Source organism: Pseudonocardia nantongensis (assembly GCF_046546495.1).
Taxonomy (GTDB): domain Bacteria; phylum Actinomycetota; class Actinomycetes; order Mycobacteriales; family Pseudonocardiaceae; genus Pseudonocardia; species Pseudonocardia nantongensis.
Window position 1 is genome coordinate 57,672 of the sequence record NZ_JBKGXT010000006.1, and the last position, 57,671, is coordinate 115,342.

The 57,671-nt window shown below is 75.0% G+C and carries 47 protein-coding genes (2 of these 47 cut by a window edge); 13 read left to right on the forward strand and 34 right to left on the reverse strand.

Going from position 1 to position 57,671, the window contains the following annotated elements; genetic code table 11:
• A protein-coding gene (locus ACLFMI_RS08265) for an ESX secretion-associated protein EspG (RefSeq protein WP_410947161.1) crosses the window boundary here: on the forward strand, positions 1 to 56 show its 3' end. It extends 751 nt beyond the left edge of the window; only the last 56 of its 807 coding nucleotides appear in the window; its start codon lies beyond the left edge, outside the window; its stop codon occupies positions 54 to 56.
• Here ACLFMI_RS08265 and ACLFMI_RS08270 read toward each other — a convergent pair.
• Positions 31 to 1,434, reverse strand: a complete 1,404-nt coding sequence (locus tag ACLFMI_RS08270; RefSeq protein ID WP_410947162.1) for an NAD(P)H-quinone dehydrogenase — start codon at positions 1,432 to 1,434, stop codon at positions 31 to 33. The two genes, ACLFMI_RS08265 and ACLFMI_RS08270, sit on opposite strands and share 26 nt — an antisense overlap.
• Positions 1,435 to 1,574: 140 nt before the next feature.
• Between ACLFMI_RS08270 and ACLFMI_RS08275 the strand changes: the two genes are divergently transcribed.
• Positions 1,575 to 2,033, forward strand: coding sequence for a gamma-glutamylcyclotransferase (locus ACLFMI_RS08275; protein WP_410947163.1), 459 nt, complete (start codon positions 1,575 to 1,577; stop codon positions 2,031 to 2,033).
• Between the two features lie 56 nt (positions 2,034 to 2,089).
• Here the strand turns inward: ACLFMI_RS08275 and ACLFMI_RS08280 are convergent, their stop codons facing one another.
• Entirely contained in the window at positions 2,090 to 3,334 is a 1,245-nt protein-coding gene (locus ACLFMI_RS08280; protein ID WP_410947164.1) for an amidohydrolase, read from the reverse strand.
• A gap of 439 nt (positions 3,335 to 3,773) precedes the next feature.
• On the opposite strand from ACLFMI_RS08280, the gene ACLFMI_RS08285 reads away from it, so the two are divergent.
• The 4 genes from ACLFMI_RS08285 to ACLFMI_RS08300 are packed head-to-tail and all read left to right on the forward strand — an operon-like array spanning position 3,774 to position 8,826.
• Positions 3,774 to 5,645, forward strand: coding sequence for a serine/threonine-protein kinase (locus ACLFMI_RS08285; RefSeq protein WP_410947165.1), 1,872 nt, complete (start codon positions 3,774 to 3,776; stop codon positions 5,643 to 5,645).
• 36 nt (positions 5,646 to 5,681) lie between these two features.
• On the forward strand, positions 5,682 to 6,506 hold the full coding sequence (locus ACLFMI_RS08290) for a purine-nucleoside phosphorylase (RefSeq protein WP_410947166.1): 825 nt from the start codon (positions 5,682 to 5,684) through the stop codon (positions 6,504 to 6,506).
• Positions 6,507 to 6,517: 11 nt separating this feature from the next.
• Positions 6,518 to 8,341, forward strand: coding sequence for a phospho-sugar mutase (locus ACLFMI_RS08295; protein WP_410947167.1), 1,824 nt, complete (start codon positions 6,518 to 6,520; stop codon positions 8,339 to 8,341).
• Positions 8,338 to 8,826: a flavodoxin family protein gene (locus ACLFMI_RS08300; RefSeq protein WP_410947168.1), complete on the forward strand. Its 489-nt coding sequence runs from the start codon at positions 8,338 to 8,340 to the stop codon at positions 8,824 to 8,826. The genes ACLFMI_RS08295 and ACLFMI_RS08300 overlap by 4 nt, the downstream gene beginning before the upstream one ends.
• Before the next feature lie 40 nt (positions 8,827 to 8,866).
• Here the strand turns inward: ACLFMI_RS08300 and ACLFMI_RS08305 are convergent, their stop codons facing one another.
• Together ACLFMI_RS08305 and upp are read right to left on the reverse strand one after the other, a co-directional pair.
• Positions 8,867 to 9,628, reverse strand: a complete 762-nt coding sequence (locus ACLFMI_RS08305) for an SGNH/GDSL hydrolase family protein (RefSeq protein ID WP_410947169.1) — start codon at positions 9,626 to 9,628, stop codon at positions 8,867 to 8,869.
• A gap of 13 nt (positions 9,629 to 9,641) precedes the next feature.
• Positions 9,642 to 10,265 (reverse strand): uracil phosphoribosyltransferase, encoded by a 624-nt coding sequence (upp, locus tag ACLFMI_RS08310; protein ID WP_410947170.1) that lies wholly within the window; start codon positions 10,263 to 10,265, stop codon positions 9,642 to 9,644.
• 420 nt (positions 10,266 to 10,685) lie between these two features.
• On the opposite strand from upp, the gene ACLFMI_RS08315 reads away from it, so the two are divergent.
• Positions 10,686 to 10,922, forward strand: coding sequence for a hypothetical protein (locus ACLFMI_RS08315; RefSeq protein ID WP_410947171.1), 237 nt, complete (start codon positions 10,686 to 10,688; stop codon positions 10,920 to 10,922).
• A gap of 123 nt (positions 10,923 to 11,045) precedes the next feature.
• A complete protein-coding gene (locus ACLFMI_RS08320) occupies positions 11,046 to 12,329 on the forward strand; it encodes a primosomal protein (RefSeq protein WP_410947172.1) in 1,284 nt (427 codons plus the stop codon).
• 12 nt (positions 12,330 to 12,341) lie between these two features.
• Here ACLFMI_RS08320 and ACLFMI_RS08325 read toward each other — a convergent pair whose 3' ends face one another.
• A complete protein-coding gene (locus ACLFMI_RS08325) occupies positions 12,342 to 13,457 on the reverse strand; it encodes an adenosine deaminase (RefSeq protein WP_410947173.1) in 1,116 nt (371 codons plus the stop codon).
• Between the two features lie 205 nt (positions 13,458 to 13,662).
• Here ACLFMI_RS08325 and ACLFMI_RS08330 point away from each other — a divergent pair, with 205 nt between their 5' ends.
• Entirely contained in the window at positions 13,663 to 14,922 is a 1,260-nt protein-coding gene (locus ACLFMI_RS08330; RefSeq protein ID WP_410947174.1) for a coiled-coil domain-containing protein, read from the forward strand.
• 129 nt (positions 14,923 to 15,051) lie between these two features.
• Here ACLFMI_RS08330 and ACLFMI_RS08335 read toward each other — a convergent pair whose 3' ends face one another.
• From ACLFMI_RS08335 to ACLFMI_RS08370, 8 genes are all read right to left on the reverse strand, one after another.
• Positions 15,052 to 16,185, reverse strand: a complete 1,134-nt coding sequence (locus tag ACLFMI_RS08335; protein ID WP_410947175.1) for a MalY/PatB family protein — start codon at positions 16,183 to 16,185, stop codon at positions 15,052 to 15,054.
• 40 nt (positions 16,186 to 16,225) lie between these two features.
• The gene (murJ, locus tag ACLFMI_RS08340) at positions 16,226 to 18,079 is read right to left on the reverse strand and encodes a murein biosynthesis integral membrane protein MurJ (protein WP_410947176.1); all 1,854 of its coding nucleotides are present in this window, start codon (positions 18,077 to 18,079) and stop codon (positions 16,226 to 16,228) included.
• 411 nt (positions 18,080 to 18,490) lie between these two features.
• On the reverse strand, positions 18,491 to 19,819 hold the full coding sequence (locus tag ACLFMI_RS08345) for a thymidine phosphorylase (RefSeq protein WP_410947177.1): 1,329 nt from the start codon (positions 19,817 to 19,819) through the stop codon (positions 18,491 to 18,493).
• Positions 19,816 to 20,229, reverse strand: coding sequence for a cytidine deaminase (locus tag ACLFMI_RS08350; RefSeq protein ID WP_410947326.1), 414 nt, complete (start codon positions 20,227 to 20,229; stop codon positions 19,816 to 19,818). The genes ACLFMI_RS08345 and ACLFMI_RS08350 overlap by 4 nt, the downstream gene beginning before the upstream one ends.
• A gap of 39 nt (positions 20,230 to 20,268) precedes the next feature.
• Positions 20,269 to 21,495, reverse strand: coding sequence for an ABC transporter permease (locus ACLFMI_RS08355; RefSeq protein WP_410947178.1), 1,227 nt, complete (start codon positions 21,493 to 21,495; stop codon positions 20,269 to 20,271).
• A gap of 5 nt (positions 21,496 to 21,500) precedes the next feature.
• Positions 21,501 to 22,586 carry an ABC transporter permease gene (locus ACLFMI_RS08360; protein ID WP_410947179.1) on the reverse strand — a complete coding sequence of 362 codons (1,086 nt, stop codon included), beginning with the start codon at positions 22,584 to 22,586 and terminating at the stop codon, positions 21,501 to 21,503.
• A complete protein-coding gene (locus ACLFMI_RS08365) occupies positions 22,583 to 24,115 on the reverse strand; it encodes an ABC transporter ATP-binding protein (protein WP_410947180.1) in 1,533 nt (510 codons plus the stop codon). The genes ACLFMI_RS08360 and ACLFMI_RS08365 overlap by 4 nt, the downstream gene beginning before the upstream one ends.
• Positions 24,112 to 25,197, reverse strand: a complete 1,086-nt coding sequence (locus ACLFMI_RS08370; protein ID WP_410947181.1) for a BMP family lipoprotein — start codon at positions 25,195 to 25,197, stop codon at positions 24,112 to 24,114. The genes ACLFMI_RS08365 and ACLFMI_RS08370 overlap by 4 nt, the downstream gene beginning before the upstream one ends.
• Before the next feature lie 270 nt (positions 25,198 to 25,467).
• Between ACLFMI_RS08370 and ACLFMI_RS08375 the strand changes: the two genes are divergently transcribed.
• On the forward strand, positions 25,468 to 25,914 hold the full coding sequence (locus ACLFMI_RS08375) for an SRPBCC family protein (protein ID WP_410947182.1): 447 nt from the start codon (positions 25,468 to 25,470) through the stop codon (positions 25,912 to 25,914).
• A 65-nt stretch (positions 25,915 to 25,979) separates the two neighbouring features.
• Positions 25,980 to 27,200 carry a D-alanyl-D-alanine carboxypeptidase family protein gene (locus tag ACLFMI_RS08380; RefSeq protein WP_410947183.1) on the forward strand — a complete coding sequence of 407 codons (1,221 nt, stop codon included), beginning with the start codon at positions 25,980 to 25,982 and terminating at the stop codon, positions 27,198 to 27,200.
• A gap of 24 nt (positions 27,201 to 27,224) precedes the next feature.
• Here ACLFMI_RS08380 and yhjD read toward each other — a convergent pair whose 3' ends face one another.
• From yhjD to ACLFMI_RS08425, 9 genes are all read right to left on the reverse strand, one after another.
• Entirely contained in the window at positions 27,225 to 28,292 is a 1,068-nt protein-coding gene (yhjD, locus tag ACLFMI_RS08385) for an inner membrane protein YhjD (RefSeq protein ID WP_410947184.1), read from the reverse strand.
• A gap of 42 nt (positions 28,293 to 28,334) precedes the next feature.
• Positions 28,335 to 29,351, reverse strand: a complete 1,017-nt coding sequence (gene trpS, locus ACLFMI_RS08390) for a tryptophan--tRNA ligase (protein WP_410947185.1) — start codon at positions 29,349 to 29,351, stop codon at positions 28,335 to 28,337.
• A gap of 62 nt (positions 29,352 to 29,413) precedes the next feature.
• Positions 29,414 to 30,310 (reverse strand): winged helix-turn-helix transcriptional regulator, encoded by an 897-nt coding sequence (locus tag ACLFMI_RS08395; RefSeq protein WP_410947186.1) that lies wholly within the window; start codon positions 30,308 to 30,310, stop codon positions 29,414 to 29,416.
• 282 nt (positions 30,311 to 30,592) lie between these two features.
• Positions 30,593 to 30,802: a hypothetical protein gene (locus tag ACLFMI_RS08400; protein ID WP_410947187.1), complete on the reverse strand. Its 210-nt coding sequence runs from the start codon at positions 30,800 to 30,802 to the stop codon at positions 30,593 to 30,595.
• A gap of 96 nt (positions 30,803 to 30,898) precedes the next feature.
• Complete coding sequence (locus ACLFMI_RS08405) at positions 30,899 to 33,490, reverse strand: bifunctional FO biosynthesis protein CofGH (protein WP_410947188.1); 2,592 nt, start codon at positions 33,488 to 33,490, stop codon at positions 30,899 to 30,901.
• Positions 33,491 to 33,571: 81 nt separating this feature from the next.
• Positions 33,572 to 34,084: a YbaK/EbsC family protein gene (locus ACLFMI_RS08410; RefSeq protein ID WP_410947189.1), complete on the reverse strand. Its 513-nt coding sequence runs from the start codon at positions 34,082 to 34,084 to the stop codon at positions 33,572 to 33,574.
• 46 nt (positions 34,085 to 34,130) lie between these two features.
• Positions 34,131 to 35,003, reverse strand: a complete 873-nt coding sequence (locus ACLFMI_RS08415; protein WP_410947190.1) for a protein kinase domain-containing protein — start codon at positions 35,001 to 35,003, stop codon at positions 34,131 to 34,133.
• Entirely contained in the window at positions 35,000 to 35,818 is an 819-nt protein-coding gene (locus ACLFMI_RS08420; RefSeq protein ID WP_410947327.1) for an exodeoxyribonuclease III, read from the reverse strand. The genes ACLFMI_RS08415 and ACLFMI_RS08420 overlap by 4 nt, the downstream gene beginning before the upstream one ends.
• Before the next feature lie 88 nt (positions 35,819 to 35,906).
• Positions 35,907 to 36,236: a hypothetical protein gene (locus ACLFMI_RS08425; RefSeq protein WP_410947191.1), complete on the reverse strand. Its 330-nt coding sequence runs from the start codon at positions 36,234 to 36,236 to the stop codon at positions 35,907 to 35,909.
• Positions 36,237 to 36,472: 236 nt separating this feature from the next.
• Here ACLFMI_RS08425 and ACLFMI_RS08430 point away from each other — a divergent pair, with 236 nt between their 5' ends.
• Positions 36,473 to 38,704 carry an NADP-dependent isocitrate dehydrogenase gene (locus tag ACLFMI_RS08430; protein WP_410947192.1) on the forward strand — a complete coding sequence of 744 codons (2,232 nt, stop codon included), beginning with the start codon at positions 36,473 to 36,475 and terminating at the stop codon, positions 38,702 to 38,704.
• Between the two features lie 97 nt (positions 38,705 to 38,801).
• On the opposite strand, the gene ACLFMI_RS08435 is transcribed toward ACLFMI_RS08430, so the two are convergent.
• The 4 genes from ACLFMI_RS08435 to ACLFMI_RS08450 form a co-directional block, all read right to left on the reverse strand.
• Complete coding sequence (locus ACLFMI_RS08435) at positions 38,802 to 40,103, reverse strand: DUF2252 domain-containing protein (protein ID WP_410947193.1); 1,302 nt, start codon at positions 40,101 to 40,103, stop codon at positions 38,802 to 38,804.
• Positions 40,104 to 40,559: 456 nt separating this feature from the next.
• Positions 40,560 to 40,877, reverse strand: a complete 318-nt coding sequence (locus ACLFMI_RS08440) for a DUF3017 domain-containing protein (protein ID WP_410947194.1) — start codon at positions 40,875 to 40,877, stop codon at positions 40,560 to 40,562.
• 7 nt (positions 40,878 to 40,884) lie between these two features.
• A complete protein-coding gene (locus ACLFMI_RS08445; protein ID WP_410947195.1) occupies positions 40,885 to 41,739 on the reverse strand; it encodes a bifunctional methylenetetrahydrofolate dehydrogenase/methenyltetrahydrofolate cyclohydrolase in 855 nt (284 codons plus the stop codon).
• 247 nt (positions 41,740 to 41,986) lie between these two features.
• The gene (locus ACLFMI_RS08450) at positions 41,987 to 45,370 is read right to left on the reverse strand and encodes an error-prone DNA polymerase (RefSeq protein ID WP_410947196.1); all 3,384 of its coding nucleotides are present in this window, start codon (positions 45,368 to 45,370) and stop codon (positions 41,987 to 41,989) included.
• A 395-nt stretch (positions 45,371 to 45,765) separates the two neighbouring features.
• Here ACLFMI_RS08450 and ACLFMI_RS08455 point away from each other — a divergent pair, with 395 nt between their 5' ends.
• Positions 45,766 to 47,397: a M28 family metallopeptidase gene (locus ACLFMI_RS08455; RefSeq protein ID WP_410947197.1), complete on the forward strand. Its 1,632-nt coding sequence runs from the start codon at positions 45,766 to 45,768 to the stop codon at positions 47,395 to 47,397.
• Between the two features lie 40 nt (positions 47,398 to 47,437).
• On the opposite strand, the gene ACLFMI_RS08460 is transcribed toward ACLFMI_RS08455, so the two are convergent.
• From ACLFMI_RS08460 to sucC, 8 genes are all read right to left on the reverse strand, one after another.
• Positions 47,438 to 49,219 carry a DNA polymerase Y family protein gene (locus ACLFMI_RS08460; RefSeq protein WP_410947328.1) on the reverse strand — a complete coding sequence of 594 codons (1,782 nt, stop codon included), beginning with the start codon at positions 49,217 to 49,219 and terminating at the stop codon, positions 47,438 to 47,440.
• Between the two features lie 200 nt (positions 49,220 to 49,419).
• Entirely contained in the window at positions 49,420 to 50,511 is a 1,092-nt protein-coding gene (locus ACLFMI_RS08465; RefSeq protein ID WP_410947198.1) for a hypothetical protein, read from the reverse strand.
• A gap of 504 nt (positions 50,512 to 51,015) precedes the next feature.
• The gene (gene purH / locus ACLFMI_RS08470; RefSeq protein ID WP_410947199.1) at positions 51,016 to 52,575 is read right to left on the reverse strand and encodes a bifunctional phosphoribosylaminoimidazolecarboxamide formyltransferase/IMP cyclohydrolase; all 1,560 of its coding nucleotides are present in this window, start codon (positions 52,573 to 52,575) and stop codon (positions 51,016 to 51,018) included.
• A 3-nt stretch (positions 52,576 to 52,578) separates the two neighbouring features.
• The gene (gene purN / locus ACLFMI_RS08475; RefSeq protein ID WP_410947200.1) at positions 52,579 to 53,211 is read right to left on the reverse strand and encodes a phosphoribosylglycinamide formyltransferase; all 633 of its coding nucleotides are present in this window, start codon (positions 53,209 to 53,211) and stop codon (positions 52,579 to 52,581) included.
• 171 nt (positions 53,212 to 53,382) lie between these two features.
• Entirely contained in the window at positions 53,383 to 54,942 is a 1,560-nt protein-coding gene (locus ACLFMI_RS08480) for a cell division protein PerM (protein ID WP_410947201.1), read from the reverse strand.
• A gap of 163 nt (positions 54,943 to 55,105) precedes the next feature.
• Complete coding sequence (locus tag ACLFMI_RS08485; protein WP_410947202.1) at positions 55,106 to 56,557, reverse strand: DUF5336 domain-containing protein; 1,452 nt, start codon at positions 56,555 to 56,557, stop codon at positions 55,106 to 55,108.
• A 210-nt stretch (positions 56,558 to 56,767) separates the two neighbouring features.
• Positions 56,768 to 57,655, reverse strand: coding sequence for a succinate--CoA ligase subunit alpha (gene sucD, locus ACLFMI_RS08490; RefSeq protein ID WP_410947203.1), 888 nt, complete (start codon positions 57,653 to 57,655; stop codon positions 56,768 to 56,770).
• A 5-nt stretch (positions 57,656 to 57,660) separates the two neighbouring features.
• Positions 57,661 to 57,671: the 3' portion of an ADP-forming succinate--CoA ligase subunit beta gene (gene sucC / locus ACLFMI_RS08495; RefSeq protein WP_410947204.1), read on the reverse strand. It continues 1,177 nt past the right edge of the window; the window shows 11 of its 1,188 coding nt (coding positions 1,178-1,188); its start codon lies off the right edge, out of view; it ends in the stop codon at positions 57,661 to 57,663.

The following is a 57,671-nucleotide window of genomic DNA, read 5'->3' on the forward strand; positions in this document are numbered from 1 at the left end:
TGCGCCCGCTGCTCGCCGGGCTGCTGGAGCTCAGTCCAGGTCCGAGTGCTGCATGAGCTGCCGGCCCGCCTCGGTGATCGACCCGGACATCGACGGGTACACCGAGAAGGTGTGCGCCAGGTCGTCGACATTCAGGCCGTTCTGCACGGCCATCGCCATCGGCAGGATCAGCTCGCTGGCCACGGGCGCCACCACCACGCCGCCGATCACCACGCCGGAGGCCGGGCGGCAGAACAGCTTCACGAAGCCACGGCGCAGCCCGCGCATCTTGGCCCGCGGGTTGGTCGACAGCGGCAGCATCACGGTGCGGGCGGGGACCTCACCGGAGTCGATCGCCCGCTGGCTGATCCCGACGGTCGCGATCTCCGGGCGGGTGAACACGTTCGCCGCCACGGTCCGCAGCTTGATCGGGGCGACGCCCTCGCCGAGGGCGTGCCACATCGCGATCCGGCCCTGCATCGCCGCCACCGACGCCAGCATCAGCACGCCGGTGCAGTCACCGGCGGCGTAGACGCCCGGCTCGGCGGTACGCGAGACCTTGTCCACCGGGATGAACCCGCCGCGGTCGGTCTCGATGCCGACCTTGTCCAGGCCCAGGTCCGAGGTGTTCGGGATCGACCCGACGGTCATCAGCGCGTGCGAGCCCCGCACGGTCCGGCCGTCGGACAGGGTCACTGTGACGCCGTCGCCGTCGTTCACGACCGAGTCGGCCCGGGCGTTCGGCAGGATCTCCACCCCGCGCTCGGCGAAGACCTCCTCCAGCACCGCGGCGGCGTCGGCGTCCTCGTGCGGCAGCACCCGGTCCCGGCTGGAGACCAGGGTGACCCGGCAGCCCAGCTCGACGTAGGCGGAGCAGAACTCGGCACCGGTCACCCCGGACCCGACGACGATCAGGTGCTCGGGCAGCTCGGCGAGGTCGTAGAGCTGGCGCCAGTCCAGGACCCGGTCGCCGTCCGGGCGGGCCGAGGGCAGCACCCGTGGGGTGGCACCGGTCGCGATCAGCACGACGTCGGCGACCAGCTCCTCGACCGAGCCGTCGTCGCGGGTGACGGTGACGCCGTGCGTGGCGCGCGCCGCGCCGGGGCCGCCGAACTGCGCGGTCCCGGTGACGATCCGGACGCCCTCGTTCTCCAGGCTGGTCCGGACGTCCGCGGACTGGGCCCGGGCCAGCGACTTGACGCGGGCGTTCACCGCGGGCAGGTCCACCGCCGAGTTGCCGCGGTCGACCAGCACGCCGAGGTCCTCGGCGCGGTGCAGGTCGACCCGGACCGCGGCCGAGGAGATGAAGGTCTTTGAGGGGACGCAGTCGTAGACGACACAGGCGCCACCCATCCCGTCGTGCTCGACGACGGTCACCTCGCTGCCGTGCTGCGCTGCGACGAGCGCGGCCTCGTACCCGGCCGGTCCGCCGCCCATGATGACGATGCGGGTCACGAGAGCACTCCTGGAGAGTCGGTGGTGGGGCCGGGGCGGCGCCCTCGGCCCCCGGCGTCGACACCGGTAACCGTACGCGTGTCCGGTTCGGCGGGCCGGGCGGGTCGAAGGGCTCGGGACCCAGCCATTATCCTGGCCGCGTGCCGCTGTACGCCGCCTACGGGTCGAACATGGACCCCGCGCAGATGACGGAGCGCGCCCCGCACTCGCCGATGGCCGGGACCGGGTGGCTCCAGGGCTGGCGGCTGACGTTCGGCGGCGAGGACTACACCTGGGAGGGCGCGCTCTCCACCGTGGTGGAGGAGCCGGGCTCGCAGGTGTTCGTCGTGCTCTACGACGTCCCCGAGCACGACGAGGCCCAGCTGGACCGCTGGGAGGGCGGCGAGCTCGGGCTGCACAAGAAGCTGCGGCTGCGGGTCGCCACCCTGGACGGCAGCGTCCTGGCCTGGATCTACGTGCTCGACGCCTACGAGGGCGGCGAGCCGTCAGCCCGCTACCTCGGTGTGCTCGCCGACGCGGCCGAGTCCGCCGGCGCACCCGCGGACTACGTCAACGACCTGCGCAGCCGGCCGAGCCGCAAGTCCTCACCCGGCGGCTGAGTCCCCGCGGCGGGCGACCCGCAGTTCCTGCCGGGCAGCCCGCCCAGGGCGCGCGGTCAGGCCGCCTGCTCGAGCGCGGACAGGGCCGCATGCACCAGCACCCGGGTGCCGAACGGCAGCGCCCGCTCGTCCAGGTCGAACGTCGGCTGGTGGATGTCGCGCTGCGGGCCGCTGCCGGGCCAGACGCCCAGCCGGGCCATCGCACCGTGCGTGTGCTCCAGGTACCAGGCGAAGTCCTCCCCGCCGGAGGACTGCTCGGTGCCGGCGTCGGCCGCGTCCCCGCCGACGGTGGTCGCGGCATCGCGCAGCATGCCGGTGGAGTCGGCGTCGTTGACCACCGGCGGGACGCCGCGCACGTGGTCCAGCACGTAGCCGACACCGGTCGGAGCCAGCACCGACGCGACCAGCGCGCGCAGCTTCTCCTCCAGCTCGGTCCAGGTCGCGTGGTCGGCGGTGCGCAGGGTGCCGCGCAACAGCCCGGACTGCGGGATCGCGTTCGCGGCCTCGCCGGCCTGCACCGCCCCCCACGTCAGGACGGTGCCCGAGCGCGGGTCGACGTGCCGGGTCAGCAGCAGTGGCACCTGGGTGGCCAGCAGGCCGAGGGCCTGGACGAGGTCGGCGGTCAGGTGCGGGCGGGCGGTGTGCCCGCCCTGCGACGTCAGCCGCACCTCGATCAGATCGCAGGCCGAGGTGATCGGCCCGACCCGGGTGCCGAGCTTCCCGACCTCCAGACGCGGGTCGCAGTGCAGCGCGAAGATCCGCCGGACGCCCTCGGTGACGCCCGCGTCGACCGCGTCCAGCGCGCCACCGGGCTGCACCTCCTCGGCCGGCTGGAACACCAGCCGCACCCGGCCCGGCAACGACGGCGCCGAGTTCAGCGCCAGCGCGGCGCCGAGCAGCATCGCGGTGTGCCCGTCGTGCCCGCAGGCGTGCATGACGCCCGGCGAGGCCGAGGCGAACTCCAGCCCGGTCTGCTCCTGCAGCGGCAGCGCATCCATGTCGGCGCGCAGCGCGACCAGCGGCTCGCCGTGGCCGATCTCGCAGACCACACCGGTGCCGCCGGGCAGGGTGCGCGGCTCGAGGCCGGCCCGCAGCAGGGTCTCGGAGATCCGCGCGCTCGTCAGGTGCTCACGACGAGCCAGCTCGGGCTGGGCGTGGATCGCCCGGCGCCAGCCGACGATCTCGCCCTTGTGTGCCCGCATCCACGACTCCAGCCAGGCCGGACCCGTGCCGGCGCCGAGGTCGTCGACCGGGAGATCGGTGATCTCGGGAAGCTCGGTGCGGGTCTGCAGCGCAGTCACCTTGTCCTCCTCGTTCACTCCGGTACCGGGGCGGTTCCGCGCCCGTTTCGTGCCGATCGGCACGGTGACGCCGGTCGCCCGGCACCTGTCATGGTGCTCACCCGTCCGGCGGTGTTCCAGTCGAAATCGTCCGTTCACGTGTCCACGCGGCGAGGGGTCGACCGGATGCTGCGGGCGGGGTCATCACTCCTGATGAACGGGCGGACGGACCCGCGACGAGCGGGCGTCGTCGCCGTTCACCGGTGGTTCGAGTGCGGACCGCGTCCGGCCCGTCACCGGGCCGTGACCGGGCCGCGCCCGCCCCCGGCCACGCACCGCCCGGCGCCGGTGACCCGCCGCTCTCCCCGTCCAGACCGTGACACACCGTGACCGCCGCGAACCCGCCGTGACGAGTGACGTCCGGGCGGGGGCGCTCGGGGGCGGTGGGACAATCGCAGGCGTGTCCGTTCCCGAGGGCGAGGTCCAGCGCCGCCAGATCGCCGGGCGGTACCGCGTCGACGGCCCGCTCGGCAGCGGCGCGATGGGCACCGTGTGGTCCGGCTTCGACGACGTCCTCCAGCGCCGGGTCGCCCTCAAGGAACTCAAGTTCCCGGAGGGCATCCCGGACGGCGAGGAGCTGGAGCTCCGCGAACGGATCATGCGCGAGGCCCGGGCGCTGGCCGGCCTCTCGCACCCCAACGTGGTGACCGTGTTCGACGTCCTCGACGTCGACGGCGAGCCGCTGGTCGTCATGGAGCTGGTGCCGTCGAAGAACCTGGCCTCCGCGATCACCGAGGCCGGCCGGCTGGACAAGGCCCAGGCCGCGGTCGTCGGGTACGGCACCGCGGCCGCACTGCGCGCCGCGCACCGGGCCGGGATCACCCACCGGGACGTCAAACCCGGCAACGTCCTGATCTCCGACGACGGCCGGATCAAGCTCACCGACTTCGGCATCGCCCGCAACGAGTCGGACGCCCCGATGACCTCGGCCGGGCTGGTGCTCGGCTCGCCCGCCTACATCGCCCCGGAGGTGGCCGCCGGCCGGCCGGTGACGCCGGCCGCCGACCTGTGGGGGCTGGGCGCCACGCTGTTCGCCGCCGTCGAGGGCCGCCCGCCCTACGACGTCGACGGCGACCCGGTGAAGACGATCACCGAGGTGGTCGACGGCGCGGTGCCCCGGCTGAGCGAGCCCGGTCCGGTGGCCGACGTCGTCGCCGGGCTGATGGTGAAGGAAGCGGCAGGCCGGATGCCGCTCGACGAGGTCCGCGCCCGGCTGCGCCCGCTGCTCGAGGACCCGGACGACCCGATCTTCCCGGGGTCGCCGGACGTCCCGACCGTGATGGCCCGGGTGCCCGCGCCGACCGCACCGCCCGGCAGCGCTTCCGGGAGTGCGCCCGGGAGCACGCCGTCCGGCAGCACACCGTCCGGCAGCGCTTCCGGGAGCACACCACCCGGCAGCACACCGCCCGGCGCCCGGTCCTCGCAGGCGCTCCCGGCGGCCGGGAGCGGGACGCACGCCCCGGCCGGGGCGCCGCTGGCCGCCGACCCGGGTCCGCTGCCCGGGGCCGTGCGCGCCGATGCGGCCGCCGCACCGCCCGCGCCGAGCCCGCCCGCACCGAGCCCGCCCGCACCGCACCGTCCGGCCGCCCGGCCGGCATCCGCCCCGCCGCACCACGGCGGCGCCGCGCCGTCGGGCCCGGGCCGGGCCGCGCGGTCCGGTCCCGGCCGGGCCGGAACCGGGTCGGTGCACCGGGGCGTGACCGGGGTGCTGGTCGGCATCCCGCTGGTGCTCGGCGGGGCGCTGCTGGTGCTGCTGGGGGCCCTCGCCGGGTTCGCCGGGGTGCGCACGGTGGCCGGTCAGGAGCCGCTGAGCACGATCACCGTCGCCACCGACCGGACCGCCCGCAACGTTCACCCGGACCCGCTCGGGTTCACCGTCCCCTACCCCGACGGCTGGACCCGGTACCGCTCGCCTGCGCCGGACGGCTCGGCCGTCGTCCGGTTCGTCAGCCCGGACGGCCGACAGGAGCTGTCGGTCCGGGCGGCAGCCTCGATACCGGCGGTGACCGAGGCGCTCACCCCGGAGACGCTCGGCGTCGAGACCGTCGACGCGACCCCGCTGGAGCGGCTCCCGGACGGCTCCGGCCGGCTGGAGCTGACCACCACCGACGGCGGCCAGAGCCGCACCACGCAGATGCGGCTGTTCCCGGGCAGGGAGTCGCCGGAGGGCGTCTGGGCGCTGCAGCTGAGTTCCCCGACCGGGCTCGCCGAGGACGCCACGACGTCGCTGTTCACGACGCTGGCCGACGGTTTCCGGACCGGCGCCGGATGATCCGGACGGGCGGCACCCCCGGCTAGGGTGGCCGCCATGTCCGACCCCGCCGTGCCCGATGCCGCCGTGCCCGACCCCGCGAGGCTCGCCCAGGAGGCCGCCGACGAGCTGGCCCGCCGGACCGGTCACACCGGCCACGACACCGCCGTGGTCCTCGGTTCGGGCTGGCGCCCGGCCGCCGACGTGCTCGGGGAGCCGGACACCGAGCTGGCGCTGACCGACCTGCCGGGCTTCGTCGCGCCGTCCGCGGCCGGGCACGGCGGCACCGTCCGCTCGGTGACCATCGGCGAGCACCGGGTGCTGGTGCTGCTCGGACGCACCCATCTCTACGAGGGGCACGGCGTCGACCCGGTGGTGCACGGCGTGCGGACCGCGGCCGCCGCCGGGGTCCGCACCGTGGTGCTCACCAACGCCGCAGGCGGGATCACCGAGGGGCTCTCGGTCGGTCAGCCGGTGCTGATCGCCGACCACCTGAACCTGCTGGGCCGGTCGCCGCTGTCCGGGGCGCACTTCCTCGACCTCACCGACGCCTACTCCCCCCGGCTGCGCGCCGCGGCCCGGGCCATCGACCCGACGCTGACCGAGGGCGTCTACGCCGGGCTGGGCGGCCCGCACTTCGAGACCCCGGCCGAGATCAGGATGCTGCGCACGCTGGGCGCCGACCTGGTCGGCATGTCCACCGTCGTCGAGACGATCGCCGCCCGCGCCCTCGGGCTGGAGGTCGCCGGCATCTCGCTGGTCACCAACCTGGCGGCGGGGCTGTCCGGGCAGCCGCTGGACCACCAGGAGGTCATCGACGCCGGGCAGGCCGCCGCGACCCGGATGGGCGCGCTGCTGCGCGACCTGGTCACCCGGATCTGACGGGCCCGCCGATGGCCCTCGCCCCCGAGCTCCGCGACGCCGCGCTGCGCTGGATCGCCGACGACCCCGACCCCGCCACCCGCGCCGAGCTGCAGCGGGTGCTGGCCACCGCGATGTCCGGCGCCGGGACCGACACCGCCCGGGACGCCGTCGCCGAGCTGGCCGACCGGATGTCCGGGCCGCTGCGGTTCGGCACCGCGGGGCTGCGCGGGCCGGTACGGGCGGGACCGTCCGGGATGAACGTGGCGGTCGTGACGCGGGCGACCGCCGGGCTCGCCGCGTGGCTTGCAGCGCGGAGCGCAGGCGGAGCGCCCATCGACACAGCGCGGAGCGCAGGCGGAGCGCGCAACGACACAGCGCGGAGCGCAGGCGGAGCGCCCATCGACACAGCGCGGAGCGCAGGCGGAGCGCGCAACGACACAGCGCGGGGCACGGGCACGGTCGTCGTCGGGCGGGACGCGCGGCACGGGTCGGCCGCGTTCGCCGAGGCCACCGCGCGGGTGCTGATCGGGGCCGGGTTCGGGGTCGCGCTGCTGGACGGGCCGGTGCCCACCCCGCTGGTCGCGTTCGCCGTGCGGCACCTCGGGGCACTGGCCGGGATCCAGGTGACCGCCTCGCACAACCCGCCCGCCGACAACGGCTACAAGGTCTACCTCGGCGGTACCGGGGCCGCCTCGGACGGGGCGCAGATCGTCCCGCCGGACGACGCCGGGATCGAGGCCGCGATCACCGCCGCGCCGGCCGCGGTGTCGGTCCCGCTCGGACCGCTGCCGACCGCGACCGTCGACGTCACCGAGGCCTACCTGGACCGGGTCGCGACCCTGCCGCGCTCCCCGCACGGCACGCCGCCCCGGGTCGCGCTGACCCCGCTGCACGGCGTCGGCGGCGCGCTCGTGACCGCGGCGCTCGCCCGGACCGGGGTGCACGACGTGCGCGTCGTCGCGGCCCAGGCCCGTCCCGACCCCGACTTCGGCACGGTCGCGTTCCCGAACCCGGAGGAGCCCGGGGTCACCGACGCGCTGCTGGAGCTGGCCGGCTCGACCGGAGCGGACCTCGCGGTCGCCCTCGACCCGGACGCCGACCGGTGCGCGATCGGCGTCCCGGAAGCGGGCGCGGAGCCGGCGGTGGGCCGGGAGCCGGGGTCGGGCGAGGGGGCGGGCGCCTGGCGGATGCTCTCCGGCGACGAGACCGGGGTGCTGCTGGCCGACCACCTGCTGCGCGCAGGCGGGCACGCCGACCCGCTGGTCGCGACGACGGTCGTGTCGTCGTCGATGCTGGCCCGGCTCGCGGCGGCGCGCGGGGCCCGGTCCGCGGAGACGCTCACCGGCTTCAAGTGGATCGTGCGCGCCGGGGACGGGCTGGTGTTCGGCTACGAGGAGGCGATCGGGCACTGCGTGGACCCGGGCGCGGTGCGGGACAAGGACGGGGTCTCGGCGGCGGTGCTGGCCGCGGACCTGGTGCGCGGGCTGGCCGCGGCCGGATCATCGGTGCCGCAGCGGCTCGACGAGCTGGCCGCCGAGCTCGGCGTGCACCGCACCCTCGGCGTCTCGATCCGGATGGAGCCGGGCCCGCGGGACGCCGCCGTGGCACGGCTGCGGGACGCGCCACCGGCCGGCTGGGAGGCCGACCGGCCGGCGTCGGACGTGCTGCGGCTGCGCCGCGACGGCGTCCGGGTGGTGGTCCGGCCGTCCGGCACCGAGCCGAAGCTGAAGGCGTATCTGGAGGTCGTCGAGCCGGCCACCGGTGACCCGGCGCTGGTGCCGGCGTCCCGGGAGCGGGCCGACGAACGGCTCGGCGCGCTGCGCTCCGAGGTGGACGGGATGCTGGGGGCGTGAACGAGCGTGCGAGCGAACCGTCGGACACGACCCGGCTGCTGATCGTGCACCACACCCCGTCCCCGGCGACCGCGGAGCTCCTCGACGAGGTGCGGGCCGGCGCCGCCGACCCGGAGATCAGCGGGGTCCGGACCGTCGCCCGGGCGGCGCTGGCCGCGACGGCGTCGGACCTGCTCGCGGCGGACGCGGTGCTGCTCGGCACGACAGCGAACATCGGCTACATGTCCGGCGCCCTGAAACACTTCCTCGACCAGGTCTACTACGTCTGCGCCGACGACACCCGCGGACTGCCCTACGGCCTGTGGGTGCGCGGCGGCTCGGACACCTCCGGCGCGGTCCGGTCGGTGACCACGATCGCCGAGGGGATGGGCTGGACGGCCGCCGCGGCCCCGGTCGAGCTGACCGGTGCGCCGGACGCCGACGCCCGGGCCGCCTGCCGGGAGCTCGGCGCTGTGCTGGCCGCGACGGTCATGCCGGAGGGCTGAGTCCCGCCCGGGTCCCGCCCGGTGTGGAGCGGCCGGATGTTCAGCGGCCGGTGCTGCGCGGCGGCCGGTCGCGGTCGCGCCAGGCCCCGATCCGGTCCGCCCACATCGTGGCGATCGTCCGGTAGGCGGCGCGGGTCGCGTGCAGCCCGTCCGCGGTGCGGGAGGCAGGGAACAGCCGTCCGACGTCGACGTACTCCACGGAGCTCCCCGCGGCGCGGTGCTCGGCCACGAGTCCCGGGAGCAACCGGGCCAGCCGCGCCCGCTCGGCCCGGTGCTTCGTCAGCGGGGCCCAGACCCCGGCCATGATCACGTGCGTCCGCGGCGCCGCGGCGAACACCTGGTCCAGCATCCGGTCCAGCGCGGCCACCGTCGTCGCGGCGGACGCCCCACCGATCAGGTCGTTCGTCCCCGCGTGCAGGAGCACGACGTCCGGGTCGGCGTCCAGCACCCACTTGCCGGTCATCGGCGCCATTCGGGCCGCGGTCCAGCCGGAACGGCCCTCGTGGTCGGTGTCGGGCAGCTCGTCCGGCCCGGCGGAGCGGGACCCGACGAAGTCCACCCGGACGCCGTCGGCGGTGAGCCGCTGCCACAGCGGCAGCCGGTACCCGGCGGTGCCCGGGCTGCCCACCCCGACCGTGGACGAGGCCCCCAGCGGCATCACCCGCAGCGTGCCGGCCGCCGACACCGGCACCTCGGTGGTGTCCGGCCGGTCCCCGGCCGGGAGCACGCACACGCCCGCAGCCAGTGCGGCGAGCACGGTGCCGGTCAGCAGACGCCTGCGGTACCGGCTGAAGGCGGACACGGCGTCCGGCCGCTCAGACCGCGCCGAACTGGCGGTCGCCGGCGTCGCCGAGACCCGGGACGATGAACGCGGAGTCGTTGAGCCGCTCGTCGATGCTGGCGGTGACCATCCGCACCGGCAGCCCGGACTCGCGCAGCCGCTGCACGCCCTCCGGCGCGGACAGCGCGCAGACCACGGTGACATCGTCGGCGCCGCGCCGGGTCAGCAGCTCGACGGTGTGCGCCATCGAGCCGCCGGTGGCCAGCATCGGATCGAGCACGAACACCGGCCTGCCGACCAGCGACTCCGGGAGCGACTCCATGTACGGGACCGGCTGGTGGGTGGTCTCGTCGCGGGCCATCCCGACGAAGCCCATCTGCGCCTCCGGCACCAGGTTCAGCGCCGCCTCGGCCATCCCGAGCCCGGCCCGCAGCACCGGGACCAGCACCGGCGGGTCGGCCAGCCGGTAGCCGAGGGTCCGGGCCACCGGGGTGTGCAGCGGCTGCTCGGTCAGCGGCGCGGAGCGGGTGGCCTCGTAGATCAGCATCAGGGTCAGCTCGCGCAGCGCGGCCCGGAAGGTCGCGTTGTCGTTGCGGGCGTCCCGCATGCTGCTCAGCCGGGCCCGCACCAGCGGGTGGTCGACGACGATCGTGTCCACGACGGCACAGCCTACGGCCGGGCCCGGGCCGGGACACAGCTCCGCGGACGACGCCGCAGGTCAGCGTGTGACGTCGACACGGATGCGTGTCACGGTTCACGAAGAGTGAGAAGCGCCCGCTCACCGACGGGTGACGCCGCGACCGTCCGGCGGGGCCGCGTGGCCCGCCCGGGTGAGCCCCGGCGACCGGCCGCAGACCTTGCGTGACAGCGGATCCGGCCGGCGTCACCCGGTGACGATCAGTACCGGTCCGGCCGCCCCGGACTCCTCTCATCGCGTGACCACCGGCCCGCGCCGCCACGATCAGCACGCGGGGTCGCCGATTTCGCGATTTACCTGACCCGAACGGGTGGTATGGCCGAAACCCTGTCACACCGAGGCCTCCGTCGACGCTGTACTGGGTGACGAGGAGGTGATCCGATGCCGGAGAACACGACTTCCGAGGAGCAGACGTTGATCGCTGCTGCCGAGAAGCTCACGCAGTGCGACGGTTACGTCGTTCTGGCGGTGGACCCACAGACCGGCGAGGTGGACGCGCACGGCCCGTTCGACGGGATGACCGCGACCATGAAGGCGGACCAGCTGCGGCGGGACTTCGACCGCGGCGGGCTCGAGGACGTGTCCATCGGGGTGGTCCGCCTGCACAGCCAGGCGTGAATGCAGGCTGCGGAGCGGAACATCCGCCCTGACCGCCCGCGGGTTCCCCCGACCCCGGGCCGGGACGCGCGCACCCGCGTGGTCGACCCGACCACGCGGCCCGCGCGGCGTTAGGCTCCCCCCGTGGCAAGCGACATCGTCCCGATCCGGCTCGCCCTCACCCGGGGCGACGTGGTCACCCTGTGGGCTCCCCCGTGGCGGGAGGACGGCGAGGAATGGGAGGCCTTCCTCGGCGACGACGACCACGTCTTCGTCTTCGACGAGGTGGCCGCCCTGGCCGCGTTCGTACGGACGGCCTCCGGGCACGACCTGACCGACCACCCGGCGTGGTCCGAGGTGCCCGGGCTGTCCGTCGCCGAACTGAGCCCGGACGGCGAGCACCGTTACGACCTGGTCGGGCTCCCCGAGCTCGCGGCCGCGGACCCGGACACCGACACGGTGGCCGAGTTGCACGAGGCGGTGTCGATCGTCCGCTCGCTGGCCGACGTCTGCGATCTCGGTGACGTCATCGCCGTCCTGGACGGCGAGCCCGGGTTCGGCCGGCTCCGCGAGGGCCCGGCGGCCTTCGCCGGGCGGGACGGCGCGAAGCGCTGGCGGGCGCTGTCCGCGACGGTCGCGGACAAGTGGGACGCGGTCGTCGACACCGTCGACGGGCTGGTCATCACCCCGGACGTGGACGCCGGGGCGCTGGCGAAGGCCCGCACGGAGGCCGAGGAGCTCGCCGCGCGGGCCGAGACCGTGCCCGAGGACCCCGACGCCGACGACGACACCGCCCTGGAGGACGCCGCGCTCGGCGCCGGCGGGGAGACCGCCGCGGACGAAGCGGAGGAGGGCCCCACCGGCTTCTGGGGCGAGGTGGGCATCGACCCGATCCGGATCACCAGCGGGGACCGCTCGGTGGTGACCCTGCGGTGCTACCTCGACGACAAGCCGGTGTTCCTCGGCTCCGACGGGCGGATCGACGTGTTCCGTTCCGAGCAGGCGTTGTTCCGCGCCCTGGCCGACCCGGCGCACACCGCGGTGACGAAGAACGACTTGGCCGTCGCGGGCACCTTCACCGACGTACTGGAGGCCGCGCAGGTCGGCGACCTGGACGGAGGCGTCGAGGACATGAACACCTACGTGCTCAGCGGGATCGGTGCCGACCTCGCCGACGGGGTGCTGGACCTGGACCCGGTGCAGCTGGACCTGGCGACCGAGCTGCTGCTCGACGTCGGCGAGTGGGCGGGCGATCCCGAGCCCGCCGACGCGCTGGCCGAGTCGAACAGCCTGGGCTGGCTGGTGTCGTTCGTGGTCCGGCCGGACCCGACCCGGATGGCGCCCAGCCCGCCGTTCACGCAGGAGGCCGCCGCGTGGGGCGAGCTGGTGGCCGGGCTGGAGGCCCGGCTGCGCGAGCACTCCTCCTGACGCCGGGTCGGCTCAGGTCCCGCGCAGCGCCGCGTAGCCGGGCTTGATCACGTCCTCGATCAGGGCGAGGCGCTCGTCGAACCCGATGAACGCCGACTTCATCGCGTTCACCGTGAACCACTGCAGCGTGTCCCAGCCGTAGCCGAAGGTCTCCGCGAGGTCGGTCAGCTCGCTGGTCAGCGAGCAGTCCGACATCAGCCGGTTGTCGGTGTTGACCGTGACCCTGAACCGCAGCCGGGTGAGCAGGCCGATCGGGTGCTCGGCCAGCGACGGGGCGGCGCCGGTGTGCAGGTTCGACGTCGGGCACATCTCCAGCGGCACCCGGCTGTCCCGGATCCAGGCGGCCAGCCGGCCCAGCCGCGGGGTGCCGCCGTCGCCCTCGACGGTGATGTCGTCGACGATCCGGACGCCGTGCCCGAGCCGGTCCGCGCCGCACCACTGGATGGCCTCCCAGATCGACGGCAACCCGAACGCCTCGCCGGCGTGGATCGTGACGTGCGCGTTCTGCTGGCGGACGTACTCGAAGGCGTCCAGGTGCCGGGTGGGCGGGAAGCCCTTCTCCGCACCGGCGATGTCGAAGCCGACCACGCCGACGTCGCGGTGCCGGACGGCCAGTTCGGCGATCTCCCGGGACCGTGCGGCGTGCCGCATCGCGGTGAGCAGCGCACCGATCCGGATCCGCTGCCCGCGCGCGGCGGCCTTCTCGGTACCGATCCGGAAACCGTTCAGCACCGCGCCGATGACGGCGTCGACGTCCAGGCCGCCCTCCACGTGCAGCTCGGGCGCGAACCGGACCTCGGCGTAGACGACGCCGTCGGCGGCCAGGTCCTCGGCGGCCTCGGCCGCGGCCCTGGTCAGCGCGTCGCGGGTCTGCAACACCGCGACGGTGTGCCCGAACGTCTCCAGGTAGCGCTCCAGCGAGCCGGAGTGCGCGGCCCCGAGGAACCAGGCGGCGAGCTCGCCGGGATCGGTGGTCGGCAGCTTGTCGTAGCCGCACTCGCGGGCCAGCTCGATCACCGTGCCGACCCGCAGGCCGCCGTCGAGGTGATCGTGCAGCAGCACCTTGGGCGCCCGGCGCACGGAGTCGGAGTTGATCGGGGCGGGGGTCTCGGCGGTGGGGTCGGCCACGCGCGCACGGTACCCACGCACGGGTGCTCCGGCTCCCGGACCGGCGCGCCGCACGACATCGGTGCTTCCGACCTGCCATGATCCGCACCGATCAGGTCGTCCTATATACCCCGGACGGCCCAATCGCGCACCGTCCGTCGACCCTCGAACGGCGGTCGCTACCCTCTGGGCACTCCCCACTCGGCTCAGAGGAAGCGCAGCAGCCATGAGCGACACTTCGAACCTCTCGTTCGACCGGATGCGCGGCATGCTCAATCGGGCGGCCGAGATCCGCGACAGCGAACAGCAGCAGATCTTCGACTCCCTCGACGAGATCCACGCGCGGCTGGCCGCACTGGACGCCATCGGCACCGTCCGCAAGAAGCTCACCGATCTCCCCGATCGGACCGAGCTGAACGTGCTGGCCGAGCGCGTCGACGAGACCGTGACCAAGCTGGACAACCAGGAGGTCATGCTCGGCGCGATCACCCGCGCCATCGAGTCCCTGCCGGACCGGCTGGCGAAGCCGATCGCCCAGCTCGACGGCAGGCTCGACGCCATGGCCGGCCGGATGGAAGGTGTCTCCGGCCGGATGGACGGCCTGGACGACCGCCTCGGCGGCCTGCACAAGCGCCTGGACGACCTCGACAACCGGCTCGACCGGCACGAGATGCGCCTGGACGCCATGCCGAACGCGGTCGCCTCCCCGATCAAGGAGCGGGTCGAGGGCGTCGAGCGGAATGTCAAGGAGCAGCTGGACGCGGCCACCCAGTCGTTCGAGGAGACCGGCGAGGGCCTGCGCAACCTGCTCGGCGACACCTCGGTCGGCCTGCACCGACGGCTGGAGGAGCTGGCCCAGCGCCCGGCCGTCGACCCGGCCCCCGGGTTCGACGCGCTCACCGAGCGGATCGAGGCGCTGGCGGCCCGGCTGGAGGAGGTCGGCACCCGGATGGACACCGTCGAGACCGGCCTGGAAGGGCGCTTCGGCGACCTGGACGGCGCCGTGAAGGAGCGGCTCGGCAAGCTCGGCGGCTCCCTCAAGGACCGCCTCGGCGAGCTGGACGGCACGGTGACCTCCCGCCTCGGCGAGCTCGACGGCAAGGTCGGCGAGCTGGACGGGTCGGTGCAGGACCGGCTGACTCAGCTCACCGGGGACGTCGACAACCGGCTGGAGACGCTGTCCGGGACCGTCGAGGGCCGGCTGACCGAGCTCGACACCGCACTCCGCGACCGTCCGGACACCAGCGCCGTCACCGACCTGGTCGGGAAGGCCAACGCCGATTCCGAGCGGCGCAACGCCAGCCAGCTGGACGAGGCGATGGCCACGTTCGCGGAGCTGATCATGGGCCGGGGCGGGCAGTACGCGCAGCAGACGCCGCCGCCCCCGCCGCGGCCGGCCCAGCGCCGCACCCGGCAGAAGGTCGCCGTGAAGAGCCAGAACGGCGCCTCGGCCGCCGACCTGGTCGCCGAGGACCCCGACGAGTGACCCGCTCGCGCTGAGCCTCGCCCGGCACCGAGCGTCGCCGCTGCTCGGTGTCCCGAGGGGCACCCTCGTGGGCACCCGGGTCCTGAGGGTGCCCCTCGGGGCCCGGGACTCGGGACTCGGGTGCCGGGTTCAGCGGAGGGCTGCGGCCATCCGGTGGACGGCCTCGGTGACGATCCCCGGGCTCGTGCCCAGGTTCAGCCGGACGTGCCCGGCGCCGCCGGTGCCGAACGGCGGGCCGGCGTTCAGCGCCACCCGGCCCCGCTCCAGGAACGCGACCGCCGGGTCGTCGCCCAGGGCGAGCGCGCGGCAGTCCAGCCAGGCCAGGAACGTCGCGGGGGCCGGCCGGTAGGCGACGGCGGGCAGGTGCTCGGCGAGCAGCTCGGTGAGCAGGGCCTGGTTGCGGGCGATCCCGGCGACGAAGCCGTCCAGCCAGTCCCGGCCGTCGTGCAGCGCCGCGACGTGCGCCTGCACCGCGACGTGGCTCGCCCCGACCGCGAGCATCTCGGCCGGGATCCGGTCCAGCGCCGGCGTCGCGTCCGGGCCCGCCACCGCGATGGCCGCCTTCAGCCCGGCCAGGTTCCATCCCTTCGACGCCGAGTGCAGCGCGAAGCCGGTCCCGGCCCCGGGCACCTTGAGCCACGGCGTGAACGGGGTGTCCGGGTCGACCAGCGGGGCGTGGATCTCGTCGGCGACCACGGTGACGCCGTGCCGCTCCGCGAGGTCCGCGACGGCGGCCAGCTCGCCGGCGGTGTGCACGGTGCCGGTCGGGTTGTGCGGTGAGCAGAGCAGGAACGCCGAGCAGCGTGCGAACGCCGCATCCAGCGCGTCCGGGTCCAGCCGGCCTGCGAGCGTCAGCGGGGCCTCGACGACGGTGAACCCGGCGTGCGCGAGGAAGGTGTAGAACGGCGGGTACACCGGCGGGGTGACGGCGACCGCGCCCCCGGGTGCGGCGACCGCCCGCAGCACCTCCACGATCCCCTGCATGACGTCCGGGACCAGCCGGGTGCGGGCCGGGTCGAGGCCGTCCCAGTCCCACCGGTCCGCGGTGAACCGGGCGAGCGCGCCGGCGTAGCCGGGCCCGTGCGGGTAGCCGGTGTCGCCGGTCCGCACCGCCGCGGTCACCGCCTCGACGACGGCCGGTGCGAGCGGCACGTCGGCCTCGGCCACCCAGAGCGGGAGGACGTCGTCGTCGTAGGTCCGCCACTTCATGCTCGTCCGGCGGCGCAGCTCGTCCAGGGTCAGGGCGCCCAGCGGGTCCGTCATGGACCGGATCGTGACATGCCGACCGGCCGGCGGCGCCCGCTCAGCGCCGGGCCAGCCGCCGGAACACCGCGTCCAGCTCGCGCACCTTCAGCAGCCGCATCCCGACGACGGCCAGCGGCAGCGCGACCAGCGTGCCGCCGACCAGCAGCGTCCAGGCCCGCGCGACGACCGGCCAGTCGGCCAGCGCCGGCTCGACGCCCTGCGCGATCCCCCACGCCACGGCCGCCCCGACCGCTGACGCCAACGTGACCCGGCCCAGGGTGCCCAGCACCTCCACGGTGCGCACCCGGCCGAGCCTGCGGCGCAACAGCCACTGCCCGATCACGGCACCGCCGACGAACGACAGGCCGTTCGCCGTGGCCAGGCCGAGCACCACCCGGTCGGGCGGCAGCAGCAGCGGGCAGGCCAGCAGCAGCGGGATCTTCACGCCGACCATGCCGACCTGGATCAGCGTCGGCGTCCGGGAGTCGGTCATCGCGTAGAAGACCCGCATCTGCAGCATCGTCACCGCGTAGGGCAGCAGCCCGAACGCCGACCAGGCGACGGTCTCGCCGAGCCGCGCGGCCCCTTCACCGCTGGCCGCACCGACCGAGAACAGGGCGGTGCCCAGTGCCCCGCCGAACGCCGTCATGATCGCGGCGATCGGGATCAGCCCGACCGTGGTGAGCCGGGCGCCGAGCGAGAGGTCGGTGACGACCTGGCCGGTGTCCCCGTCCGCGGCGGCCCGGCTCATCCGCGGCATCAGCGCGGTCAGCAGGGAGACGCCGAGGACGCCGTAGGGGACCTGCAGCAGCAGCCAGGCGTTGGTGTAGGTGGAGACCGAGCCGCCGTCCGCGGCCGCGGCGACCCGGGTGGTGACGATGTAGCCGGCCTGGCCCACGAGGACGTAGCCGACGATCCACAACGCCATCCCGCCGGCCAGCGACAGCCGCGGGTCCCAGCCCCACACCGGCTTGTAGCGGAACCCGATCCGGCGCATCGACGGGATCAGCACGACCGCCTGCACGACGATGCCCAGCGTCGTCCCGAGGCCCAGGACCAGCAGCTTCGGGTCACCCATCCGTACCGGGTCGGTGGAGATCTCGCCGGGCATCGACACGTAGACCACGAGCACGCCGAGCAACACCAGGTTGTTCAGCACCGGCGCCCAGGCGAACGGCCCGAACACCTGTTTCGAGTTGAGGATCGCGCCGAGCAGGGCGCCCATCCCGTAGAAGAAGATCTGCGGCAGCAGCAGCCAGGCGAACGCCGTCGCGAGTTCGGGGTTGGCCTGGCCGGATTCGCCGGAGCCCAGGTAGAGCCGGGTCAGCAACGGCGCCGCCGCCATCGCCGCGAGCGTCGCGAGCAACAGCCCCGCCCCGACGACGGTCAGCAACCGCCGGGTGAACCGCTCCCCGTCGTCGGTGTCCTCGGCCTGGGCACGCACCAGGACCGGGATCATCACGCTGGTCAGCACGCCACCGAGCAGCAGCTCGTAGACGATGTTGGGCAGCGTGTTGGAGACGGTGTAGGAGTCGTTGACCACGGCCAGGCCGAGCACCGCGACCAGCGCCAGGTTCCGGACGAAGCCGGTGATCCGGCTGACCAGGCTGGCGATCGCGATCATGCCGGACGACCGGACGAGCGAGCCCGTGTTCTCGGTCCCGTTCGCCTTCCCGGCCCCGTCCGCCGGAGTCGCCGCGGCGTCCGGCGCTCCGGCGGGGGCGGCCGGGTCCTCGGTACCGGGGACGACCGGGCCGGTGGCGTCCAGCGCGTCGGGAGGCGTCGGCGCGCCGCTGCGCGGCGGGGTGTCCCCTGCCGGGGTGCCTGCACCGTTCGCCGCAGCGCCGGCGTCCGACGGGTCGCCGCCGCCAGGGACGACCGGACCGGTGGCGCCCAGCGCGCCGGGCGGCACCGTCGGACCACCGTCCGGGGGGACCCCCGGCCCGGCCGGCTGCGGGACCGCACGCGGGGACACCGGGCCGGCAGCGGGATCGATCGGGTCCGTCGCCGGCCCGTCGGCGGGCGGGATCGGTCGCCCGACCGGGCGGGTCACCTCCCCGGGCGTCTCCGCGGGGGCCGGACGAGCCCGGCGCGGCATCACCGGTCGGGGTATGGGCGCCCGCTCCGCCCGTCGGTCCTCACGCATCGCGCACCATCGTGCCGGATCCGCATCGCTCCCCCGGAGTCGCCTGCCCGTGCTCGGCGAGGTCGTCCGGCTGGACAGCTCCACCGGATGCCGCCGGCTCCGGCCGCTGGGCGCGCCGGTCGACACCGCGCGGAACGGGTGCGCTCGCCGGTGGCTCGACGTGCGCCGGCCGGGCGCTCAGCCCGCCCGGCGCACGTCGAGCACGAGGTCGCGGGCCGCCGGCGGGTCGGCGGTGACCAGCAGGGCGTGGCCGGCCAGGGCTCGGTGGGCCTCGGGCAGGCGTTCCGGGGTGTCGGTGTGCAGCTCCAGCAGCGGCGTCCCGGCGCGTACCTCGGCGCCCGGCTCGGCCAGCAGCCGCACCCCCGCCGCGGCCTGCACCGGGTCCTCCTTGCGGGCCCGCCCGGCGCCGAGTCGCCACGCCGCCGTCCCGACGGCGAGCGCGTCCGCCCCGGAGAACACCCCGGAGCGGTCGGCGGTCACCGTCTCGACGTGCCGGGCGACCGGCAGCGGCGCGGCCGGGTCCCCGCCCTGCGCGGCGATCATCCGTTCCCAGACCTCGTACGCGGCCCCGGACGCGAGCGTCGCGGCCGGGTCGGCGTCCGGCAGGCCGGCCAGCGCGAGCATCTCCGAGGCCAGCGCCACCGTGAGCGCGACGACGTCGGCCGGGCCGCCGCCGTGCAGCACCTCGACCGACTCGCCGACCTCGAGCCCGTTGCCGACGCAGCGGCCCAGCGGCCGGGACATGTCGGTGAGCAGCGCGGTGGTCGGGAGGCCGTGCGCGGCACCGATCGCGGTCATCGCGTCGGCCAGCTCCCCGGCCCGGTCGAGGGTCTTCATGAACGCGCCGGAGCCGACCTTGACGTCGAGGACCAGCCCGCCGGTGCCCTCGGCCAGCTTCTTGCTCATGATCGAGCTGGCGATCAGCGGGACCGACTCGACGGTACCGGTGACGTCGCGCAGCGCGTAGAGCCGCTTGTCGGCGGGGGCGAGCGTCGGCGTCGTCGCGCAGACGACCGCGCCGACGTCGGCGAGCTGGGCCCGGATCTCCTCGGTGGACAGCGACGCCCGCCAGCCGGGGATCGCCTCCAGCTTGTCCAGGGTGCCCCCGGTGTGTCCCAGCCCGCGCCCGGACAGCTGCGGGACGGCGGCCCCGCAGGCGGCGACCAGCGGCGCCAGCGGCAGCGTGATCTTGTCCCCGACGCCGCCGGTGGAGTGCTTGTCGACCAGCGGGCGCCCGACGTCGCCGAAGTCCAGCGTGTCCCCGGAGTCGATCATGGCCTGGGTCCAGTGCGCGGTCTCGGCCGCGTCCATCCCGTTGAGCAGGATCGCCATCGCCAGCGCCGCCATCTGCTCGTCGGCGACCTCGCCGCGGGCGTGGGCGCCCACCACCCAGTCGATCTGGTCGCGGCTCAGCTCGTGGCGGTCCCGCTTCGCCGTGATGATCTCCACTGCGCCGAACGACGGCCGCGCGGGCTCGGCGTCGGCCCGGCCCGCTCCGCGGCTCACCGGGCACCTCCCGGGAGATCGGACGGGCCGAACGCGTCGGGGAGCACCTCGGTGAACGGGCGCGGCCCGCGCGGGGTGTCGCACAGCAGCCCGCCGCCGCCGAACTCGTGGAGCACCTGACGGCAGCGCCCGCACGGCATGAGCAGGACGCCGTCGGCGGAGCGGCAGGCGACCGCGAGCAGCCGCCCACCCCCGGACAGCCGCAGCTGCCCGGCCAGGGTCACCTCGGCGCAGGAGCCGAGCCCGTAGGAGGCGTTCTCCACGTTGCAGCCGGTGACCACCCGGCCATCGTCGACCAGCGCCGCGGCCCCGACCCGCAGGCCCGAGTAGGGCGCGTACGCCCAGGCCGCGGCCGTCACCGCGGCCGAGCGCAGCGCGTCCCAGTCCGGGACCGGCGCGTCCGGCCGCATCATCTCCCGCCCGGCGCCGGACGGTCCGCCGCCGGCCATCTAGCGGCCCTCCCCGCGCCGGTACTCGACGCCGAGCCGGGCCGGTGGCCGTAGTCGCTGGGACGCCGCCGCCAGCACGATCAGGGTGACCAGCTGCGGGGCGTAGGAGGCGAGCTCGGAGGGCACCGTGTCGACCGTCCAGTAGAGCGCGTAGACCAGCAGCCCGGCGACCAGCGCGATCGCGGCCGCGGCCCACATCCGGCGGATCGCCCACAGCACCGCGACGACGACGGCGACCAGCGTCGCGCCGTAGAGCAGGGCGTGCACCGCCTCGCCGCCGGCCCGCAGCTGCAGGCCGTCGACGTAGCCGAACAGCGCCGAGCCCATCAGCAGCCCGCCCGGCCGCCAGTTGCCGAAGATCATCGCGGCGAGTCCGATGTAGCCGCGGCCGCCGACCTGGCTCTCCAGGTAGCTGAGCTGGGCCGGGTTGAGGACCAGCGCCGCGCCGCCGAGCCCGGCCAGCCCACCGGAGACGACGACCGCGACGTACTTCTGGACGATCACGTTCACGCCCAGCGTCTCGGCCGCGACCGGGGCCTCGCCCGCCGAGCGCAGCCGCAGCCCGAACGGCGTCCGCCAGAGGATCCAGTAGCTGATCGGCACCAGGGCGAACCCGAGCACGACGATCGGAGTCAGCCCGCTGACCAGCCCGGACAGCAGTCCCGCGAGGTCGGAGACGAACACCCGCTGCTGGTCCTCCAGCGCCGCCAGACCGTCAGCGACGCCCGGGACCTGGAACTCGGTGAAGCCGTCGAGGCGCGGCGACTGGCGGGGGTTCTGCGACACCGGGGTGAACACCAGCGTCGCCAGGTACTTGGTCAGCCCGGTGCCGAGCAGCGTGATCGCCACGCCGGAGACGATGTGGTTCACGTTGAAGGTGACCGTCGCGACGGCGTGCAGCAGCCCGCCGAGCGCGCCGAACACCAGCCCGCCGAGCATCGCCGCCCACGGCCCGTACTGGTAGCCGGCCCACGCCGCACCCCAGGTGCCGAGCACCATCATGCCCTCGAGGCCGATGTTGATGATGCCCGCGCGTTCGGACCAGAGCCCGCCGAGCGCGGCGAACAGGATCGGCAGCCCGAGCCGGACGGCCGCCTCCGAGGTCCCCGACGACGCGAGCTGGGTCTGCCCGGTGAGCGTCACGGTGATCGACAGGATCAGCACCAGGCCGGCCGCGATCAGCGCCGAGCGGGCCCAGCCGGGCAGCGTCCCGAGACGTTCGGTCACCGCGGTCACGAGGCGACACCCGCCGGTTCCGGGGCCGCGGCCGCCACCCGCCGTTGCTCGGCGCGACGCTCCACCCGCCGGACCACCTCGTAGGCGACCACCACCGACAGCACGATCAGCCCCTGCATGATCAGCACGATCTCCCGCGGGATCCCGACGACGTCGAGTGCCACCGCGGCCTTGTCCAGGAACGCCCACAGCAGCGCGCCGAGCGCGATGCCCACCGGGTGGTTGCGGCCCAGCAGCGCGATGGCGATGCCGGTGAACCCGTAGCCCTGCGGGGAGGTGAGCGTGTACGCGAGGTCGCGGCCGAGCAGCTCGGGCAACCCGACCAGCCCGGCGACCGCCCCGGACAGCAGCAGCGCGACCAGGATCGTCCGGCGCGCGTTCACCCCGCCGGCCGCGGCCGCCGTCGTCGACTCGCCGGAAGCGCGCAGCTCGAAGCCGAACCGGGTCCGGCCCAGCAGGAACCAGTAGCCGAGTCCGAGCAGCGCCGCGACGACGACCATGCCGAAGATCTCGCCCGCGCCGACCGGGATGCCGGGGAAGGCGCCGGACTCCGGGATCGGCGGGGTGGTGATGTTGTTGCCGCGCAGCTCGCCGAAGGTCTCCGGGCTGATCAGGAACGCGATCAGCCCGGTGGCGATCGCGTTCAGCATGATCGTCGAGATGACCTCGGAGACGCCGCGGTAGGCCTTCAGCAGCGCCGGGATCGCCACCCACGCCGCGCCGGTGAGCACGGCCACGACCAGGATCAGCAGGGTGTGCAGCACCGGCGGCAGCACGACCGTCCCGCCGACGATCGCGGCCACGCAGGCCGCGACCCGGAACTGGCCCTCGACGCCGATGTTGAACAGCTTCATCTGGAAGCCGATCGCGACCGCGAGCGCCGCGACGTAGTACACCGCCGCCGAGTTCACGGTGTCGACGGCGACGGAGCCCGACCCGAGCTGGGACAGGATCGTGGTCAGCGCCGTCCACGGTGACGCGCCGCTGACCAGCAACGCGACCGCGCAGAGCAGCGCGGCGACGGCGATCGCGAGCAGCGGCGCCACGACGGCGCCCCGGAACCGGTCGAGCAGCGCCGTCACGTGACCGCCCCGGTCATCTTCGTGCCCAGCTCCTCGGGGGTCACGGTGGCCGGGTCGGCGGTCCCGACCAGCCGGCCGCCGGAGATCACCGCGAGGGTGTCGGACAGCCCGATCAGCTCGTCCAGGTCCGCGCTGACCAGCAGCACCGCCAGGCCGGCCGCCCGGGCCGCGCGCAGCTCGGCCCAGATCCCGGCCTGGGCGCCGACGTCGACGCCGCGGGTCGGGTGCGCGGCGATCAGCAGCACCGGGTCGCCGGACAGCTCGCGCCCGACGACGAGCTTCTGCTGGTTGCCGCCGGACAGCGCGGCCGCGGTGACGTCGATGCCCGGGGTGCGGACGTCGAAGTCGGTGACGATCCGCTCGGTGTCGCGGCGGGCGGCGGCCCGGTCGATCAGGCCGCGGCGCCCGATCGGGGGCCGGCTCTGGAACCCGAGCACCCGGTTGGCCCACAACGGCTGCTCGCCGAGCAGCGCGTGCCGGGACCGGTCCTCGGGGACGTAGCCGACGCCGTGCTCGCGGCGGGCCATCGTCGGGAGCGCGGTGATGTCGGTGCCGCCCAGGTGCACCGTGCCGCGGGCGCCGCGACGCATCCCCATGATCGTCTCGACGAGTTCGGTCTGGCCGTTGCCCTCGACCCCGGCGATGCCCAGGACCTCGCCCGCGTGCACGACGACGTCGACGTCGTCGAGCAGGTCCCGCCCGCCCGCCGGGTCGGGCAGGCCGAGCCCGGAGACCCGCAACACCTCGCGGTCGGTCACCGTGGACTCGCGGCTCCCGGGTGAGGGCAGTTCGGAGCCGACCATCATCTCGGCCAGTTCGGCGGTGCCGACCTCCCCCGGGTCCACGGTGCCGACGGTGCGGCCGCGCCGGATCACGGTGATCCGGTCGGCGATCGCGCGGACCTCGTCGAGCTTGTGCGAGATGAACAGGAACGTGTAGCCCTCGCCCTGCATCGCCCGCACGGTCGCGAACAGCTCGTCGACCTCCTGCGGCACGAGCACCGCGGTCGGCTCGTCAAGGATCACCGTCCGGGCGCCCCGGTAGAGCACCTTGAGGATCTCGATCCGCTGCCGGTCGGCGACGCCGAGGTGCTCGACCAGCCCGTCCAGCGCGATGCCGGTGGAGCCGGCCCCGGTACCCGCAGACAGCCCGACCGTGCGTGCCAGCCCGGCGATCCGCTCCCGGGCGGCCTTCCCGATCCCGTGCCGCTTCTCGGCCCCGAGCAGCACGTTCTCGGCGACCGTGAGGTTGTCGGCGAGCATGAAGTGCTGGTGCACCATGCCGATCCCGGCGGCGATCGCGTCCGCAGGCGAGCGGAAGTGCGTCTCGGTCCCGCCGACCGCGACGGTGCCCGAGTCCGGGGTCTGCATCCCGTAGAGGATCTTCATCAGGGTCGACTTGCCGGCCCCGTTCTCGCCGCAGAGGGCGTGCACCTCACCGCCGCGCACGGCGAGGTCCACGCCGTCGTTCGCGACGACGCCGGGGAACCGCTTGGTGATCCCGCGCAGCTCGACGACGTGCTCGCTCACTTGGTCGACGAGACCTGGATCTGCCCAGCCATGATCGCGGCCTTGTAGGCGTCGAGCTGCCCGGTGATGTCGTCGACCTGGCCGCCGGAGGTGGAGTAGGCGACGCCGTCGTTGCGCAGGTCGAAGCGCTCCGGCAGCTGGTCGCGGGTGCCGCCGGCGACCGCGTTGATGTAGTCGTACACCGCCACGTCCACCCGCTTGATCATCGACGTCATGATCACGTCACGGACATCGGTCAGCTGCGGCGAGTTGTACTGGTCGGAGTCGACCCCGATCGCCTTCTTGCCCGACTCCTGGGCCGCGGTGAACACGCCCTGGTTGGACTGGCCGGCCGCGGCGAACACCACGTCGGCGTTGCCGTCGAACTGGCCGGACGCGATCTCGGTGCCGCGGGTGGCGTCGTTGAAGCCGGAGAAGTCACCGGCCGGCGAGATGTAGGACGCGTCCACGGTCGCGTCCGGCGCGACGGCCTTGACGCCCTGCTCGTAGCCGGTCTCGAACTTCTGGATCAGCGGGCTGTCCACGCCGCCGACGAATCCGACCCGGCAGGTCCGGGTCTTCAGCGCCGCCGCCGCGCCGACCAGGAAGGAGCCCTGCTCCTCGGCGAACACCAGCTGCTGGACGTTCGGCAGGTCGACGGTGTCGTCATCGACGATGGCGAACTGGACGTCCGGGAACTCGGTGGCGACGGCCTTGACGCCGTTGGCGTAGTTGAAGCCGATCGCGATGACCGGGTTGAAGCCCTGCTCGGCGAGCTGGCGCAGCCGGCTGGTGCCGGCGTCCTCGCTCTCGCCCTGCTGGGCAGTGGCCTCGCGGGTGTTCTCCTTCGGCAGCCCGAGCTCGGCGACCGCCCGGTCCAGTCCCGCTGCCGCGGCGTCGTTGAACGACGCGTCGCCCCGCCCGCCGATGTCGTAGGCCAGGCCGACCTTCAGCCGGCTCGCGTCGGCCTTGGGCGCCTCCGGTTCCGGCTGGGCCTGCGCCGGTTCGACGGCCGGTGGTGCGTTGCGGGTGCACTCACCGCCGCCCTGCGCCCCGCCGCCCCCGGTATCCCGGGCGCACCCGGCCAGTACCAGAGCCGCCACCGCCGTGAGCGCGACCGCTGTCGCGACCCGCCCCCGCCGTCCGATGCGCCGCGTGATCCGCACGAACGTCCTCCCGTCCCCCCGCACCACCCGGACGGCGGCGCACGTTGCTGCGCGGGACGGTAACTGCTGACCGTGCACTGTGGCAGGGGTCGCAACATCGTCGTGACAGAGCCGTCGACGGGCGGTCGGTGCGCGGGCGGGCGGTACGGTGCGCGAGCCCGAAGCCGATCTTGTCGGGCGACCGCGTCGAGGAGGACGGAGACCGGAGTGGACCGCGCAGAACTGACAGTCGAGGCCCCGCCGGAGCAGGTGTGGGCGCTGGTCTCGGACATCACCCGGGCCGGCGAGTGGAGCCCCGAGGCGACCGGTGGCCGCTGGCGGGACGCCTCCGGCCCGGCCGTCGGGACGCGGTTCGTCGGCGCGAACCGGCACGGCCGTCTCCGCTGGTCGACGCACTGCCGGGTCACCGAGTCCGAACCCGGCCGGCGGTTCACGTTCGTGGTGTCGGAGAGCCGGACGGCCTGGGGCTGGGTCCTGCAGCCGGACGGCACCGGCACGCACGTCGTCGCCTGGCGGGAGGCCGTCGGGCGGCCGCTGCTGCCGATCCGGTTGCTGCAGCGCAGCGGGATCCTCGGCCACAACCGCGAAGGCATGATGCGCGAGGGCCTGCAGCGCAGCCTGGAGTCGGTCAAGCGAATCACCGAAACCCCCTGACCCCACCCCGCCCCCACACCTCGCGTTGTGGCGTGGCGTCCGGTGCGGCCTGGCATGCTCCTCGTGTGACGATCACGCGCCGCCGGACGGCGGTCGCGGCGCTCCCGCTCCTGCTGATCACGTGCCTGCTGTGTCCCGCGCTGCTGCCCGGCGGGGGCACGCCGGCGACCGCGGCCGCGGGGTGCCCCGGGGAGTCCGGGCCGCCGGGGCCGCCGGCCCGGGAGGAGACCGTCCCGGTGGCCGCGCTGCCGGTGCCGGATCCGCCGGTCGGCGGCCTCGCGGGCTGCGCGGACGCGCACGCGGGCCCGCTCCCGCCGCCCCCGGTCGGTGTGGCGTCCTACGTGGTCGCCGACCTGGACTCCGGCGAGGTGCTCGCCGCCCGCGCCCCGCACTCCCGGCAGCGGCCCGCGTCGACGATCAAGCTGCTGCTGGCGCTGGTGGTGACCGACCTGCTGCCGCCGGACAAGGTCGTGGTCGCGACGGCCGAGGACGCGAACATCGACGGCAGCCGGGCCGGGCTCGGGCCGGGCGGGCGCTACACCGTCGAGCAGCTGCTGCACGGCCTGCTGCTGGCCTCCGGCAACGACGCCGCGCACGCGCTGGCCCGCGAGCTCGGAGGCGTCCCCGCGACGCTCGCCGCGATGCAGGACGCCGCCGGCCACCTCGGAGCGCTGGACACCCGGCCCGCGACACCGTCCGGGCTGGACGGGCCGGGCATGTCGTCGTCGGCCTACGACCTGGCGCTGATCCTGCGCGCGGCGCTGGAGCGGCCGCGGATCGCGGCGGCCCTGGTGACGCCGAGCATCCCGTTCCCGGGGTTCGGCGACCGGCCGGGCTTCGAGCTCGGCAACGACGACCGGCTGCTGGGGACCCCCGGCTTCCTCGGCGGCAAGAACGGGTTCACCGACGCGGCCCGGCACACGTTCGTCGGGGCGCTCGAGCGGGACGGACGGCGGCTGGTCGTCGCGCTCGTGCGGGGCGAGCCGGTGCCGGTACGGATGGTCGACCAGGCCCGCGGGCTGTTCGACTGGGGTTTCGGCGCTCCCCACAGGAGGATCGGGACGCTCGTCGAAGCCGGCTCGGCCGGACGGCCGGACGCGATGGGGGCGGGCGAGTCGGCTCCGGGCGGGCCGGAGCCACCCCTCGGCGGCACCGGCGCCGAACACGATCGGGCGGATCCGGCTCCGGATGCCGGCCTCATGGGCCCGGTGATCGTCGGTGGGGTGGCCGCGACGGTGGGGATGGCCGCGCTGCTGGCGGCGGGCCTGCGGCGGCGCCGGCACTGACGCCGTCCCGGAGCTCGGGCGCGGTCAGCGCCGGCGCCGCCCCCACGCCCGCAGACCGAGCACGCCACCGAGCACGCCCGCGGTGAGCAGCCCCGCCGACGCCAGCGCGCCGCTCCCCTCCCGGACGACGTACTGCGGCCGGATCACGGCCGGCGACGGGACGTTCTGCGGACCCTGGTCGCCCTCCTCGGCGCTGGCCGCCCAGGCCGTCACGAACAGCAGGAACCGCGCGGTGAAGAAGATGAAGATCAGCAGACCGAGGATCGACCCGAACGCGGCGCCGGCCGCGGACGAGGAGATCGTGCCCAGGTAGACCACCATCACCCGCTGCAGGATCGCGAACCCGATCGCGCCGATCAGCGCCGCCTTTGCCGCGCTGCGGAAGCCCACCGGCTCGCGGGGCAGCCGGGCGATCACCCAGAGGAACACCAGCCAGTTCCCCCCGATCCCGATCAGGAACGACACGACGAACAGCACGGTCTGCGCCCAGCCGACCCCACCGAGGCCGACCAGGTCCAGCAGGGTCTGCCCGAGCGTCCCGCTGACCGAGGCGATCGCGAACGAGGCGACGAGCGCCAGGCCCAGCCCGACCAGCGCGAGCAGGTCGAACGCCAGCCGCTTGAGTACCGGCGGCGCCTCGTCGCGCTGGCCCCACTGCTCGGTGAGCGCCTCACGCAGGTTGCTCATCCAGCCGATCCCGGAGTACAGCGCACCGATCAGACCGATCGCACCGATCGCACCGGCCCGGTTCACCGCGGTGTCGATGACCCCGCTGATGGTGCCGGCCAGGTCCTCGCCCGGGACCGCGTCGGCGATCGAGTCCTGCAGCGAGCGGAGGAGGTCCTCGTTGCCGCGCAGCACGAACCCGGCGGCCGCGAAGGCCACCATCAGCAGCGGCACCAGGGCCAGGATCGAGAAGTAGGTGATCGCCGCGGCGTAGTGGTCGCCGTGGTTCTCGGTGTACCGCGCCCCCGCCCGGACCAGGTGGTCCAACCAGGGGTGCTTCTCGCGCTGGCGCTCGAGGAAGCCGGGGGCGTCCTCCTCGTCGTCGTCGATCAGGTGCGCGGTCGTCGTGGCGCGGTGGTCGGCCATGGTCCCCCCGGTCGGTCGTGCGTCACCCGCCGCGACACGGTGTCAGCCCGCGGGCGGGAGGAACCCGATCCTCTCGTGAACCGCGGCCAGTGTCGCGCCGGACACCTCACGCGCCCGGGTGGCGCCGCGCACCAGCACCCGGTCCAGCTCGGCCGGATCGGCCAGGTAGCCGTGCACCTTCTCCGCGAACGGCTCCACGAACGAGGCCACGAGCTCGCCGAGATCCTTCTTGAGGTCGCCGTAGCCGCGCCCGGCGTACTCGGCCTCGATCTCGGTGACCTTCCGGTCCGTCATCGCCGCGTAGATCGTCAGCAGGTTGGTGATGCCGGGCTTGGCCTCCGGGTCGTAGCGGATCTCCCGCTCGTTGTCGGTGACCGCCGAGCGGATCTTCTTCGCGGCCGTCTTCGGCGGGTCGAGCAGATCCACGATCCCGGACGGCGACGACGTCGACTTGCTCATCTTCGCCGTCGGGTCCTGCAGGTCGGTGATCTTCGCGGTGGCCGGCGGGATGAACGGCTCCGGCACCGTGAGCGTCTCGCCGAAGCGGTGGTTGAACCGCTGCGCGAGGTTGCGGGTCAGCTCCAGGTGCTGGCGCTGGTCCTCGCCCACCGGTACCCGGTCGGCCTGGTAGAGCAGGATGTCCGAGGCCATCAGGACCGGGTAGGTGAACAGCCCGACCGTCGTCCGGTCGGCACCCTCCTTGCCCGACTTGTCCTTGAACTGGGTCATCCGGCTCGCCTCACCGAAACCGGTGATGCACTCCAGCACCCAGCTCAGCCGGGCGTGCTCGGGAACGTGGGACTGGACGAACAGCGCGCACCGGTCCGGGTCCAGGCCCAGCCCGAGCAGCTGCGCGGCGGCCACCCGAGTGCGCCGGGCCAGTTCCTTGGGGTCGTACTCGACCGTGATCGCGTGCAGGTCGACGACGCAGTAGAACGCGTCGTGGTCGTCCTGCAGGGCCACCCACTGCCGCAGCGCGCCCAGGTAGTTGCCGAGATGGAACGAGTCGGCGGTGGGCTGGATCCCGGAGAGCACGCGCGGCGGGTGGGCGTCGGTCATGGTCGTCATCGTCCCAGCCCGGACCGGATCCGCGGCAGCCGGTCGACCCCGCCGGGCCGGGCTCAGCGGGGCTGGACCGGGGAGACCGACGCCCGGGTGAACGAGCGCTCACAGCGGTCGCAGTCCAGGCGGACCCGAAGCCGGTGACCGGCGTGCAGGATCTCGAGGTCGGCGGAGGCCCCGTCGCCGCCGAGCCAGCGGTGCGACCAGTCGACCAGGCAGGCGTGGATCGGGAACGACGCGCGCCCCCGGTCGGTCAGTCGGTACCCGGCGTCGCCGGTCCGCACCAGGACCCCGAGCTCGACGAACCGGCGCAGCCGGTCACTGAGCACCTCCGGGGAGATGGCCAGCTCGTCGGCGAAGGTGCTGAACGAGCGCATGCCGGCGAGGGCGGCACCGAGCACGGTCGCCCCCCAGCGGTCACCGACGATCTCCATCGCGCCGGGCAGGATCGACAGCGGGTCCGCAGGCAGCCGGCCCCGGGTCCGGCGCGGATGCAACCGGGTGAGCACGTCGACGCCGGATCCGCCGGGCGCCCGCCACACCGTGGTGTCGGACGGCCCGACCTGCGCACCGCACTCGTCGCACCGCAGAACGACACCGGCCGGCAGGTCGCACGCGCGGTGCACGATGTCGGGCAGCGGGACCTCCCGGGGCACCCAGGTCTTCTCCCAGTGCCAGGTGCTGAGCAGCAGCTTCCAGGTGTCCGCGCCCTGCTCGGTGAGGGCGTACCCGCGCCGTTCCCGGCCGCCCTCGCGGTACGGCCGGGTCTCCAGCAGGCCCGCTTCGACCAGCGACCGCAGGCGCGCGGAGAGCGTCGCGTCGGAGATGTTGAGGGTCTCCCGCCACTCCGCGTAGCGGGTCACGCCGAGCAACGCGCGCTGCAGGATCAGCAGGGTCCAGGTGTCCGCGAGCAACCCGAGCCCGCGTCCGACGGCACCCAGCTCCTGCCCCTGCACAGCCGTCCGCCTCCCCTTGACCTGTCCTGTCCGTGATCGTACCGTTGGCCTGACTCTGCCGATCGAAGCCGGATGGTCACGGATCGTACGGTCGGCGGCCTGCACAGTTCATGGACTGCACGGTTCACGGGCTGCGGAGGTCACGGGCTGCACGGTCCTCGGGGAGCGTGTCCGGCGGCAGGGGTGGATCGGATTCCGGGGGGAGCCCGATCCACGTACCGCGGCCGGACCGACCGCGGCGGCGCAGAGGGGGTCGCCGCCGCGGCCGGTCGCGGGTACCCCTCAGTCGCGGGTTCCGCCCGCACCCTCCGGGTTCCCGGCGTCGTCCGGCTCGCCCTGGTCCGCATCCCCGGCCTCCTCGCCCGCCGCCTGCAACGTCACGACGCCGTTCTCCAGGTCGATCGGGCCCAGCGCCCAGCGCTGCCCGCCCTGCGCGGCGTCGGAGTCCTCGTGGATCCGCTTCCGCGGGAACATCTCTCCCAGCACACCCATGCCACCCACGGTACGGATCCCGGACGCGACGAGCGGGCCGCTCGCGGGCGGTGTTCCCGCGAGCGGCCCGCCACTGCGCCGGGCCGACCGGCCGGATCAGGCCGGGGTGAGCGGCAGCATCGGCGGACCGGGCCGCGCGGCCGGGACCAGCGCCGACGGCTCGCCGCGGTAGGTCGTCGTCCGCTGCCGGACCGGCCGACCGGCGCCGTGCGCGATCGCGGTGAGTTCCTCGACCGACCGCTCGGAGCCGTTCTCCGAGCCGGCCATCCGGCTGATCGTCTCCTCCATGAGGGTGCCGCCCATGTCGTCGGCACCGCCGCCCAGGATGTCCGCGGCCAGGTCGTCGCCGAGCTTCACCCAGGAGCACTGGACGTGGTCGATCCGTCCGTGCAGGGCCAGCCGGGCGAACGCGTGCACCGCCCGGTTGTCCCGCTCGGTCGGCCCCGGGCGGGCGATCCCGGCCAGGTAGATCGGCGCGTTGTGGTGCACGAACGGCAGCGGGACGAACTCGGTGAAACCACCGGTGCGGTCCTGGATCGACGCCAGCGTGCGCAGGTGCCCGAGCCAGTGCCGCGGCTCGTCGACGTGCCCGTACATCATCGTCGACGACGACGGGATGCCGAGCTCGTGCGCGGTCGAGACCACCTCGATCCACTGCGACGCCGGCAGCTTGCCCTTGGTCAGCACCCAGCGGACCTCGTCGTCGAGGATCTCGGCGGCGGTGCCCGGAATCGAGCCCAGCCCGGCGGCCTTCAGCTCGGTCAGCCACTCCTTGATCGACACGCCGGCCTTGGCCGAGGCCGACACGATCTCCATCGGGGAGAACGCGTGCACGTGCATCCCGGGGACCGCCTCGTTCACCGCACGCACCAGATCGGCGTAGAACGACACCGGCAGCTGGGGGTCGATGCCGCCCTGCACGCAGACCTCGGTGGCGCCGTCCCGAGCCGCCTCGGCGGCACGCTGGGCGACGTCGTCCAGGGACAGCCGGAACGCGTCGGCGTCCCGCTCGCGCTGGGCGAACGCGCAGAACCGGCAGCCGACGTAGCAGACGTTCGAGAAGTTGATGTTCCGGTTGACGACGTAGGTGACGTCGTCGCCGTTCACGTCCGTGCGGACGTCGTCTGCGAGCCGGGTCAGCTCGGTCAGCGCCGGGCCGTCCGCGGTCAGCACCGCCATCGCGGCGGCCTCGTTCGCCGGGTCCAGCAGGGCGCCCGGGTCGGACGCGGCGAGCTCCAGCCCGGCCTTGACGTCGCCCTGCAGGCGGGCCGGCGCGTGCGCGCGCTGCTCGGCGAGCTCGGCGGCCACCTCGTCCCAGTCGCCGTAGACCGAGCCGAAGTCGGTACGCCGGTCTTCGGTGCGACCGGTGGTGTCGATCGTGGAGTTCAGGTCGGTGCGGCCGGAGGACTCGAACCCGCCGTCGGGCTCCTGCCAGGCCCGCCCCTCGACGGCCGCGTCCGGGTCGGCGAGCCCGTCGGCGGTCGCCAGCGCGGCGACGTGACCGTGCAGCCGGGTGTCGATCCAGGGCGACCCCGCCCGCACGTACTTCGGGTAGGCGGTCAGCCGCTCGCGCAGCTCGAAGCCCTCGCCGGCGGTGACCCGGGCCAGGTCGTCGACGGCCGGCCAGGGCATCTCCGGGCTGACGTGGTCGACGGTCACCGGGGACACGCCGCCCCAGTCGTCGATCCCGGCGCGCAGCATCAGCGCCTGCTCGTCGCCGACCAGGTTCGGCGGCGCCTGCAGCCGGACCTTCGGGCCGAGCACCAGGCGGGCGACGGCGATCGTGGCGGCCAGGTCGTCGAGGTCGGCGTCCGGGTCGTGCGCCATCGCGGTGTCCGGCTTCGCCCGGAAGTTCTGGACGATCACCTCTTGCACGTGCCCGTGCGCCCGGGCCGCGGACCGGATCGCGAACAGCGACTCGGCCCGCTCGGTGCGGTTCTCACCGATCCCGATCAGGATTCCGGTGGTGAAGGGGACCCCGACCCGGCCGGCGTCGGTGAGCGCGCGGAGCCGGACCACGGGCTCCTTGTCCGGGCTGCCGTAATGCGGGCCGGACTTCTCCGACCACAGCCGCTCCGAGGTGGTCTCCAGCATCATCCCCATGCTGGCCGCGACCGGCTTGAGCCGGGTCAGCTCGGCCCAGGACAGCACCCCCGGGTTGAGGTGCGGCAGCAGCCCGGTCTCCTCGAGCACCGCGATCGCGCAGGCCCGGACGTAGTCCAGGGTCGAGTCGTAGCCGCGGGCCTCCAGCCACTCGCGGGCCTGCGGCCAGCGGTCCTCGGGCCGGTCGCCGAGGGTGAACAGGGCCTCCTTGCAGCCCTGCGCGGCGCCCTGGCGGGCGATCTCGACGACCTCGTCGCGCTCCAGGAACATCGACTCGAGCCGGTGCGGGACGGTCACGAACGTGCAGTAGTGGCAGCGGTCCCGGCAGAGCCTGGTCAGCGGGATGAACACGTTGCGCGAGTACGTGACGACGCCCGGCCGGCCCTCCTCGACCAGGCCGGCGTCGCGGACCCGTGCGGCGTGCCCGAGCAGCTCGTCCAGGTCGTCACCGCGGGCGGCGAGCAGCACCGCGGCCTCGGTGGTGTCCAGCGTGGACCCGTCCCGGACCCGGCGCAACGCGCGCCGCAGAGCGGACGGGGTCGGGGCGGCCTCGGCCGGGGACGGAACGGCGGGGGTGTCGGCCATGCCGCCCACACTAGGTATCCCCGATCATCGGAGCGACCGTCGGGGACCGGTGGATCTCCGACGGATCGCCGGCGGCCGGTCCTACGCCTCCCGTGCGACCTGCGCCGCCGTCCCGCCGGTGACCGCCAGCAGCTCGGTGAACGTGGTGGGGAACACCGACCGCGCGACGCCGCCGGCCGCCCAGACCCGGTCGTAGTCGTCGAGGGCGACGTCGACCAGGGTGCGCACCGGGGCCGGGTGCCCGACCGGCGCGACCCCGCCGATGACCTGCCCGGTCGCGGCGACGACGAACTCCCGGTCCGCCCGTCCGACGCTGCGCGCGCCGACGAGCTCGGCGACCCGGCCGGTGTCCACCCGGTGCCTGCCGGAGGTGAGCACCAGCAGCGGGGCGCCGTCGGCGTCGAACACCAGCGAGTTCGCGATCTGCCCGACCTCGACCTCGAGCGCCGCGGCCGCCGCGGCGGCGGTGGTGACCGCCTCCGGGAGCAGGAGGAGCCCGGCGATCGAGGAGGGATCGGCTCCGGCGCTGCGCAGCGCCTCTTTCACGGCGGCGACGCGGGGGTGGTCGGCCGACTGCTGGGTGGGTGCGTCCATGCCCCCATCCTGGCCCCGGACGCCACCGGGTTCCGGCGGTGGGCGGCTACAGGATCGCGTGGACCACCAGCAGGAGGACGGCGACCAGCAGCAGCCCGGCGACGCCGAGCAGGATCCCCCGGTTGCGCCCCAGGTCGCCGCCGGACGCGCGGGGCCGGGCGGCCCGTTCCAGCAGTCCCGCCACCTCGTCGGGTGCCGGGCGCAGTGCCGGGGCGTCGGCGGTGAGCCCGGCGATCGCGGTCGCGAGCGCCCCGTTCCGGGCGAGCCGGTCGCCTGCGGCATGCGCGAGCACCGCGCCCAGCGACCACAGGTCGGCGGCCGGGGTGTCGCCTTCCGGCCATCCGGAGGCGCGGTCCGGACGGCGCCGGCGTTCCGGCGGGTCGAACGCGTCCGGCGCGGCTCCCGGGGCGGCGGGCCGCTCGCCGACCGCGCGGGCCAGGCCGAGGTCGGTGACCAGGGCCCGGCCGTCCGGCGTGACCAGCACGCAGTCCGGGTCCAGCCCGCCGTGCGTGCCGCCGCCCTCGTGCACCGCGCGCACCGCGGCCAGCACGTCGCGCCCGAGCGCCGCGACCCGCCGCGCCGGCAGCGGGCCGGCGGCGAGCACCTCGGTCAGCGTCCGGGCGTCCGGTCGCTCGGTGACCAGGTGCTCGCGCAGCGCGCCGTCCGGGGCCCGGTCCGCGATCAGGTCCAGCACCGGCACCACGCCCGGGTGCCGCAGCCGCCCGGCGGCCCGGACCTCGGCGAGCAGCCGCTCGCGCAGGCGCTCCCGCGGACCGGTGCCGTCCCGCAGCCGGATCTCGGTGACGACGACGTTGCGCCCGGTGATCCGGTCCTCGGCCCGGTGCGCGAGGCCGAACCCACGCCGGTCCAGGCCGTCGAGCAGCAGGTAGCGGCCGCCCACGATCCGGCTCTCGATCACGGCGCGGCTCCGGCGAACCGGACGGTGACCGCCGCGTGGTCGGACCAGCGCCGATCGTGCGACGGGGCCCGGTCCACCCCGGCACCGGCCGTCGCGGCGGCCAGCCCGGGGGTGACGAGCAGGTGGTCGATCCGCCAGCCGACGTCGTTGTCGAAGGCCCGGCCGCGGTAGGTCCACCAGGAGTAGGGGCCGTCGGTGTCCGGGTGCACCGCCCGGACGGCGTCGGTCCAGCCGTGCTCGAGCACCGCGGCGAACCACTCCCGCTCGTGCGGCAGGAACCCGGAGCTGCGCTGGTTGTTCCGCCAGTTCCGCAGGTCGAGCTCGGTCGGCGCGAGGTTCCAGTCCCCGCCGACGACCATCTCCCGGCCGGTCGCGGCGCACCGGTCGAACGCGGCCCGCAGGTGGTCGCCGAAGGTCTTGAGGAACCGGTCCTTGGCGTCCTGCTTGTCGGTCCCCGCGACGCCCTTGGGCAGGTAGAGCGAGGCCACCGTGGTCCCGCCGGGCAGGTCCACCTCGAGGTAGCGGCCGTCGAGGTCGGTGGCGGGGTCGCCGAAGCCGATCCGGACCACCTCCGGCTCGGCCCGGCTCAGCACCGCGACGCCGTTGCGGCCCTTCGCGGTCTCCGACGGGGCCAGTCGCAGGTGCCAGCCCTGCGCGGCCACCGCGTCGGTGAACGCCGCCGGCAGCTCCTCCGGGCGGGCCCGGACCTCCTGCAGGCAGACGGCCGTGGCGGGGGTTCCGGCGAGCCAGTCCAGCAGCCCCTTGGTGGCGGCCGCCCGGATGCCGTTGACGTTCGCGGTGGCGACGGCACCCAGGGAGGCTCCGGCGGTTCGGGCGTCGGCAGACACGACGTCACCCTCTCCTACTCGTCGTCCGCGCCGTGCGAGACCCCTCGCGACGAGATCAGCACTGGCTCCCGGCCGTCGCCGCCACGCTGTTCGCCGGCACCCAGCGCTCGCCGTCGACGAGCTTGCGGAACCCGGCGTCGACGACCGCATCGGCGGCGACCTCGTCGCCGCGGGCGAGCGTGTCCAGCGGCTGCGCGGACGGGTTCGGCGCGGCCCGCACGGTCACCTCGGCCGCCTGCACCGACACCGTGCACGCGCTGCCCAGATTGTCGGTCGCGGCGCCGTGCAGCAGCGCGACGGCCGTGAGCCCGACGCCGATGAGGCCGACCAGCGGCCAGCCGCGCAGCCACGACGTGTTCAGTCCCGGGATGGTCGCGCTCGGCACGGGGTCGCTCCTCGCCTCGTCCGTTCCTGGCCTCCACGTACGGTAGCCGGTCGACCACCGTTCCGGGCCGGGTGCGGCGCCGGTGTCACCCCGGTTACTCCTGCGCGCGTGTGCGGGTACCCAGGCGATAGCGTGTGCCGCGGAAGCGGCCCGCCCCCGCCGGGCGGTGCGCCGGGCGTCGCGGGACCGCAGGTACGACAGCACATCCGACGAGCCCGAGGCAGGCCAGACACGCGATGAAGCTCATCTACACGTACACCGACGAGGCGCCGGCCCTGGCGACCCACTCGTTCCTGCCGGTCGTCGAGGCGTTCGCCGGCCAGGCCGGCGTCGACGTGGAGACCCGCGACATCTCGCTCGCGGCACGCATCCTGGCGAAGTTCCCGGACCGCCTCACCGAGGCCCAGCGGGTCCCGGACTCGCTGGCCGAGCTGGGCGAGCTGGCGAGGACGCCGGACGCCAACATCATCAAGCTGCCGAACATCAGCGCGTCGATCCCGCAGCTCAAGGCCGCGATCGCCGAGCTGCAGGGCGCCGGTTACGACGTGCCCGACTACCCGGAGGACCCGCAGACCGACGAGGAGAAGGCGGCCCGTGCCGCCTTCGACGCCGTCAAAGGCTCCGCGGTCAACCCGGTGCTGCGCGAGGGCAACTCCGACCGCCGCGCGCCGGCGTCGGTGAAGAACTTCGCCCGCAAGTACCCGCACTCGATGGGTTCCTGGTCGAGCGACTCCGCCAGCCACGTCGCGACCATGTCGGACGGCGACTTCCGGCACTCCGAGACCTCCTTCACCGCCCCGGCCGACGGCACCCTGCGGATCGAACACGTGGCCGCCGACGGCACCGTCACGGTGCTGAAGGAGTCGGTGAAGGTGCTGGCCGGTGAGGTCGTCGACGGCGCCGTGATGCGCCGCGAGGCGCTGCGGGCATTCCTGGACGAGCAGGTCGCCGACGCCAAGGCGAAGGGCGTGCTCTTCTCGGTGCACCTCAAGGCCACGATGATGAAGGTCTCCGACCCGATCATCTTCGGGCACGCCGTGCGCGCCTTCTTCGACGACGTGTTCCGCAGCTACGCCGACGACCTGGCCGCGGCCGGCGCCGACCCGGACGACGGCCTGGCCGCGGTTCTCTCCGCGCTGGAGAAGCTGCCCGCCGGCAAGCGCGACGCGATCGAGAAGGCGATCACCGCCTGCTACGAGTCCGGCCCGGCGCTGGCCCAGGTCGACTCCGCGCGCGGGATCACCAACCTGCACGTGCCCAGCGACGTCATCATCGACGCCTCGATGCCGGCCGCGATCCGCTCGTCCGGGCAGATGTGGAACGCCGACGACACCACCCAGGACACCAAGTTCGTCATCCCGGACTCGTCCTACGCGGACCTCTACGACGAGACCGTGCGGCACTGCCAGGAGCACGGCGCGTTCGACCCGACGACGATGGGCACCGTCCCGAACGTCGGGCTGATGGCGCAGAAGGCCGAGGAGTACGGCAGCCACGACAAGACCTTCGAGATCGCCGGGCCGGGCACCGTGCGCGTGGTCGACGCCGGTTCCGGCGAGGTCCGGCTGTCGCACGAGGTCGCCGAGGGCGACATCTGGCGTGCCTGCCAGACCAAGGACGCCCCGATCCGCAACTGGGTCGGCCTGGCCGTCGACCGGGCGCGGGCGACCGGCGCCCCGGCCGTCTTCTGGCTGGACGAGACCCGCGCGCACGACGCGCAGCTGATCGCCAAGGTGCGCGAGTACCTGGGTGAGCACGACACCGACGGCCTGACCATCGAGATCAGAGGAGTCGCCGACGCCACCCGCTACACCCTGGAGCGGGCCCGCAAGGGCGAGGACACCATCTCGGTGACCGGCAACGTGCTGCGCGACTACCTGACCGACCTGTTCCCGATCCTCGAGCTGGGCACCAGCGCGAAGATGCTCTCGATCGTCCCGCTGATGAACGGCGGCGGCCTGTTCGAGACCGGGGCCGGCGGGTCCGCACCGAAGCACGTGCAGCAACTGCAGAAGGAGAACCACCTGCGCTGGGACTCCCTCGGCGAGTTCCTGGCGCTGGCGGTGTCGCTGGAGATGCTGGCCGCCAAGGCCGACGAGCCGCTGCGGGCGAAGCTCCTCGGGCAGACACTGGACGACGCCACCGGGCGGCTCCTGGAGAACGGCAAGTCCCCGTCCCGCAAGGTGAACGAGCTGGACAACCGGGGCAGCCACTTCTACATCGCGCTGTACTGGGCGCAGGCCCTCGCGGCGCAGACCGAGGACCCGGGGCTGGCGGCGATCTTCGCCCCGCTGGCCGAGTCGCTGGCCGCCGGCGAGGAGAAGATCGTCGGCGAGCTGAACGCGGTGCAGGGCGAGCCGGTCGACCTGGGTGGCTACTTCTACGTCGACCGCGTCAAGGCCGACGACGTGATGCGCCCGAGCGCCACCTTCAACGGCGCGATCGACGGGTTCGACGGCAAGGCCTGACGCACCGTCGTCGCCGCCGAGGGCCGTCTCCCGACCGGGAGGCGGCCCTCGGCGCGTCCCGGGCGGGTCCGGTCCCGGGACAGCGCACCGCGCCGGTTCACGAGCTGCTGACGCCCGGGATCCGGCCCTCCCGGAACGCGTCCACGAAGAGCGCGTGGTCTGCCCGGACGGTGCGGGCGTACTCGTGCGCGAAATCGACCACCCAGTCGACGAAAGCGTCCTCGCGGCCGGCGAGCCGGTCGGCGATCGCCTCCTCGACGCGGAAGTCGACGAGGTCGTGGTCGGTGTCGGCGTCAGCCACACAGTGGATCTTCGCGGTGGCCCGGCCGAGGTCGACGACCACCGGGCCGATCTCGTCCGGCTCGGTGAGCTCGGACCAGTCCAGGTCCGCCGCGTACGGCGAGACCTCGGCGACGACGAAGCCGACGCCGTCCAGGTCGGTCCAGCCCAGCATCGGGTCCGCGTGCGCCTGCAGGGCGCGCTGGGACACCGCGGTGCGGTGGCCGTGGTGCCGGAAGTGCGCCGTCACCCGCTCGTCGGTGACCACCCGGGACGGCGCGGCCACGTTGCCCTGTTTCATCGACACGACGAGGTCGTTGTCCAGCGCCTGGTTCAGGCCCTCCACCAGCACCGTGTAGGTCGGCAGCCCGGCGCTGCCGATCCCGACGCCGGTGCGGCCGGCGACGTCCTTGACGGTGTAGGCGACGCCGCGGTGCCGCTTGTGCTCCGGGATGGTTCCCACGTAGGCCTCGAACGCGGCGATCACCCGCGCCCTCTCGTCGTCGCCGAGGGCGCGCAGACCGGGCCCTGGTCGCAGGATCCGGTCGAAACCCTCGGTCTCGGTGATCGCGTCGAGCAGCCCGATCCGGGTCCGGGTGCGGGCGGTCTGCAGCACCTGGTGCACCGGGCCGTCGGTGGTGTCCAGGCGCAGCGCGAACCGGTCGTCGTCGGTGGCGGCGAAGTGCCGGACCTGCTCGAGGTAGCTGCGGCAGTAGCGTTCGACCAGCTCGGAGAGCGTGCGGTCGGCGAACGCCTTGCGCCGGCCGAGCAGGCAGAGGCTGGCCGCGAACCGGGTGACGTCCCAGGTGAAGTGGCCGAGGTAGGACTCGTCGAAGTCGTTGACGTCGAACACCAGGACGCCGTCACCGTCCATGTAGGTGCCGAAATTCTCGGCGTGCAGGTCGCCCTGGATCCACACCCGGGACAGCCGGTCGTCCACCCACGGGTCGTCGCGGGCGGCGACGTCGGCGTAGAACAGGCAGGCGCTGCCCCGGTAGAAGGCGAACGGATCGGCCGCCATCTTGCGGAACTTCGTCCGGAACGCCGACGGGTCGGCCGCCATCAGGTCCTCGAACGCGGTCACCAGGATGTCGACGATCCGGCCGCTGCGGTCGTTCATGGGTGCAGTTGATGCCTCTGCCGGGGCCGGGCGCAACCCCGGGAGACGATCTCCGGGTCGATCTCCGGGCCGACCTCCGGATCGACCGGGGGCCGCCGGGCCCCTCCCCGCATCCGGGGCGGTGTATACCCGCCGGTAGAATCTCGTTAGCGATGATCATTATCGAGCCGACCCGCCCGACAGCCGCGCCGCCCGCGCGACGGCCGAGCCGTGACCGCCGCGTCGAGGCCACGAGCACCGGCCCCGGCCGGCCCGGCAGCAAGCGCCCGGCCGGTCCGCGCCGTCCGCCGACCCGCCGTCCGGCCGGCCCGGCCAGCCCCGGCGAAACCCGGAACTGACGCGCCTGGCCGCTGCCCGGCGCACCTGCACCGGGAGGTGCAGCACGGCTTTCGATCTCTCACCGGCGACCATGGTGTACCGCTCGAGGCTCCGAAGCGGTCCCTTCCCCGGGCGGGGTCAGCTGACCGAGAGCGATCCCCGGGTGATCGTGAGGGCGAGCAGCAGCACCGCGACGCCGAACCCGCCGTAGATCAGCGCATCGGCGTAGCGACCGCGGATGGCGAGCAGCCCGACCCGGTCCGGCGGCAGCACGGTCCGCAGCCCGGCCGCCGTCAGCATCGCGACGCCGAACAGCGCCGACCCCTCACGCCAGTGCTCGGTCACCACCCGCTGCAGGCCGATCAGTGAGAGGCCGAGCACGGCGAGCAACGGCCAGTGCGCGCGCAGCCGCGCCCGCAGAGCGTGCCCGCTGCGACTCGTCGCGCCGCTGCTCACCGTCCGCTCACTCCGACAAGCTCCGTTCGGCTGCCTCCACCACGTTCGTCAGCAGCATCCCGCGGGTCATCGGACCGACGCCACCCGGCATCGGGGCGAGCAGCCCCGCCACCTCGGCGACCTCCGGTGCGACGTCCCCGACCAGGCCCAGGTCGGTCCGGGTGACCCCGACGTCCAGCACCGCCGCGCCCGGCTTGATCTGGTCGGCGGTGATCAGCCCGGCCCTGCCCGCCGCCGCGACGACGACGTCCGCCTCCCGCAGGTGTCCGGCCAGGTCCCGGGTCCCGGTGTGGCACAGCGTCACCGTCGCGTTCTCGGCGCGGCGGGTCAGCAGCAGGCCCAGCGGCCGGCCGACGGTCACACCGCGGCCGATCACCACCACCCGCGCCCCGTTCAGCTCGACGCCGAACCGGCGGCACAGCTCGACGATCCCGCGCGGGGTGCACGGCAGCGGTCCCGGCTCGTTCAGCACCAGCCGACCCAGGTTCGTCGGGTGCAGGCCGTCGGCGTCCTTCGACGGGTCGACCCGCTCCAGGGCCGCCCCGGAGTCCAGCCCCGCCGGCAGCGGGAGCTGCACGATGAAACCGGTGCAGGCCGGGTCGGCGTTCAGCTCGTCGATGACCTCGTTCACCTGCGCCTGGCTCGCGTCGGTGGGCAGCTCCCGCTGCAGCGAGGTGACCCCGACCTTGGCGCAGTCGCGGTGCTTGCCGCGGACGTAGGCCTGCGACCCGGGGTCGTCGCCCACGAGCACGGTGCCCAGACCGGGGGTCACCCCGGCCGCGGTCAACTTCTCCACCCGGACCCGCAGATCCTCCAGGAGCTCCGCCAGCGTCGCCTTGCCGTCCATCACCCGTGCACTCACCGGGCCATCCTCCCAGGCGGCCGGAGGGGGTGCCGGACCTGACCTCAGGGCGGGTGGACCCGGCCGGAGGAGGGGGACGTGCACCACGACCTGGGGCGACGCGAGAAGCACGTGACACCGATGGACGGGAGGTGGTCTGGCCGTCCGGAGGGGCCGGGAACGATCTCACTGAGAGCAGAATCACATATCCGGCGCGCAGACCGGCCCGACTCGACGAGGGTGCGCGCACCGCCTGCTCCGGGCGGTCTCAGCAGAAGTCCCGGGACGCCACGGAGACGGCCAGCGGCATCCGCTGCAGCCGGTCCGCGACCAGGTTCAGCACCCCTTCCGGGCTGCGTTCCAGCCGGCCCCGCACGAGCAGCGCCGCGCTGCCCAGCGCAACCGAGCGGTAGCGGGCCCAGAGCCCCTCCGAGCAGGTCACATTGAGCATCCCGGACTCGTCCTCCAGGTTCACGAACGTCACCCCGCCCGCGGTCGCCGGCCGCTGCCGGTGGGTGACCAGACCGCCGACCAGGACGCGGGGTGGGGCATCCGGCCCGGCCCGGCGGCCGACCCCGTCCAGCCGGTCGATCCGGACCGCGCCCAGTCCGTCCAGGCGGTCCCGCAGGTGCAGCACCGGGTGACTCTCGGGCGAGACGCCGGTGGCCCACACGTCGGACACGGTCAGCTCGGCTTCGGTCATCCCCGGCAACGCCGGTGCCGCCAGCCCGACCGCGGTGCCGGGCAGGTGCTCGGGCCGCACCCCCGCCACGACCCCGGCGGCCCACAACGCCTCCCGGCGGTCCACCCCGAAACAGCCGAACGCGCCCGCGGTGGCCAGCGCCTCGGCCTGCGGGCCGGTCAGCCGGACCCGGCGGGCCAGGTCGGCGAGGTCGGCGAACGGCCCCCCGGCCGCTCGCTCGGCATCGATCACCCCGGCCAGATCGGCCCCGATCGCGCGGACGCCGGAGAGCCCGAGCCGGATCGCCCGGCCGCCCGTGCTGGACGGATCGGCCTGCAGGATCGCGTCGGCACGGCCGTCGTTGACGTCCGGCCGCCGGACGAGCACGCCGTGCCGGCGGGCGTCGGCGACCAGGGACTGCGGCGAGTAGAAGCCCATCGGCTGGGCGTTGAGCAGCGCCGCGCAGAACGCCGCCGGGTGGTAGAGCTTGAACCAGGCCGAGTAGTAGACCAGCGCCGCGAAGCTGATCGAGTGGCTCTCCGGGAAGCCGAAGTTCGCGAACGCCAGCATCTTGGTGAAGATCTTCTCGGCCAGCTCGCCGGTGATCCCGTTCGCGGCCATCCCGTCGTAGAACCGGCCGCGCAGCCGCTCCATCTTCGCTTCCGAGCGCTTGGACCCCATCGCTCGGCGCAGCTCGTCGGCCTCGGCCGCGGTGAACCCCGCGACGTCGACGGCGATCTGCATCATCTGCTCCTGGAACAGTGGGATGCCCAGGGTCTTGTCCAGCGCCGGGCGGAGCAGCTCGTGGTCGTGCTCCCACGTCTCGAGCTTGTTGCGGCGCCGGATGTAGGGGTGCACCGAGCCGCCCTGGATGGGACCGGGCCGGATCAGCGCGACCTCGACGACCAGGTCGTAGAACTCCCGGGGTCGCAGCCGGGGCAGGGTGGCCATCTGGGCGCGGGACTCCACCTGGAACACCCCGACCGAGTCGGCCCGGGAGAGCATCGCGTAGACCTCCGGGTCGGACTCGCCGATCTCGTGCAGCTCGATCCGGGTGCCCTCGTGCTCGGCGACCAGGTCCGCCATCAGGTGCAGCGCGGTGAGCATGCCCAGACCGAGCAGGTCGAACTTGACCAGCCCGGCGGCGGCGCAGTCCTCCTTGTCCCACTGGACGACCGTCCGGTCCGCCATCCGCGCCCACTCCACCGGGACGACCTCGGACACCGGTCGGTCGCAGATGACCATCCCGCCGGAGTGGATGCCCAGGTGCCGGGGTGCGCTCATCAGCTGCCCGGCGAGGTCGACCAGTTGCTCGGGCATCGGCAGCTCCTGCTCCCCAGCCGTCCCGAGCGCCGAGGTCTCCAGCGCGTGCCACCGCTCCACCCGCTTGCTCCAGGCGTCCTGCTGGCCCGGTGAGAACCCGAGTGCGCGGGCGGTGTCGCGGACCGCCGACCGCGGCCGGTAGGTGATGACGTTGGCGACCTGGGCGGCGAACAACCTGCCGTAGCGGCGGTAGACGTACTGGATGGCCTCCTCGCGCCGGCCGGACTCGATGTCCAGGTCGATGTCCGGGTAGCCGTCCCGGTCCGGGGACAGGAACCGCTCGAACAGCAGGCCGTGCCGGACGGCGTCGACCGCGGTGATCCCCAGCGCGTAGCAGACCGCGGAGTTCGCCGCGGAGCCCCGGCCCTGGCAGAAGATCCCGGACCTCCGGCAGAAGTCCACGATGTCGTGCACGATCAGGAAGTAGCCGGGGAAGTTCTTGCTCTCGATGATCTCCAGCTCGCGGTCCACGGTGTACGCGGCGAACGGGTTCTCGGCCGCGCTGCCGTACCGCTTCTGGGTGCCGATCCGGGTCAGCCGTCGCAGCCAGCTCGCCTCGGTCTCCCCGGCCGGGACGTCGAACGGCGGCAGGTCCGGCGCCACCAGGTGCAGCTCGAACGCCAGTTCCCGGCCCAGCTCCGCGGCCCGGGACACCGCACCGGGGTACCGGTCCTCGAACCGCAGTGCCATCTCCGTACCCGCACGCAGGTGCGCGGTGCCGGCCGCGGGCAGCCAGGGGTCGATCTCGTCCAGGCCGCGCCGGGCCCGCACCGCGGCGACGGTCGCCGCCAGCGGCGCCCCGTCCGGCGTCGCGTAGTGCGCGGCGGTGGTGGCCACGGTGCCGACCCCGGCCACCGCGGCGAGCGCGGCGAGCGCGTCGTTGCGCTCGGTGTCGGTGGGATCGCCGTGACCGGTCAGCTCGACCCGGACGCCGTCGTGGCCGAACCGGGAGATCAGCTCGTCCAGCGCCACGGCCGCGGCGGCCGGGCCGGCGGTCTCCAGCGCCCGGCGCACCGCGCCCTTGCGGCAACCGGTGAGGGCCACGACCTTCCCGGCGGTGTCCGCGACGACCTCGTCGAGGTCGTAGACCGGCCGGCCCTTCTCCCCGCCGCGCATCTGCGCAGCGGAGATCACCCGGCACAGCGCCCGGTAGCCGTCCGGACCGCGGGCCAGCAGCAGCAGGTGCTCGCCCTCCGGGTCGGCGACGCCGTTCTGCGGAGCGGACAGGCCCAGGCTCAGCTCGGCGCCGAACACCGTCCGTACCCCCAGGGCCCGGGCTGCCTCGGCGAACCGGACGACGCCGTACATGCCGTCGTGGTCGGTGAGCGCGATCGCCTCCAGCCCCAGCTCGGCGGCCCGTTCGACCAGTTCCTCGGGGGCGCTCGCCCCGTCCAGGAAGCTGAAGTGCGAGTGGCAGTGCAGCTCGGCGTACGGCAACTCGGCGTGCGGCACGGTGCCGGATCCGGTGGCGCTGCCGGTGCGCAGGGCCTCCGGCGGCTCGTAGGGCCCGCGGTGCGCCGACCAGGCCGGGGCGTCGCCACCGTCGGCCTCCGGGCCGCCGTGCAGGCTCGACCCCTCCCGCACCGGCCGGCCGGAGAGCGCTTCCTCCAGTTCGGACCACGGGACGTCCGGGTTCTGCCAGCCCACCCGACACACCATAGTAGAACAGACGTTCGAACACCAGGGATGGCGACGACCGCGCGCTGGATGCGAGTTCCGGGGCTCCGTGCGGGGCCCGGCCGGCTGCTCCCCAGCGCCGGCCGGCCCCGCACGGTGGTACCGGGCTCCTCCAGGACACCGGCTGCTCCCCAGCGCCGGCACCCGGGGCCACCCGGACGACCTTCGGGTCCCGGGATCCCGCTTCGCGGGTCTCCCGTCGACGATCCCCACTTCACCAACCGAACCTGTGGAACGGCTGAGACGAGGCCGTGGATCGGCCGTGGATCCGGCGGCAGGGCCCCGCGGTGCCACCCCGGCCCGGTGCCGGTACGGCGACACCCGTCCGGGTGGGATACCGGGAGTTCACGGCACGCGCACACCCCGTGGCCGATGCTGGCTCGGCGTTCCCGGACCGCACCCGGGCGCGCGACGGACCGGCCGACGAGACCGACGACGGGGGTGGGGCGATGCGGTCCCGGGCAACAGGAACACCGGCGACCGGTCGCCGCGGACGGGCCGAGCGCAGGACACGCCGGCCGGGGCACCGGCTGGTGGCGCTGCTCGCCACCGGGGCCGTGGTGGTCGCGCTCGCCGCCTGCGCCGACCGGCCCGCGGAACCGGGAGCCGTCGCGTCGGTCGGCCCCGACGACGGGGCCGGTACCTCCGCAGGCCCGGCTCCCGGTGTGGACCCCGGCCTCCCGCAGCGGCTCGCCGGCGCGGTGTCCGGCGAGTCCGCGCTGGCGCACCTGCAGGAGCTCGAACGGATCGCCGACCGCCACGGCGGCAACCGCGCGGTCGGCACCCCGGGGTACGACGCGAGCGTCGACTACGTGGCGGGCGCGCTGCGCGATGCGGGCTACGACGTGCAGACCCCGACCTTCCAGGTCCGCACGTTCACCCCGGGTGACGCCCGGTTGTCGGTGGGAGGCACGCCGACGCCGACCGAGGTGCTCGGCTTCTCCCCGGCGACCCCGCCGGGTGGTTTGACCGCACCGCTGTCGGTCCGTCCGCGCAGCCCGCAGGACCCGACACCGGGCTGCGAGGCCGGCGACTACGCCGGCATGCCGCGCGGGGCGATCGCCGTCATCGAGCGGGGGTCGTGCGAGTTCGGGCAGAAGGCGCAGCGCGCCGGCGCCGCCGGGGCGGTGGCGATGATCGTGACCAACACCGAGGACGCCGCGCTCCCCGGCACCGTCGGGGAGTGGCCGGACGTGGTGCCCTCCGCCGCGGTGACCCGGACCGTCGGGCAGGGTCTGCAGGACGGCCAGCAGGCCACCCTGCTGCTCGACACCACGCTGAAGCAGCAGGCCTCGCGCAACGTGCTGGCCACGACCACCACCGGCGACCCGAACCGGACCGTGATGGCAGGGGCGCACCTCGACTCGGTGCCCGAGGGTGCCGGGATCAACGACAACGGCAGCGGCAGCGCCGCGCTGCTGGAGACCGCGCTGAAGCTCGGCCCGGCGCCGCCGGCGGGCCAGCAGGTCCGGTTCGCCTGGTGGGGCGCCGAGGAGCTCGGGCTGATCGGCGCGACGAAGTACGTCGAGTCGCTGTCCCCGGAGGACGCGCGGCGGATCGCGCTCTACCTGAACTTCGACATGGTCGGTTCGCCGAACGCGGCCTACCTGGCCCTCGACGGGGACGACTCCGACAACGAGGGCGCCGGACCGGGCCCGGCCGGTTCCGGGGAGATCGAACGGGTGCTGGCGGAGTCGCTGGCCGGGACGGGTGTGCGCGCCGAGGGGACCGACTTCGACGGCCGCTCCGACTACGGGCCGTTCATCGAGGCCGGGATCCCGGCGGGCGGGCTGTTCACCGGCGCCGAGGGCGTCAAGACACCGGAGCAGGCACAGACCTGGGGCGGCACGGCTGGCCAGCCGTACGACCCGTGCTACCACACGGCGTGCGACCGGATGACCAACATCGATCGGACCGCCTTCGACCGGAACACCACGGCGATGGCCTCGGCGATCGGCCGGTTCGCGGTCGACCTGACGGGGGTCCCGACCCGCTGACCCCGCCCACCCGGCGCGAGCGGGGCGGGTGGGCGGGGTGTCAGTCGTAGACACCGGTCACCGTCCAGCGGTCGTCGCAGTGGCTCAGCAGGAGGGCGGCCCCGTCCTCGAGGACGACCTGCAGGCGGGTCGCGGGGCCGGGTCCGTCCGGTGTCCACCAGCGGGCATGCACCGGCCAGGGCCCCGCCCATCCGGTCACCGCGCGGTCCTGCCCCGCACCGCCGGCGATCCGGGCCGGGACGCCGTCGAGCAGGTCCGGGGCCGCGGGGCGGAGCTCGGTGCCGTCCGGGCCGAGCAGCTGCACCGGCACCGGGGCGGGCGGGACGACGGCCGGAGACGGGGCGGGCAACCGTCCGGGCCAGGATGCCGGCGGGTCCTTCGGCACCCGCCGATCCGCGCGAGCCGCTGCGCCGGCTCCGGCCGCCGTGGTCGTCCTCCCGGCGCGGCGGCCCCCCGGTCGCGACGCGGTGGCGGCCCCGGCCGGAGGGCACCCGCCGCCCGGATCCGGGGCCCCCGGGGCCGGGGGACCCACCGCGGCCCCGGGGCCCTCGCCGGCGGAACGTCCCGGCACGCCGGGGGTCGCCCCGAACGCCGGCACGTCGCCGGGTGGGACCGGCGGTGCCGCGGTCGGGTCGAGCTCCCGTTCCTCGCCCCACGGCACCAGCCGCACCCGCTCCGCCGGGTCCCGCCCGCCCGCCGGGACCGGGGTGAACACCGCCTCCGGCCCCAGCAACGCCTGCACCCGGACGAGCGCCCGGCCGGCCCGCTCGTCGGCCTCGCCGACGTCGCCCCACAGGCCCCGCTGCAGCGCGCCCGCCACCACCGTGTCCTCGGGGGTGAGCCGCAGCGCGACCAGCGCACCCGAGCCGCCGCACGCGAGCCAGGAGTCCAGTTGCCAGCGCACCCGGTCGACCGTTCCCGCGGGGCCGAGCGGCTCGGCACACCGCCAGATCCGCATCAGCTCCCGACCGTCCGCGGTGCGTGCGTGCACGCCGATCCGGGTGCAGGCCAGGCCGTGGCCGGCGAGCGCCTCGTGCAGTGTCGCGGCCAGCCCGCGGGCGGCGAACGCGGCCGCATCCACCCGGTCGACCGGAGGGTCCAGCTCGACCGCGGCGGACAGCTCCTCCGGCGGGACCCGTCGCGCCGGAGGGCGCGGGTCCAGGCCGCGGGCCAGCCGGTGCGCGGCGACCGCGTCCGCCCCGAACCGGGAGGCGACGTCGGCCTCGGGCAGGGCCGCGAACGCGCCGAGCGAGCGCAGCCCGAGCCGGCGCAGCAGGTCGACCAGACCGGACCGGTCCACGTCCGGGTCCCGGTCCAGCTCGGACACCTCCATCGGGGCCAGGAACTCCGCCGAACCGCCGGACGGCACCCCGCGGCCGCGGCGGGCGGCGAGCTCGGCGGCGAACATCCCGTCGGCGACGCCGATCTGGCACTCGGTGGCCGCGCGCAGCGCCACCTGGTCGATCAGCCGCTCGACGGCCGCCCGCTCGCCACCGAACCAGCCGACCGGCCCGCGCGCGGACAGCACCAGCAACCCGGGCCGGACCACCTCGACGCCGGGCGCCAGCTCCTCGACCGCGGCCGCCACCGGCTCGAACAGTCGCGCGTCCCGCCCCTGGTCCGGGGCCAGCACGGCCAGCTCCGGGCAGCGGGCCTGCGCCTCCCGGCGGCGCAACCCGCGCCGCACCCCCTGCCGGCGGGCGGTGGCCGAGCAGGCCAGTACCCGGTTCGCGTGGAACACCGCGGCCGGGCGGTGCGCCGGGACGTGCGCGGCCCGGGCCGCCGCAGTGACCGGCCAGTCGGGCGACCACACGGCCAGCACCCGCTGGTCCGTCGCCGACGGCTCGTGCCGGCCGCGACCGGGCCCGGGGTCCCCGCCGGCGGGCTCGGCGGACGCCCGGGACGGGGCACTCACCTCGGGACCGGCGCCCGGGCGGCGCGCGGCACCGGACCCGGGCCAGGACGCCTCCGGACCGGTCACCGAGGCCCGGTGCAGCCCGGCCGCACGGCTCCCCCGGCCGCTCACCCGGCTGCCCGTACGGCCCGCCGGCCCGCCGGGTCGCCCGGAACGGCCGATCCACTCCGGCCCGCACCTGCGGAGGACACCGCACCTCCGGAGAACACCGCGGCCGGGAACCCGGCGTCCGGGAGCCCGGCGTCCGGGAGCCCGGCGTCCGGGAGCCCGGCGTCCGGGAGCCCGGCGTCCGGGAGCGCGGTGGTCGGGAGCGCGCCGACCGCCCCGGCCGGGCCGGGCAGCAACACCTCGACGGCCCGCCCGGCCGGGCCGGTGCCGCGGCCGTGGGCGCGCACCTCGACCCGCCGGGCCCGCAGCCGCCCCGCGCCGGAGGCCGTCCCCTCCCAGTGCGCCCGGACGCACTGCAGGCGCACGTCGGCACCCGGCCAGGACCCCAGCGCCAGCAGCACCGCCCCGCGTTGGCGGGCCCGGGCCGCGAGCCGCTGCCGGTCGGCGGCTCGCAGCCCCGCCCGGTCCGGTCCGGCGACGACGACCAGGTCGAGCCCGTCCAGCAACGCCGCGGTGACCGGGACCAGGTCCGTGCCCGGATCCGGGACCAGCGCCAGCCGATCCAGCCGGACCCCGGCCTCGGCCGCGGCCGTCGTCCCCAGTCCCGGCCGCCCGACGACCCCGGCCCAGGCTCCCTCGGCGGACGCCGCCGCGAGCAGGGCGAACAGCAGCGATCCGGCACCGGCACCGGTCGTCACGGCGACCGTCGATCCACGGCGGAGCCCGCCGCCGGGCAGCAGCTCGGTGAGCGGGCCGGGGACCGGGAGCAGCGCCCCGTCCATCCCCGGCTCCGGCCGGGCCCGCTCGCTGTCCGCCCGGCCCTCCACCCGGTGCAGCACCCGGCGGGCCCGGGCCAGCCGGTCGGCCGCCGTGTCCCCGCCGGCGGCGGTCCCCCCGACCGGGCCCCGGCCCCCGTGCAGCGGCTCCCGCCCGCCCACGGGGGCGCGGGGCCCGGCGAGCCCGGCCCGCGCCCCGGCTCCGGAACCGGCGCGGTGCGCGGGGACGGGCTCCCCGTCCGCCTCCGTGCACCGTGCACCGGCCCCGACCACCGGACCGGCCGGCTCGTCCGGTTCCTCCGGGTCGGCCCCCACCGACCACGGATCCCCGGCTGCCGGATCGCCCCCCACCGGATCCCGCTGCGCCGGATCCCGCTGCGCCCGATCTCTCTGCGCCGGCTCACCGGACACCGGACCACCGACCGTCGACGCGCCGACCGCAGTCCCGACCATCCGAAACCTCCCCTGCCGCACCGCGACCGATCGGACGACCGGCCGGAACCTGCCCGGCACGCCGCGGGGAAGGCGACGCAACTCGAACTGACGTTCGAATCATAGAGCCGGGATCGCCCCCGCCGCAGCCCCCGATCGGGGGATCCGGTGGAGCGACCGGAACGACCATGGCACGGACCTCCGACAACGAACCCGTGCCGGCCCGTGACCTGCACAAACGGCGGACCGATGGAGGCGCCCGGCTCGACCGGCGCAGGGATGCGGGCCGCCGGAGGGCCCGGTGCGAGAGCGCCGAACACGCCCCGGACACGACACGGCCCGGACCACCTGGTGGCGGCCCGGGCCGGGACGGATCAGCGGGAGAGGTCAGTGCGCGAAGTGCCGGGTCCCGGTCAGGTACATCGGGATGCCGGCCTGGGCGCAGGCGGCGATCACCTGGTCGTCACGAACCGACCCGCCCGGCTGGACGACGGCGGCGACGCCCGCGGCGAGCAGTACCTCCAGGCCGTCCGGGAACGGGAAGAACGCGTCCGAGGCGGCCACCGTGCCGCGCGCCCGGTCACCGGCACGCTCGACGGCCAGCTTCGCCGCGTCCACCCGGTTGACCTGGCCCATCCCGACGCCGACCGCGGCACCGTCGTGCGCGAGCAGGATCGCGTTGGATTTCACCGCACGGCAGGCCCGCCAGGCGAAGGCGAGGTCGGCGAGGGTCTCCGGCGACACCGGGTCACCGGTGACGAGCTTCCAGCCGGCCGGGTCGTCGCCGTCGGCGTCGACCAGGTCGCGCCGCTGGGCGAGCAGGCCGCCGGAGATCGGCCGCAGCTCGGTGCCGCCCCGGGTGACCTCGCCCGGAATGCGCAGAACCCGGACGTTCTTCTTGCGCTGCAGCGCCTCCAGCGCACCGTCGGCGTAGGACGGGGCGACGACGACCTCGGTGAAGATCTCCGCGACCTGCTCTGCCAGCTCGACCGACACCTCGCCGTTGACCGCGATCACGCCGCCGAACGCGGACACCGGGTCGGTGGCGTGCGCCTTGCGGTGTGCCTCGGCGACGTCCGCGCCGACCGCGATCCCGCACGGGTTCGCGTGCTTGATCACCGCGACGGTCGGGGTGTCCCCGTGGTCGTGCGCGGCGCGCCAGGCGGCGTCGGCGTCGACGAAGTTGTTGTAGGACATCTCCTTGCCGTGCAGCTGCTCGGCACCGGCCAGGCCCGCGGCAAGACCGTCGGTGTAGAGCGCGGCGGCCTGGTGCGGGTTCTCTCCGTAGCGCAGCGCGCGCTCGCGGGTCCAGGTGGCGCCGAACCACTCCGGTGTCGCGGTCTCCTCCGCGGCCGGGAACTGCTCGCCCATCCAGGTGGCGACCGAGACGTCGTAGGCGGCGGTGTGCCGGAACGCGTCCGCGGCCAGCCGGCGCCGGTCGTCGACCTCGAACCCGCCCGCGCCGACCTGCTCCAGAACCCACTCGTAGCGGGCCGGCTGCACGACGACCGCCACGCTCTCGTGGTTCTTCGCCGACGCCCGCACCATCGCAGGGCCGCCGATGTCGATCTGCTCGACGGCCTCGTCCCGGCTCGCGCCGGACGCCACGGTCTCGGCGAACGGGTACAGGTTGGACACCAGCAGGTCGAACGGCGCGATGTTCAGCTGCTCCAGCTGCACGACGTGCTCCGGCTTGCGGGTGTCGGCGAGCAACCCGGCGTGCACCCGCGGGTGCAGGGTCTTGACCCGGCCGTCGAAGCACTCCGGGAATCCGGTGACCTCCTCGACCGGGGTCACCGGGACACCGGCGTCGGCGATCCGCTGCGCGGTCGATCCGGTCGAGACGATCTCCACTCCGGCCGCGTGCAGACCGGTGGCCAGGTCGAGCAGACCGGACTTGTCGTACACGCTGATCAGGGCCCGGCGGACCGGCCTGCGCTCACTCATGACTCACCTCGTCGGTTCCCGGCCGCTCCCGGCGGTGGCGGCCAGATCCCGTACCACCCCGACCAGCAGCCGTCGTTCCTCGGTCTTGATCCGCTCGTGCAGGCCGGCCTCGGTGTCCCCGCTCCGGACCGGGACCTCCGCCTGTGCGAGCACCGGGCCGGTGTCCAGACCCGCGTCCACCTCGTGCACGGTCACCCCGGTGACGTCCACCCCGACCTCGAGCGCGTCCCGCACCGCGTGCGCACCGGGGAACGCCGGCAGCAGAGCCGGGTGCGTGTTCAGCATCCGGCATCCGATCGCGTCCAGGAAGGCCGGTGCGACGAGCTTCATGAAGCCCGCCCCGACCACCAGGTGCGGCCGGTGCGCGACGACGGAGCGGGCCAGCGCCGCGTTCCAGGTGTCCCGGTCGGGGTGGTCGGCCAGCCGTTCGACGAACGTCGGGAGCCCGGCTGCGCGGGCCCGGTCCAGCCCGGCCGCGCCGGGCCGGTCGGCCCCCACGGCGACGAGCCGGAACCCGGACCACGCAGAGTCCGCCGAGCCGTCGATCAGGGCCTGCAGCAGGGTGCCGCCCCCGGAGAGGAGGACGAGAACCCGGTAGTCGGCACGGTCGCCGGCTCCCGCCTGCTCGTCGGCCACCGCATCCCCTCGACACCGCGTCGTTCGGCCGCCGGACGGCCGCTCCTACCGGTGACCAGCGTAGACGCGGTGGCTGCCGGTCGTTCGGCCGGTCCGGTCGCCGAGGTCACGTGATCACCGGCTGTGGAGCGCGACGTTCGCGTGGCGGATGCCGCGCTCCACAGCCGGTGATCACTCGTGGGGGTCGGGCTCGGCGGAGTCGTCGCGTTCGCGGTCGGGGTCGGGGTCGGGGTCGGACGACTCCTGGCGGCTGCTCGCGCCGCCCGAGGTGCGGCGCCGCTCGACCAGGTCCCCGACGGTCGGCGGCGCAGGCCGGGCCGCCCGGTCGGCGCGGGCGGCCCGCGCCCGGTCCGCGGCGGACGGCCGACGGCCGGCGTCGGCGTCCCGGCCGGGCCGGAGTCCCGCCGGGCCTCCGCCGACCGGCAGGTACCGGGCCGCCTCCGGACCGGCACAGACGCCGAGCAGGGGCAGCCCGACCAGCAGCAGGGCTGCGCCGAACACCGCACCGCCGTGCAGCGAGACCGGGTCGTAGGGGCCCCCGGCGAGCGGGCCGCCGGTCACGGTCGCGAGCAGCGCCGCCCCGGTGGCGACGACGATCGCGGCCGTCACCGGTGCGGCGAGCCGGCCGGGCAGCGGGGTGCCGGCCGGCAACGCTCGCCGGCAGGCGATCCCGGCCAGCACACCGACCGCGAGCGGGAGCAGCAGGACCAGCGGCGCCCCCGGTGGGACCGCCGTCACCGGCAGCGTCGCCACCAGCGGGAACGACGGGAGCGGTCCCGGCTCGGCGAGCAACGGCCCGGACGTCGCCGCCCCCAGCGACACGCCCGCGCCGAGCGCCCAGGACAGCGCCCCGACGAGGGCGTTCGGCAGGTACCCGAGGGTGAGCAGCAACACCCCGAAACCGGCGCCGGGCCCCGGGCCGAGGTGTCCGGCGGCGGCGGCCACCGAGGTGACGTTCAGCACCAGCCCGCCCAGCAGCACCAGGGCCGCGACGAGCACGAGCCCGGTCACGGCCACCCGGACCGCGGCGAGCGCCGCGCCGGGCCAGCCGGCCAGCACCCGTCGCCACGCGGCGGGGAGGCCGCAGGCCCGCAGCACGCCGATCCCCGCGGCGCCGCCGCCGATCACTCCGGCCCCGAGCAGGGACGCCCACGGCGCGGTCACCGCCATCTCCTTCGGCAGCAGCGCACCGGCCAGCACCGCGACGGCCGCCGCGGCCCCGGCCTGGGTGGCGACGACGGCGCCGGCGTCGTGCCGGACCCGCCCGCCGAGCCGGCGCACGGCCCAGCTCGACGCCGTCGCCACCAGGGCGACCACGATCAGGGTCGGCAGCAGCGGCAGCACGCCGAGGGGACGGCCGTCGAGGGCGATCGGGATCTGGTGCGCGGCCAGCCACATCGGGACCGCCGTGGCCAGCGCGCCGTCCGCCGTGACCGGCGCGGCACCGCTCAGCGCCACGAGCGCGGCCACCGGGACGAGCATGGTGTAGCCGAGCAGCACTGCGCCCATCGTCGCGGCGAGCAGGATGCGCAGGCGGTCGAGGCCGTCGCCGTCCCGGCGCCGCTCCCCGGGCGCCGACCGTTCCCGGACGGCGGTGGCGGCACCCGGACGGCCCGGCGACGCCGTCCCGTCCGGCCCGCTCCGGCGGGGACGCTCCGGCCGGCCGGACGCGGACCGCCGGGACCGGGTCGCGTTCCGGCCGCGTTCGGGTCGGGAAGGGCTACTGCTCACTCGATCAGGGTCGCAGCGCGGGAGGGCGGCGGGTCGCAGGCACGCCGGGGCCACACCTCACACCGGCACGGACACGCAGCCTCCGAGCACCCGGCCGGGTCCCGAGCAGCACTCGGGACAGCGGCCCGGCTCCGGACAGTCGGCGGTACGCCCGGCCGATCGGTCAGGAACGGGACGCGTCGCCGTCGGTCCGGATCGCCCGAGTCGTCTCTTCGGTGCTCGCTCCGGACTGCCGGTCCGCGCCGCCGTTGCCCGTGGAGGGCCGGGTCGGCGGGGGCGTGACGGGCTGCTCGCCGGTGGACGCCTCGGTGTCGGGAGCCGCCGCCGGGTCACCGCCCGGCGAGGGCGTACCGGCCACAGGCTGCGGCGCCCACGACGCCGCGGACCGGGACGCCGTCCCCTGTGCCTCGTTCCCCGCGCCCGGCTGCCCGCTGCCGGGCTGCGCGCCGTACGCCGACGAACCGGCCGCGGGCGGCGCGGACGCCGACGGAGCACCCCAGCCCGACGCCGACGGCCCGGCCTGGGCGGGCTGCCCCGGCCGGCTTGCCTGATCGGACTGACCGGCCGGGGCGGACTGGCCCGGCTGACCTGGCTGGGCCGACTGGCTCGGCTGGGCGTGCTGGTCCGGCTGAGCAGCCTGGCCCGCCTGCTCGGGCTGCCCCGCCTGGCCGAACTGCCCCGGCTGAGCGGCCTGACCCGCCTGGCCGTACTGGCCCGGCTGGGCGAACTGTGCCTGCTGGCCGAACTGTGCCTGCTGAGCGGACTGCCCTGCCGGATCGTGCTGACCCGGCTGCGCGGACTGGCCCGGCTGAGCGGGCTGCCCCGGCTGGCCCGACCAGCCGCCGTGCACGACGCCGGAGAGCGCACCGCCGCCCTGCGCGGCCGGCGCGCCGGGGTAACCGCCGTGCCCCCCGTAGGCCGGATCGCCGGCCTGGGGTTGACCGGACTGGGCCGGGATGGACTGAGCTGGACCGGGCTGGGCGGCAGCCGCCTCGGCGGGCTGCCCCGCGGCCGGATAGCCGCCGTGGCCGTAGGGGGCGCCGTACCCGGGCGGACCGTAGGGGGCCTGCCCGTAGGGCGGGTACCCCTGCTGTCCGGCAGCCTGACCGGGGGCGCCGTAGCCAGGCCGACCGCCGTACCCGCCGGGGTGGCCGGGCAGGCCCGGCGTCCCCCACTGCTGCTCGGGAGCGGCGGGCTGAGCCCGCTTCGGCCGCGGCGCGGGCGCCGTGACGACGCCGCTGACCAGCGCCTGGGCGTAGCCGAGCCCGCACGCGGCGAGCAGTCCGAGTGCCACGGCGACCCAGCCGACCGCACCCGGCGACGCGCCCGTCACGGTCAGGATCGAGACCAGGAAGCCGGTCCCGGCCAGCGCGGTGCCGGCCACGAGGATCCGACCGGTACCGGGCAGCAACGACAGCAGGCCGCACACCCCGCCGCCGACGAGCAGGGTCAGCGGGATCCACAGGGACGCGACGCCACCGGCGCCGACGAAGAACCCGCAGAGGTAGGCCAGCAGCGCCGCCACCGCACCGGCGAGGATCGCGGTCCGGGCCGGTCCGGCCGGGGCCGCGACCGCCCGGTCGGCCCCACCGGATTCCGGCTGGTTGCTCGTCATGTCGGACACATCTCCCGCGGGGCCGCGACCGGTCGCGGCGGTCGGCAACAGGACCTCGGTGTCGCACGCTAGCCCATGGGACGGACGCTGACCGGCACCGGCGGGTGACACCCGTCCGTGTCGCACGAGCGCCTCCCCCCAGCAGAACGCGCGGGCCCCGGGAGAGTTCCCGGGGCCCGCGCGTGTCCGTGCTCGGAGGATCGTCCGCGACTACTTCGCGGAGAGGATCTCCTTCACCAGCGTTGCGGTCTCGGACGGCGTCTTGCCGACCTTGACCCCGGCGGCCTCGAGGGCCTCCTTCTTCGCCTGCGCGGTACCGGCGGAACCGGACACGATGGCGCCGGCGTGGCCCATCGTCTTGCCCTCCGGCGCGGTGAAACCGGCGACGTAGCCGCAGACCGGCTTCGTCATGTTGGCCTTGATGAAGTCCGCGGCGCGCTCCTCGGCGTCGCCACCGATCTCACCGATCATCACGATGGCCTCGGTCTCCGGGTCCGCCTCGAACGCGGCCAGCGCGTCGATGTGGGTGGTGCCGATGACCGGGTCGCCGCCGATGCCGATGGCGGTGGAGAAGCCGAACTCGCGCAGCTCGAACATCATCTGGTAGGTCAGCGTGCCGGACTTCGACACCAGGCCGACCTTGCCCGGGCCGGCGATGTTCGCCGGGATGATGCCCGCGTTCGACTTGCCGGGCGAGATGATGCCGGGGCAGTTCGGCCCGATGATCCGGGTCCTGTTGCCCTTCGCCGAGGCGTGCGCCCAGAAGTACGCCGCGTCGTGCACCGGGATGCCCTCGGTGATGACGACGGCGAGGCCGATCTCGGCGTCCACCGCCTCGATCACGGCGTCCTTGGCGAACTTCGGCGGGACGAAGATCACCGAGACGTCCGCCCCGGTCTCCTTCATCGCCTCCTCGACCGTGCCGAACACGGTGATGTCCTGATCGGCGATGTTCACCGTCGTGCCGGCCTTACGGGCGTTCACACCGCCCACGATGTTCGTCCCGGAGGCGATCATCTTGGTGGCGTGCTTGGTGCCCTCGCCGCCGGTGATGCCCTGGACGATGACCTTGCTGTTCTCGGTGAGGAAGATAGACATTCTGTTCAGGCCCCCG

Excerpts from the sequence above, each read along its gene's own strand:
- ACLFMI_RS08290 (WP_410947166.1), top strand. The coding sequence starts at position 5,682 with ATGTCCGACCCCGCCGTGCCCGATGCCGCCGTGCCCGACCCCGCGAGG.
- ACLFMI_RS08295 (WP_410947167.1), top strand. The coding sequence starts at position 6,518 with ATGGCCCTCGCCCCCGAGCTCCGCGACGCCGCGCTGCGCTGGATCGCC.
- ACLFMI_RS08315 (WP_410947171.1), top strand. The coding sequence starts at position 10,686 with ATGCCGGAGAACACGACTTCCGAGGAGCAGACGTTGATCGCTGCTGCC.
- ACLFMI_RS08330 (WP_410947174.1), top strand. The coding sequence starts at position 13,663 with ATGAGCGACACTTCGAACCTCTCGTTCGACCGGATGCGCGGCATGCTC.
- ACLFMI_RS08335 (WP_410947175.1), bottom strand. The coding sequence starts at position 16,185 with ATGACGGACCCGCTGGGCGCCCTGACCCTGGACGAGCTGCGCCGCCGG.
- ACLFMI_RS08350 (WP_410947326.1), bottom strand. The coding sequence starts at position 20,229 with ATGCGGCCGGACGCGCCGGTCCCGGACTGGGACGCGCTGCGCTCGGCC.
- yhjD (WP_410947184.1), bottom strand. The coding sequence starts at position 28,292 with ATGGCCGACCACCGCGCCACGACGACCGCGCACCTGATCGACGACGAC.
- trpS (WP_410947185.1), bottom strand. The coding sequence starts at position 29,351 with ATGACCGACGCCCACCCGCCGCGCGTGCTCTCCGGGATCCAGCCCACC.
- ACLFMI_RS08400 (WP_410947187.1), bottom strand. The coding sequence starts at position 30,802 with ATGGGTGTGCTGGGAGAGATGTTCCCGCGGAAGCGGATCCACGAGGAC.
- ACLFMI_RS08405 (WP_410947188.1), bottom strand. The coding sequence starts at position 33,490 with ATGGCCGACACCCCCGCCGTTCCGTCCCCGGCCGAGGCCGCCCCGACC.
- ACLFMI_RS08410 (WP_410947189.1), bottom strand. The coding sequence starts at position 34,084 with ATGGACGCACCCACCCAGCAGTCGGCCGACCACCCCCGCGTCGCCGCC.
- ACLFMI_RS08430 (WP_410947192.1), top strand. The coding sequence starts at position 36,473 with ATGAAGCTCATCTACACGTACACCGACGAGGCGCCGGCCCTGGCGACC.
- ACLFMI_RS08435 (WP_410947193.1), bottom strand. The coding sequence starts at position 40,103 with ATGAACGACCGCAGCGGCCGGATCGTCGACATCCTGGTGACCGCGTTC.
- purH (WP_410947199.1), bottom strand. The coding sequence starts at position 52,575 with ATGAGTGAGCGCAGGCCGGTCCGCCGGGCCCTGATCAGCGTGTACGAC.
- ACLFMI_RS08485 (WP_410947202.1), bottom strand. The coding sequence starts at position 56,557 with ATGACGAGCAACCAGCCGGAATCCGGTGGGGCCGACCGGGCGGTCGCG.
- sucD (WP_410947203.1), bottom strand. The coding sequence starts at position 57,655 with ATGTCTATCTTCCTCACCGAGAACAGCAAGGTCATCGTCCAGGGCATC.